This window comes from Pseudomonas allii, from assembly GCF_055380095.1.
Genome location: NZ_AP039450.1, coordinates 2,920,914 through 2,978,584, shown reverse-complemented (window position 1 = coordinate 2,978,584; position 57,671 = coordinate 2,920,914). Strand labels below are relative to the sequence as shown.

At 61.0% G+C, this 57,671-nt stretch carries 43 protein-coding genes and 2 pseudogenes (2 of these 45 cut by a window edge); 30 read left to right on the top strand and 15 right to left on the bottom strand.

All coding sequences use genetic code 11. The features are described from left to right. From ACZ445_RS13330 to tpx, 6 genes are all read right to left on the bottom strand, one after another. Nucleotides 1–1,856, bottom strand: the 5' portion of a protein-coding gene (locus ACZ445_RS13330) for a putative bifunctional diguanylate cyclase/phosphodiesterase (protein WP_310863124.1). 241 nt of this gene lie to the left of the window's left edge; 1,856 of the gene's 2,097 nt are visible here — the first part of the coding sequence; its start codon is at nt 1,854–1,856; the stop codon falls past the left edge of the window. Nucleotides 1,857–2,117: 261 nt separating this feature from the next. Next, nucleotides 2,118–3,587, bottom strand: coding sequence for an efflux transporter outer membrane subunit (locus tag ACZ445_RS13325; RefSeq protein ID WP_058425482.1), 1,470 nt, complete (start codon nt 3,585–3,587; stop codon nt 2,118–2,120). After that, nucleotides 3,584–6,691, bottom strand: a complete 3,108-nt coding sequence (locus tag ACZ445_RS13320; protein ID WP_058425483.1) for an efflux RND transporter permease subunit — start codon at nt 6,689–6,691, stop codon at nt 3,584–3,586. Before ACZ445_RS13320 ends, ACZ445_RS13325 begins: the two co-directional genes overlap by 4 nt. After that, nucleotides 6,688–9,789 (bottom strand): MdtB/MuxB family multidrug efflux RND transporter permease subunit, encoded by a 3,102-nt coding sequence (locus ACZ445_RS13315; RefSeq protein ID WP_179028585.1) that lies wholly within the window; start codon nt 9,787–9,789, stop codon nt 6,688–6,690. Before ACZ445_RS13315 ends, ACZ445_RS13320 begins: the two co-directional genes overlap by 4 nt. Beyond that, nucleotides 9,786–11,087, bottom strand: coding sequence for an MdtA/MuxA family multidrug efflux RND transporter periplasmic adaptor subunit (locus ACZ445_RS13310; protein ID WP_464708435.1), 1,302 nt, complete (start codon nt 11,085–11,087; stop codon nt 9,786–9,788). Before ACZ445_RS13310 ends, ACZ445_RS13315 begins: the two co-directional genes overlap by 4 nt. Before the next feature lie 231 nt (nt 11,088–11,318). Next, nucleotides 11,319–11,819, bottom strand: a complete 501-nt coding sequence (tpx, locus tag ACZ445_RS13305) for a thiol peroxidase (RefSeq protein ID WP_058425486.1) — start codon at nt 11,817–11,819, stop codon at nt 11,319–11,321. Nucleotides 11,820–11,977: 158 nt separating this feature from the next. Between tpx and ACZ445_RS13300 the strand changes: the two genes are divergently transcribed. The 12 genes from ACZ445_RS13300 (at nt 11,978) to ACZ445_RS13245 (ending at nt 30,257) form a co-directional block, all read left to right on the top strand. Beyond that, nucleotides 11,978–13,267, top strand: coding sequence for a glycosyltransferase (locus ACZ445_RS13300; protein ID WP_179028587.1), 1,290 nt, complete (start codon nt 11,978–11,980; stop codon nt 13,265–13,267). 72 nt (nt 13,268–13,339) lie between these two features. Continuing rightward, nucleotides 13,340–14,245: an AraC family transcriptional regulator gene (locus tag ACZ445_RS13295; RefSeq protein WP_058425488.1), complete on the top strand. Its 906-nt coding sequence runs from the start codon at nt 13,340–13,342 to the stop codon at nt 14,243–14,245. A 141-nt stretch (nt 14,246–14,386) separates the two neighbouring features. Further along, nucleotides 14,387–20,779 carry a hypothetical protein gene (locus ACZ445_RS13290; protein WP_464708433.1) on the top strand — a complete coding sequence of 2,131 codons (6,393 nt, stop codon included), beginning with the start codon at nt 14,387–14,389 and terminating at the stop codon, nt 20,777–20,779. Nucleotides 20,780–21,072: 293 nt separating this feature from the next. Beyond that, entirely contained in the window at nt 21,073–22,344 is a 1,272-nt protein-coding gene (locus ACZ445_RS13285; protein WP_375166112.1) for an ABC transporter substrate-binding protein, read from the top strand. A gap of 152 nt (nt 22,345–22,496) precedes the next feature. Further along, on the top strand, nt 22,497–23,387 hold the full coding sequence (locus ACZ445_RS13280) for a carbohydrate ABC transporter permease (protein ID WP_058425491.1): 891 nt from the start codon (nt 22,497–22,499) through the stop codon (nt 23,385–23,387). Nucleotides 23,388–23,397: 10 nt separating this feature from the next. Next, nucleotides 23,398–24,228, top strand: coding sequence for a carbohydrate ABC transporter permease (locus ACZ445_RS13275; RefSeq protein WP_003173672.1), 831 nt, complete (start codon nt 23,398–23,400; stop codon nt 24,226–24,228). A 22-nt stretch (nt 24,229–24,250) separates the two neighbouring features. Continuing rightward, nucleotides 24,251–25,354 carry an ABC transporter ATP-binding protein gene (locus ACZ445_RS13270; RefSeq protein WP_058425492.1) on the top strand — a complete coding sequence of 368 codons (1,104 nt, stop codon included), beginning with the start codon at nt 24,251–24,253 and terminating at the stop codon, nt 25,352–25,354. Between the two features lie 18 nt (nt 25,355–25,372). Next, nucleotides 25,373–26,854: a mannitol dehydrogenase family protein gene (locus tag ACZ445_RS13265; RefSeq protein ID WP_058425493.1), complete on the top strand. Its 1,482-nt coding sequence runs from the start codon at nt 25,373–25,375 to the stop codon at nt 26,852–26,854. 139 nt (nt 26,855–26,993) lie between these two features. Beyond that, nucleotides 26,994–28,475, top strand: coding sequence for a xylulokinase (gene xylB, locus ACZ445_RS13260; RefSeq protein ID WP_464708432.1), 1,482 nt, complete (start codon nt 26,994–26,996; stop codon nt 28,473–28,475). A 12-nt stretch (nt 28,476–28,487) separates the two neighbouring features. After that, complete coding sequence (locus tag ACZ445_RS13255) at nt 28,488–29,426, top strand: carbohydrate kinase family protein (RefSeq protein WP_464708431.1); 939 nt, start codon at nt 28,488–28,490, stop codon at nt 29,424–29,426. An 84-nt stretch (nt 29,427–29,510) separates the two neighbouring features. Beyond that, nucleotides 29,511–29,780, top strand: a complete 270-nt coding sequence (locus ACZ445_RS13250) for a DUF2790 domain-containing protein (protein WP_071492597.1) — start codon at nt 29,511–29,513, stop codon at nt 29,778–29,780. Nucleotides 29,781–29,858: 78 nt separating this feature from the next. Beyond that, nucleotides 29,859–30,257, top strand: coding sequence for a hypothetical protein (locus ACZ445_RS13245; protein WP_058425496.1), 399 nt, complete (start codon nt 29,859–29,861; stop codon nt 30,255–30,257). Here the strand turns inward: ACZ445_RS13245 and ACZ445_RS13240 are convergent. Next, nucleotides 30,254–30,523, bottom strand: a complete 270-nt coding sequence (locus ACZ445_RS13240) for a DUF1652 domain-containing protein (protein ID WP_058425497.1) — start codon at nt 30,521–30,523, stop codon at nt 30,254–30,256. The two genes, ACZ445_RS13245 and ACZ445_RS13240, sit on opposite strands and share 4 nt — an antisense overlap. Nucleotides 30,524–30,770: 247 nt before the next feature. Beyond that, nucleotides 30,771–31,763, bottom strand: a pseudogene (gene ilvA / locus ACZ445_RS13235) (threonine ammonia-lyase, biosynthetic); the annotation flags it as partial. Between the two features lie 273 nt (nt 31,764–32,036). Here ilvA and ACZ445_RS13230 point away from each other — a divergent pair. Both ACZ445_RS13230 and map read left to right on the top strand, forming a co-directional pair. Beyond that, the gene (locus ACZ445_RS13230; RefSeq protein ID WP_058425498.1) at nt 32,037–32,237 is read left to right on the top strand and encodes a ParD-like family protein; all 201 of its coding nucleotides are present in this window, start codon (nt 32,037–32,039) and stop codon (nt 32,235–32,237) included. Further along, the gene (map, locus tag ACZ445_RS13225; RefSeq protein ID WP_310863130.1) at nt 32,237–32,992 is read left to right on the top strand and encodes a type I methionyl aminopeptidase; all 756 of its coding nucleotides are present in this window, start codon (nt 32,237–32,239) and stop codon (nt 32,990–32,992) included. The genes ACZ445_RS13230 and map overlap by 1 nt, the downstream gene beginning before the upstream one ends. Before the next feature lie 9 nt (nt 32,993–33,001). On the opposite strand, the gene ACZ445_RS13220 is transcribed toward map, so the two are convergent. Next, nucleotides 33,002–33,925 carry a CorA family divalent cation transporter gene (locus ACZ445_RS13220; protein ID WP_179030148.1) on the bottom strand — a complete coding sequence of 308 codons (924 nt, stop codon included), beginning with the start codon at nt 33,923–33,925 and terminating at the stop codon, nt 33,002–33,004. A 7-nt stretch (nt 33,926–33,932) separates the two neighbouring features. Next, nucleotides 33,933–35,519, bottom strand: coding sequence for a RimK family protein (locus ACZ445_RS13215; protein WP_058425501.1), 1,587 nt, complete (start codon nt 35,517–35,519; stop codon nt 33,933–33,935). Nucleotides 35,520–35,613: 94 nt separating this feature from the next. On the opposite strand from ACZ445_RS13215, the pseudogene ACZ445_RS13210 reads away from it, so the two are divergent. Then, nucleotides 35,614–36,051: pseudogene (locus tag ACZ445_RS13210) on the top strand (GNAT family N-acetyltransferase); the annotation flags it as partial. 84 nt (nt 36,052–36,135) lie between these two features. On the opposite strand, the gene sfnG reads toward ACZ445_RS13210, so the two are convergent. Next, nucleotides 36,136–37,221 carry a dimethylsulfone monooxygenase SfnG gene (gene sfnG / locus ACZ445_RS13205; RefSeq protein ID WP_058425503.1) on the bottom strand — a complete coding sequence of 362 codons (1,086 nt, stop codon included), beginning with the start codon at nt 37,219–37,221 and terminating at the stop codon, nt 36,136–36,138. 252 nt (nt 37,222–37,473) lie between these two features. Here sfnG and ACZ445_RS13200 point away from each other — a divergent pair, with 252 nt between their 5' ends. After that, nucleotides 37,474–38,715 carry an acyl-CoA dehydrogenase family protein gene (locus tag ACZ445_RS13200; RefSeq protein ID WP_464708430.1) on the top strand — a complete coding sequence of 414 codons (1,242 nt, stop codon included), beginning with the start codon at nt 37,474–37,476 and terminating at the stop codon, nt 38,713–38,715. Nucleotides 38,716–39,553: 838 nt separating this feature from the next. Here the strand turns inward: ACZ445_RS13200 and ACZ445_RS13195 are convergent. After that, nucleotides 39,554–40,339 carry a sulfite exporter TauE/SafE family protein gene (locus ACZ445_RS13195; protein ID WP_058424851.1) on the bottom strand — a complete coding sequence of 262 codons (786 nt, stop codon included), beginning with the start codon at nt 40,337–40,339 and terminating at the stop codon, nt 39,554–39,556. 91 nt (nt 40,340–40,430) lie between these two features. Further along, on the bottom strand, nt 40,431–41,201 hold the full coding sequence (locus ACZ445_RS13190; protein ID WP_464708428.1) for a class I SAM-dependent methyltransferase: 771 nt from the start codon (nt 41,199–41,201) through the stop codon (nt 40,431–40,433). 138 nt (nt 41,202–41,339) lie between these two features. On the opposite strand from ACZ445_RS13190, the gene ACZ445_RS13185 reads away from it, so the two are divergent. The 3 genes from ACZ445_RS13185 to ACZ445_RS13175 are packed head-to-tail and all read left to right on the top strand — an operon-like array spanning nt 41,340 to nt 43,095. Further along, nucleotides 41,340–41,864 (top strand): DUF3455 domain-containing protein, encoded by a 525-nt coding sequence (locus tag ACZ445_RS13185; RefSeq protein ID WP_464708427.1) that lies wholly within the window; start codon nt 41,340–41,342, stop codon nt 41,862–41,864. 50 nt (nt 41,865–41,914) lie between these two features. Next, on the top strand, nt 41,915–42,430 hold the full coding sequence (locus ACZ445_RS13180; protein ID WP_464708426.1) for a sigma-70 family RNA polymerase sigma factor: 516 nt from the start codon (nt 41,915–41,917) through the stop codon (nt 42,428–42,430). Continuing rightward, nucleotides 42,427–43,095, top strand: coding sequence for an anti-sigma factor (locus ACZ445_RS13175; protein WP_058424855.1), 669 nt, complete (start codon nt 42,427–42,429; stop codon nt 43,093–43,095). The genes ACZ445_RS13180 and ACZ445_RS13175 overlap by 4 nt, the downstream gene beginning before the upstream one ends. On the opposite strand, the gene ACZ445_RS13170 is transcribed toward ACZ445_RS13175, so the two are convergent. Together ACZ445_RS13170 and ACZ445_RS13165 are read right to left on the bottom strand one after the other, a co-directional pair. Further along, complete coding sequence (locus ACZ445_RS13170; RefSeq protein WP_058424856.1) at nt 43,096–44,397, bottom strand: ATP-binding protein; 1,302 nt, start codon at nt 44,395–44,397, stop codon at nt 43,096–43,098. Nucleotides 44,398–44,400: 3 nt separating this feature from the next. Further along, nucleotides 44,401–45,102, bottom strand: coding sequence for a response regulator (locus tag ACZ445_RS13165; protein ID WP_058424857.1), 702 nt, complete (start codon nt 45,100–45,102; stop codon nt 44,401–44,403). A 289-nt stretch (nt 45,103–45,391) separates the two neighbouring features. Here ACZ445_RS13165 and ACZ445_RS13160 point away from each other — a divergent pair, with 289 nt between their 5' ends. From ACZ445_RS13160 to ACZ445_RS13110, 11 genes are all read left to right on the top strand, one after another. Next, nucleotides 45,392–46,534, top strand: coding sequence for an efflux RND transporter periplasmic adaptor subunit (locus ACZ445_RS13160; RefSeq protein WP_179029161.1), 1,143 nt, complete (start codon nt 45,392–45,394; stop codon nt 46,532–46,534). Between the two features lie 6 nt (nt 46,535–46,540). Next, nucleotides 46,541–49,633: a multidrug efflux RND transporter permease subunit gene (locus ACZ445_RS13155; protein WP_464708425.1), complete on the top strand. Its 3,093-nt coding sequence runs from the start codon at nt 46,541–46,543 to the stop codon at nt 49,631–49,633. 130 nt (nt 49,634–49,763) lie between these two features. After that, nucleotides 49,764–50,159, top strand: a complete 396-nt coding sequence (locus ACZ445_RS13150) for a hypothetical protein (RefSeq protein ID WP_464708424.1) — start codon at nt 49,764–49,766, stop codon at nt 50,157–50,159. Between the two features lie 127 nt (nt 50,160–50,286). Further along, nucleotides 50,287–50,928, top strand: a complete 642-nt coding sequence (locus tag ACZ445_RS13145) for a DUF1345 domain-containing protein (protein ID WP_078048145.1) — start codon at nt 50,287–50,289, stop codon at nt 50,926–50,928. A gap of 73 nt (nt 50,929–51,001) precedes the next feature. Beyond that, nucleotides 51,002–51,841: an AraC family transcriptional regulator gene (locus ACZ445_RS13140; RefSeq protein ID WP_179030454.1), complete on the top strand. Its 840-nt coding sequence runs from the start codon at nt 51,002–51,004 to the stop codon at nt 51,839–51,841. A gap of 54 nt (nt 51,842–51,895) precedes the next feature. Then, the gene (locus tag ACZ445_RS13135; protein WP_058424862.1) at nt 51,896–52,483 is read left to right on the top strand and encodes a LysE family translocator; all 588 of its coding nucleotides are present in this window, start codon (nt 51,896–51,898) and stop codon (nt 52,481–52,483) included. A 109-nt stretch (nt 52,484–52,592) separates the two neighbouring features. Next, nucleotides 52,593–53,606, top strand: a complete 1,014-nt coding sequence (locus ACZ445_RS13130) for a LacI family DNA-binding transcriptional regulator (RefSeq protein WP_122304919.1) — start codon at nt 52,593–52,595, stop codon at nt 53,604–53,606. 44 nt (nt 53,607–53,650) lie between these two features. Then, complete coding sequence (locus ACZ445_RS13125; RefSeq protein WP_058424864.1) at nt 53,651–54,433, top strand: sugar phosphate isomerase/epimerase family protein; 783 nt, start codon at nt 53,651–53,653, stop codon at nt 54,431–54,433. Further along, the gene (locus ACZ445_RS13120) at nt 54,426–55,367 is read left to right on the top strand and encodes a sugar kinase (protein ID WP_058424865.1); all 942 of its coding nucleotides are present in this window, start codon (nt 54,426–54,428) and stop codon (nt 55,365–55,367) included. The genes ACZ445_RS13125 and ACZ445_RS13120 overlap by 8 nt, the downstream gene beginning before the upstream one ends. Nucleotides 55,368–55,415: 48 nt before the next feature. Beyond that, nucleotides 55,416–56,708: an MFS transporter gene (locus tag ACZ445_RS13115; RefSeq protein ID WP_058424866.1), complete on the top strand. Its 1,293-nt coding sequence runs from the start codon at nt 55,416–55,418 to the stop codon at nt 56,706–56,708. Continuing rightward, nucleotides 56,705–57,671, top strand: partial view of an NAD(P)-dependent oxidoreductase gene (locus ACZ445_RS13110; protein ID WP_464708422.1) — the 5' portion only. It continues 17 nt past the right edge of the window; the window shows 967 of its 984 coding nt (coding positions 1–967); its start codon is at nt 56,705–56,707; its stop codon lies beyond the right edge, outside the window. The genes ACZ445_RS13115 and ACZ445_RS13110 overlap by 4 nt, the downstream gene beginning before the upstream one ends.

Sequence of the window (57,671 nt, the reverse complement as noted above, 5' to 3'; positions counted from 1 at the left end):
TCGCGCACAAACCCACGGTCGATCTTCAACTCGTTGGCCGGCAAGCGCTTGAGGTACATCAGGCTGGAATAACCGGTGCCGAAGTCATCGATGGAAAGATCCACGCCCATGTCCGACAACTGTTGCAACACCGTCATGCTCGCATCGGCATCGCTCATGGCGGTGGTCTCGGTGATTTCCAGGGTCAGGCTATTGGCCGGCAACCGATGACGTTCCAGGGCCTCGGCCACGCTCTTGACCAGCCCGGCGTGGCAGAACTGCAGCGCCGACAGGTTCACGGCGATGCGCCAATCTTCGTAGCCCTGGGCGTACCACAGGCTCATTTGGCGACAGGCTTCATCCAGTACCCATTCCCCGATGGGGATGATCAACCCGGTCTTTTCCGCCAGTTCGATAAAGGTTGCCGGCAACAACAGGCCCTGCTGTGGATGCTCCCAGCGCAACAGCGCTTCGGCGCCCACCGCAATGCCACTGGCCGCGTCGAACTTGGGCTGGTAGTACAGGCGGAATTGTTGTTGCTCGACGGCATTGCGCAAGTCCTGCAACAACTGCAATTGCTTGCGCGCGTTGGTGTTCATCGACGCATCGAAAAAGCTGTAGCCGTTCTTGCCCACGCCCTTGGCGTGGTACATCGCCGCGTCGGCGTTCATCAGCAGTTCCTGGGGGCTGTTGCCGTTGCCTGGGAACATGGCGATGCCCACGCTGGCGGAGATCTTCAGCTCATGCTCGGCCACCTGGAACGCACGGTTGATCAGCACCACTTGGCGCTCGGCAAGGCCGAGGGCGTCGTCCGGCTGGGTCAATTGCACCAGCAACACAAACTCATCGCCGCCGATGCGCGCCAGGGTGTCGTGGCTGCGCAAGTCTTCGCGCAGGCGCTGACCGACTTCGCGCAGCAGCTGGTCGCCCATATGGTGGCCAAAAGCATCGTTGACCGGCTTGAAGCCGTCCAGGTCGATGAACATCAGCGCAAAGCAGCCGCCCTGCTCTTTCACCGCCTGCATGGCTTGCTGGATACGGTCGGCGAGCAAGGTGCGGTTGGGCAGCCCGGTGAGCATGTCGTGCAGGGCCAGGTGGGTCAGCTCCTGGTTGGCCTGGCTCAGGGAGTCGGCGAGTACCGCCGTGCGCGCTTCCAGGCGTGCGTCGAGCAACGAGGTCAGCAAGGTGATGGCCAGCACTGCCAGGGTGGTGACCAACACCAGGTTATCCAGGCCCTTGCCGCTCAAACCGTTCAGTGCTGCGCCGCAGAAGCTTTCATCGGCAAAGCGGGCCGCCGCCATGCCGGTGTAGTGCATGCCGACGATAGCAAACCCCATCACCACCGCCGCCCCACCACGCGCCAGGCGCACATACGGCGTATTGCGGCGCAAATTATGGGCAATCCACAACGCTGCGCCGGAGGCCACCACTGCGATCAATAACGAAGCGCCAAACAACGTCGGGTCGTAGTCGATGCCTGGCGTCATGCGCATCGCCGCCATGCCGGTGTAGTGCATGCTGGCAATGCCGGTGCCCATGATCAGCGCCCCCAACCCCAACTGCCAGGCCGGCAGGCGCGGTTGGCTGACCAGCCATAATGCAAAGCCGCTGGACAGCACCGCAATCAGCAACGACAGCGCGGTAATCCCCAGGTCGAAGCCCAGGGCAAACGGCAAGCGCAAAGCCAGCATGCCGATGAAGTGCATCGACCACACCCCCACCCCCATCGCCATCGACCCGCCAGTGATCCATAAATAAACGGCGCGCCCCTTGGCGGTGGCGATGCGCCCGGAAAGGTCCAGCGCGGTATAGGAAGCGAGGATCGCGACGAACAGTGAGATCACGACCAGGGAGGGCGAATAACTACCGATGAGCATGGGACTTCTCGTGCACAGCGGGCCCGAGAGGCCCGTGCGAAGTGGCAAAGCGGGCGATTGTAGCGAGAATAATTCTTGAACAGTTGATTAATTATCAGAGCGCCATTAGTGGCATTTTGACGCCAATCGTATGACTCAAAACGAGGGTTGTTGAGGCCAAATAGGCAGTGGGCCGTGGTGAGCGGACCTAGTGTGGCAAGCCCGCTCGCCACAGCAAGTCCGCTCGCCACAATAAGCCCGCTCATTGGATCGAGTTCATCGTTAATTTTTGTCGGCAATCGGCGTCTGTCCATCCCAGCCACCGCCCAAGGCGGCGATCAGTTGCACACTGGCCACCAGGCGCGTCTGCAACAAGGTCAGCACCGTGCGTTCGTTGCTCAGCGCCGTGGCTTGCACGGTGACCACATCCAGGTACGCAATCAGCCCGGCCTTGTACTGGTTCTGGGTCAGGCGCAGCGACTCGCGTGCTGCCGCCAGCGCTTCATTGCTGACCACCGCCTCGTCCTCCAGCACCTTGAGCTGCACCATGTAGTTTTCCACTTCACGGAAACCATCCAGCACGGTCTGGCGGTACTTGGCGACGGTCTCGTCATAGCTGGCCACAGTGCGGTCGACTTCCGCCGAGCGCTGACCGCCGTCGAACAGGGTCATGGCCAGCTTCGGGCCCACCGACCAGAAGCGGTTCGGCAGGCTGATCCAGTCGGCGTAGGTGCTGCTGGAATAACCACCGGCCAGGCTCAGGGTCAGGTCCGGGTAGTAGGCAGCCTTGGCCACGCCGATATTGGCGTTGGCGGCGATCACCGAGCGTTCGGCCGAGGCGATGTCCGGGCGCCGCTCAAGCAGTTGCGACGGCAGGCTCACCGGGATCTGCGGCAGCGCCGGGATGTCCTTGCTCACCGCCAGGTTGAAGTTGGCCGGCGCCTCGCCGATCAACACCGCAATCGCGTTTTCCAGCTGGGCGCGCTGCCAGATCAGGTCGATCAGGCTGGCCTGGGTGGTCTTGAGCTGGGTTTGCGCCTGGGCCACCGCGTCCTTGCCGGAAACACCGGCGCGGTACTGGTTTTCGGTCATTTGCAGGGAGCGCTGATAGGTCTCCAGGGTCGCTTGCAGCAGGCGCGTCTGTTCATCCATGACGCGCAGTTGCAGGTAGCTTTGCACCAGTTCCGATTGCTGGCTCAGGCGCATCGCTGCCAAATCCGCCGAGCTGGCTTCGGCGCTGGCCTCGTTGGCCTCCAGGCCACGGCGCAACTTGCCCCAGATGTCCGCCTCCCAGCTCACACCCAACTGTGCGTTGAGGGTGTCGCGAATGCCGCTGCTGGAACTGCTCAGGCTCGCGCTGCTGCTGCCGGTGCCCTGGCTGGCCCGGGTTTTCCCCGCGCTCAGGTCGACGGTGGGGTAAAACGCCCCACGGGAACTGCGCACCAACGCCTGGGCCTGGCGGAAACGCGCTTCGGCCTGGGCCACGGTCTGGTTGGAACTGTTCAGGCGCAGCACCAGGTCATTGAGCTGGCGGTCGCCGTACAACTCCCACCAGGCACCACGGGCCAGGGAATCACTGGGGGTGGCCTGGCGCCACCCCTTGGCTTCCTTGAATTGCGCCGGCTCGACCACGTCCGGGCGTTTGTAGTCGGGGCCGACGGCGCAGGCGCTGAGCAACACGCCGCAGAGCACCAGGCTCGCCACGCGGGAGCCCCGGAACAGGGCCAATCGGGCAAAGGTTGAATCGGTCATAGCGCAGTGTCCAGGGCAGCATCGGTCCGCACGCCGCGCCAGGCGTTGAAGCGATGGCGCGCGCGGTCGAGATAAAGGTAAACCACCGGGGTGGTGTAAAGGGTCAGGACCTGGCTGAACACCAGGCCGCCGATAATGGTCAGGCCCAGGGGACGGCGCATTTCCGCGCCATCGCCGGCACCCAGCAGCAGCGGCAAGGCGCCGAGGATGGCCGCCAGGGTCGTCATCAGGATCGGCCGCAAGCGCAACAAGCAAGCACTGCGGATCGATTCAAGCGGCCCCATGCGGTCATTGCGTTCCAATTGCAGCGCCAGGTCGATCATCAGGATCGCGTTTTTCTTCACCACCCCGATCAACAGGAACAGGCCCAGCAGCGAGATCAGGCTGAACTCGCCTCCCGTCAGGTAGATGGCGAGCATGGCGCCGACACCCGCCGAGGGTAAGGTCGAGAGAATGGTCAGCGGGTGAATGTAGCTTTCGTAAAGGATGCCCAGCACCAGGTACACCGCCACCAGCGCGCCAAGGATCATGAACGGTTGGCCCTTTTGCGTGGCCGCGAAGGCATCGGCGGTGCCGGCCATCTTGGCAATCACATCTTCCGGCAAGCCGACCTTGGCGATCGCCCGTTCGATGGCGGCCGTGCCCTGCTCCACCGTCACGCCGGGCGCCATGTCGAAGGCGATGTTCTCCGAGGCGAACTGGCCTTCGTGGCTGACGCGGTCGTCGGCCAGGCTGTTCTCATAATGGGCAATGGTCGACAACGGCACCCGTGCCCCCGTGGACGTGATCACCTGCATCTGGTTGAGAGTGATCGGGTCCTGGGCATATTTGGGGTTGACCTCCATCACCACCTGGTACTGGTTGAGGCTGTCGTAGATGGTGGAAATCTGCCGCTGGCTGTAGGCGTTGTTCAGCACTGCCGTGACCATGTTCATGTCGATCCCCAGGCGCTTGGCCTGGTCACGGTCGACAATCAACGTGACCTGCGCTGCACCGCGACCTTCACGGGCGTCGATGGCGGTGAGTTCCGGCAGCTCGCGCAGGGCCGCGACCACTTTCGGGTACCACAGGCGCAGCGCCGCCAGGTCGCCGCTTTGCAGGATGTAGGAATACTGCGCACTGGTCTGGTCGCGGCTGCCACCGAATTGCAGGTCCTGGTCGGCCATCAGGAACAACCGCCCGCCCGGCACCAGCGGCACGTCCTTGCGCAGACGCTCGATCACCGCCTGGGCAGAGATCTTGCGCTCGCTGATGGGTTTGAGGCGTACCAGCATTACCGCGTTGTTGGTGCCGTTGTTGCCACCAATGAAGCCGGCCACGCTGAGCACCGCCGGGTCCTTGAGCACCGCCTTGCGGAAGGTCTCCATCTTCGGCTGCATCACGCTGAACGACAGGCCGTCATCGCCGCGTACAAAGCCGATCAACTGCCCGGTGTCCTGTTGCGGCATGAAGGTTTTCGGCACCACCACGTACAGCGCCACGTTCATGCCGATGGTCAGCAACAGGCTGAGCAGGGTCAGGCGCCGATGGCGCAGCACCCAGTCCAGGCTGGTGGCGTAGCCGGAGACCATGCGATCGTTGATCTTCTGGCTCCAGCGCTGCAAACCGGTCATCTGCGTTTTGACGTGGGGTTTGAGCCAGCGCGCGCAGAGCATCGGGGTCAGGGTCAGCGAGACAATCAGCGACACAATGATCGCCGCCGACAGGGTGATGGAAAACTCGCGAAACAGGTTGGTGACAATCCCGCCCATGAACAGAATGGAGAGGAACACTGCCACCAGCGACACGTTCATCGACAGCAGGGTAAAGCCGACTTCCTGGGCGCCCAGGTACGCCGCCTTCATCGGCGGCACGCCTTCGTCGATGTGCCGGGAGATGTTCTCCAGCACCACGATGGCATCGTCCACCACCAGGCCGGTGGCCAGGATCAACGCCATCAGCGAAAAGTTGTTCAACGAGAACCCGTACAGGTACATCACCGCGAAGGTGCCGACCAGCGACACCGGCACTGCCAGCGTCGGGATCAGCGAGGCACGGAAGTTACCCAGGAACAGGTACACCACCAGGATCACCAGCCCCACGGCAATCAGCAAGGTCATCTCGGCTTCATGCAAGGTGGCGGTGATCACCGGCGAACGGTCCATGGCCAGGCTCAGCTTGACGCTGGACGGCAGCACCGCCTGCAACGCGGGCAATTGCGCCTTGATCTGCCGCACCGTCTCGATGATGTTGGCGCCGGACTGGCGGTTGATCACCAGCAGTACCGCCGAGTCGTTATTGAAGAAGCCGCTGTTGTAGCGGTCTTCCACACCGTCGCTGATCTTGGCCACATCCCCCAGGCGCAGGGCTGCGCCATTCTGGTAGCGAATCAGCAGTGGCTCGTAGTCCTTGGCTTTTTCCAACTGGTCATTGGCCTGGATCTGCCAGTTGCGCTCGCTGTCTTCCAGGGAACCCTTGGGTCGGCGCTGGTTAGCGTTGGCGATGGTGTTGCGCACATCATCGAGGGCCACGCCGTACTGGTCGAGAGCCTTGGGTTCCAGTTCGATGCGCACGGCCGGCAAGGAGCTGCCGCCGATCTGCACTTCACCGACGCCGGGCACCTGGGACAGGCTTTGCGACAGGATGGTCGAGGCCAGGTCGTACAGCTGGCCCTTCTGCAGCACGTCCGAGGTCAGCGACAGCACCATGATCGGCGCCTGGGACGGGTTGATCTTCTTGTAGGTCGGCATGCTGCGCATACCGCTGGGCAGCAGGTTGCGCGAGGCGTTGATCGCCGCTTGCACTTCCCGCGCCGCGCCGTTGATGTCGCGGTCGGAATCAAACGCGAGGATCACCCGGGTCGAGCCCTGGCTCGACGAACTGCTCATGGTGGTGATGCCGGCAATGGCGCCGAACGAACGCTCCAGCGGCGTGGCCACGGTAGACGCCATCACCTCGGGGCTGGCGCCGGGCAAGCTGGCCGACACCACGATCACCGGGAAGTCGATCTGCGGCAGCGGCGATACCGGCAGCAGGTTGAAGCTGACACCGCCGAGCAGCAGGATCGCCAGGCTCAGCAGCATGGTCGCGACCGGCCGGCGGATGAAAGGTCCGGACAGGTTCATGACTCAACCGGCTCCAGGCTTTGCGGCTCTTTGCGCCAGCGGCGGCCGAGGCGATCGAAGTACAGGTAGATCACCGGCGTGGTGAACAGCGTCAACACCTGGCTCACCAGCAGCCCGCCGACCATCACCAGGCCCAGCGGTTGGCGCAATTCCGCGCCGGAACCGGTGGCCAGCATCAACGGCACCGCGCCGAACAACGCTGCCAGGGTGGTCATCAGGATCGGCCGGAAGCGCAGCAGCGCCGCCTGGTAGATCGCGGTCTGCGGGTCGAGGCCCTGGTTGCGTTCGGCGTCAAGGGCGAAGTCGATCATCATGATCGCGTTCTTCTTGACGATACCGATCAACAGGATGATGCCGATGATCGCGATCATGCCCAGGTCATTGCCACTGAGCAGCAAGGCCAGCAAGGCCCCCACTGCTGCCGACGGCAAGGTCGAGAGAATGGTAATCGGGTGGATGTAACTCTCGTAGAGCACACCGAGCACGATGTACATGGTGACCACCGCCGCCAGGATCAGCAGCAAGGTGCTCGACAGCGAGGCTTCAAACGCCTGGGCCGCGCCCTGGAACTGGGTCTGCACGCCCACCGGCATGCCGATGTCTTTCTGGGTCTGGTTGATCAGCTCCACGCCTTTGCCCAACGCAACGCCGGGGGCCAGGTTGAACGACATCATCACCGCCGGGAACTGGCCGATATGCGCAATCGCCAACTGGGCCTGGCGCTGTTCCACGTGGGCCAGGCTGGAGAGGCGCACCTGGCCGCCGTCGGTGGTCTTCACATGGATCTGGTTCAGCGCGTCCGGCCCCAGGGTTTCACCGGACTGGGCCTGCAACACCACGCGGTACTGGCTGGCCTGGGTATAGATGGTGGAAATCTGCCGCTGGCCGAACGCGTCGTACAGCGCATCGGTGATGGTCGACACGCTCACACCCAACCGCGAGGCGGCATCGCGGTCGATCACCAGGTACACCTGCAGGCCTTTGTCCTGCAGGTCGCTGGCCACATCCGTGAGTTCCGGCAACTGACTGAGCGCATGCACCAGCTTGTCGCTCCACAGCGCCAGCAGTTCGGCGTCCGGCGAGGACATGCTGAACTGGTACTGGGTACGGCTCACACGGTCTTCGATGGTCAGGTCCTGCACCGGCTGCATGAACAGGCGGATGCCCACCAGCTTGTCGATTTCCGGTTGCAAACGGGTGATCACCTGGGCCGCGCTCAGGTCACGCTGACCGTGGGCCTTGAGGTTGATCAGCAGTCGGCCGCTGTTGAGGGTGGCGTTATCGCCGTCTACACCGATATAGGACGACAGGCTTTCCACGGCGGGATCGGCCAGGATGATCTTGGCCAGCTCCTGCTGGCGCTGGCTCATGGCGGCAAAGGAGATCGATTGCGGCGCCTCGGAAATGCCCTGGATCACGCCGGTGTCCTGCACCGGGAAGAAGCCCTTGGGCACCACCATGTACAGGAATACGGTGAGGCCCAGGGTGGCGATGGCCACCAGCAGGGTCAGCGGCTGGTGCTTGAGCACCCACTGCAACATGCTCCCGTAACGCGCAATCAACCAATCGATCCAGGCACCGCTGGCCTTGTAGAAGCGGCTTTGCTCTTCCTCCTTGGGCTCACGCTTGAGCAAGCGTGCGCACATCATCGGCGTGAGCGTCAGGGAAACCACCAGGGAAATCAGGATCGCCACCGCCAGGGTGATGGCAAACTCACGGAACAGGCGCCCGACTACGTCAGCCATGAACAACAATGGGATCAGCACGGCGATCAACGACAGGGTCAGGGAAATCAGGGTGAAACCGATCTGCTTGGCGCCCTTGAGGGCGGCGGCCAGTGGTGTTTCGCCTTCCTCGATATAGCGGGAAATGTTCTCCAGCATCACGATCGCGTCATCCACCACGAAGCCGGTGGCGATGGTCAGCGCCATCAGCGTCAGGTTGTTGATGGAGAATCCGGCCAGGTACATCACGCCAAAGGTGCCCACCAGCGACAGCGGCACAGCGATGGACGGGATGATCGTGGCACTGACCCGGCGCAGGAACAGGAACGTCACCATCACCACCAGGGCGATGGCGATGAGCAACTCGTGTTGCACGTCCTTGACCGAGGCGCGGATGGTCTGGGTGCGGTCGGTGAGCACCGTCACGTCAAGGCCGGCCGGCAGGTTGTCGGTGATGCTCGGCAGCAACGCCTTGATGCGGTCCACCACCTCGATCACGTTGGCGCCCGGTTGGCGCTGGATATTCAGCAACACGGCCTGGTTTTCGTTGGCCCAAGCGGCGAGGCGTTCGTTTTCGGCGCCGTCGACGATCTGCGCCACGTCCTTGAGGCGCAGTGGCGCGCCGTTGTTGTAGGCCAGGATCAGTTCGGCGTATTGCGCGGGCGAGACTAGCTGATCGTTGGCATCGAGCATCGACACACGGGTCGGCCCGTCGAAATTGCCCTTGGGCTGGTTGACGTTGGATGCAGCGATCAGCGTGCGCACATCGGACAGGTTCAAGCCGTTGGCCGCCAGGGCCTCCGGGTTGACCTTGATGCGCACCGCCTGGCGCTGGCCGCCGGCGATGCTGACCATGCCGACGCCGCTGATCTGCGCGATTTTCTGCGCCATGCGCGTATCGACCAAGTCATTGAGCTTGGGCAGCAGCATGGTCTTGGAGGTGATCGCCAGGGTCAGCACCGGGGTATCCGCCGGGTTGACCTTGTTGTACACCGGCGGCGCCGGCAGGTCCTTGGGCAACAGGTTGGTGGCGGCGTTGATCGCGGCCTGCACCTGTTGCTCGGCGACATCCATGTTGATGTCGAGGTTGAAACGCAGGGTCAGCACCGACGCGCCACCGGAACTGGTGGAGGCCATCTGCGTCAGGCCGGGCATCTGCCCGAACTGACGCTCCAGCGGCGCGGTGACGGCGCTGGTCATCACGTCCGGGCTGGCGCCGGGGTACAGGGTCATCACCCGGATCGTCGGGTAGTCCACCTGGGGCAAGGCCGACACCGGCAACAAGCGGTACGCGATGATGCCGGCGAGGACAATGGCCAGCATGCTCAGCGTGGTAGCGACCGGGCGAAGAATAAACAGCCGCGACAGGTTCATGAACCGACCTTTTGCGCCTTGCCGGCGGTGGAACCGGTCTCCCCTTTGGCCGCAGGCTTGCCTTGCAGGTGTTCGGTCGGGGTGGTCGGCACTTCGCTGCTGTCGTTGACCACTTCGATCTCGCTGCCATCCTTGAGACGGTCGGTGCCTTCCAGCACCACGCGGTCGCCCGCCTTGAGGCCCTCTTTGATCACGGTGTTGTCGCCATCGGTATCGCCGACCACCAGGGGCTGCATCTTGACCTTCTTGTCACCGTCCAGCACGTAGACAAAGGTGCCGCTGTTGCCGAACTGGATCGCCGCGGACGGCGCCAGCACCACGTTATGCAGGGTGTCGGCCAGCAGGTGCACATTGACGAACTGGTTGGGGAACAGCGCCTGGTCCTTGTTATCGAAACGCGCCTTGAATTTCAGGGTGCCGGTGGTGACGTCGATCTGGTTGTCCAAGCTCTGCAGCACGCCAGTGGCCTGTTTCTTCACGTCGCCACGGTCCCAGGCCTCTACTGGCAGTTTGTTGCCGGCGTGGTAGCGGGTGAGCACGGTTTCCAGGGTGTTTTCCGGCAGGGTGAAGGCCACGCTGATCGGCTGGGTCTGGGTGATGACCGCGAGGAAGGTGGTGTCGTTGGCCGCCACCAGGTTGCCCACGTCGACCTGGCGCAGGCCAACGCGGCCGCTGATCGGCGCACGGATCTTGGTGAATTCGAGGTTGAGCTTGGCGTCATCCACCGCGCCCTGGTTGGTCTTGACAGTGCCCTGGTATTGCAGGACCAATGCTTCGGCGGTGTCCAGGGTCTGTTTGGCGATGCTGTCCTGGGCGTACAGGTCGCGGTAACGCTGCACGTCGACCTGGGCGTTTTTCAGCTGGGCCTGGTTCTGCATCAGCGTGCCCTGGGCCTGGAGCAAGGCGTTCTGGTAGCTGCGCGGGTCGATCTCGGCGAGCAGGTCACCGGCCTTGACCATCTGGCCTTCTTCAAAGGCGATCTTCACCAGCTCGCCACCCACCCGGCTGCGCACGTTGATGGTATTGAGCGCGGTCACCGTGCCCAGCGCCTTGTAGTACACCGGGAATTCTCCCAGCACGGCTGGCGCCACGCGCACCGGCACCGGGCCAGCGGAGCCGCCGAACCCTGGGCGCATCATCCCCGTCTTGCCGGCATGGCCCGCAGGCTTTTCGGCGCCATCCTTATGGCTGCCGGGCCAGAATTTCCAGCACAGGCCGGCGATAACCAGCAGCACGAGCAGGCCGAACAGCCAGCGACGGGACTTACGGGGGGAGGATTGCATGGAGTGATCAACCATTGGGCGCGAGAGCTTCTTCTTTGGGAGGCTGAAAGATAAGCACTGGGGCGCATTTAGAAAAGCGCCTTTACCGGCTATTTACCTTGGGCTTACAACTTTTAACTGCTGATCTTAGTCTGCCCGCTATTTCGCTAAGCAGTTGAGGCACAAATAAAAACGGCCTGGACTAGGCCAGGCCGCAATCATGCATCAAGCGTGTTACTGCAAAACGACAGTAACGTACCGAAACAGTTACTTCAAAACAGCCAGGGCTGCTTCGTAGTTCGGCTCCTGGCCGATTTCGGAAACCAGCTCGCTGTGCAGCACAGTGTTGTTCTCGTCCAGTACCACGACGGCGCGGGCAGTCAGGCCCTGCAGTGGGCCGTCGGCGAGGGAAACGCCGTAGTCGACAGCGAAGTCGGCGTTGCGGAAGTCCGACAGGCTCAGCACATTGTCCAGGCCTTCGGTGCCGCAGAAACGCTTCTGGGCAAACGGCAGGTCAGAGGAGATGCACAGCACGACCGTGTTGGTCAGGTCGTTGGCCTGGGCGTTGAACTTGCGTACCGAGGTCGCGCAGGTCGGGGTGTCAACGCTTGGGAAGATGTTCAGCACCTTGCGCTTGCCGGCGAAGGTTTCCAGGGAAGCCTGCGACAGGTCGACAGCAACCAGGCTGAACTCGGGAGCGGTGGAGCCGGTTTTCGGCAGTTCGCCTTCAACCTGGACAGGATTACCACGAAGGGTGACTTGAGCCATGAACAGAATCCTTATGCTGGGTTTGATGAAACGAATTCGAGAGGCGGAAGTTAACCACAAAGTGCGGTGGCTACCTACCGCCAAACATAAATTGTCATGCCGCCGGTTATGGTTTAATTGCGCGCCGATCGCCGTGCCCTTCAAGGAACCTGTTGTTGATGAATCAGCCTGCCACCAAAGTCCTGGTCATTGGTTATGTCTGGCCGGAGCCTCGTTCCTCGGCCGCAGGCGGGCACATGATGCAGATTCTTCAGAGTTTTCTGACACAAGGTTGGGACATAACCTTCAGCAGCCCCGCGACCATCGGCGAGCACAAGGCCGACTTGCCTGCACTGGGCATCGCCGAATGCGCCATCGAACTCAATAACAGCAGTTTCGATGATTTTATTCGCGAGTTGGCTCCGGATATCGTGCTGTTCGACCGTTTCATGATGGAGGAGCAGTTCGGCTGGCGCGTCGAAAAATGCTGCCCAGGTGCCCTGCGTGTCCTGGAAACCTCCGACCTGCAAAGCCTGCGCGACGCACGTCACCAACGCGTCAAGGATCACCTGAAGGCGCACCCCGACACCGAGGACTTCAGTGCGTTGTTCTGCCCGGCACTGCCGGAAGAGTTTCGACTGATGGCCGAGACCGACCTGGCCAAACGGGAAATCGCGGCGATTTACCGCTGCGACATCAGCCTGATGATCTCCGACGTCGAAATCCGCCTGCTGACCGAGCACTTCAAGGTGCCGCCCGCCCTACTCCATTGGTGCCCGCTGATGCTGGAACGGCCGACCGAGCCCTTCGCGCCATTTGAAGACCGCGCCCACTTCCTCAGCATCGGCAACTTCCGCCACGCCCCCAACTGGGATGCTGTGCTCTGGATGAAAAACAGCCTGTGGCCGCTGATCCGCCAGCAACTCCCGGGAGCACAACTGCACATTTATGGTGCCTACACCCCGCCCAAAGCCACGGCCTTGCATAACCCGGCGCAGGGCTTTCATGTGATGAACTGGGCCGAAGACGCCCTGCAAGTGATGACGGCGGCGCGCATCTGCCTGGCACCGTTGCGATTCGGCGCCGGGATCAAGGGCAAGCTGGTGGATGCAATGCTCTGCGGCACGCCAAACGTCACCACGCCAATCGGCGCCGAGGCCATGGGGGATGGACAGCCATGGCCTGGCGCAGTAGAACGAAGCGCGCCTGCCCTCGCGGCGGCGGCGGTGGCGTTGTATCAAGACCGTGAACGCTGGACCCAGGCCCAGGAAGACGGTCGCCAACTGCTGGCCCGGCGGTATGACCAGAACATCCATGGCCCGGCGCTGGTGGCCTGCCTGGAGCAGTGCCGTCAACACCTCGCCGTCCATCGCCGGGATAACTTCACCGGCAGCATGCTGCGCCACCACGCCCATAAAAGTACCCAGTACATGTCGCAGTGGATCGAGGCAAAAAACCGCGTGCTTTAAACGTCGAGGCTGGCGAGGTCGCGCGCAAGGGGGCATTATCCTACGCAGCAACCACAATAAAGCGACGGCAGCATGACCCGAGCAGCGCGCATCACCGACCCTTCCTACGAACTGATGGACGACCATAACGGCCTGTCCATCATCTATCGCCAACACGGTTTCCCTTGCCCGCTGGTGCGCTGGCACTTCCACAAGGAATACGAGCTGCACCTGATCGTCGCCAGCTCCGGCAAGGTGTTTATCGGCGATTATATCGGCAACTTCTACCCGGAAAGCCTGTTCCTCACCGGCCCCAACCTGCCCCACAACTGGATCAGCCAGGTGGAAGAAGACGAGGTGGTGCCCAAGCGCGACATGCTGGTGAATTTCACCGATGAACTGTTCGAGCACGGCAGCCACATCTTCGCCGAACTCAAAAGCCTGGCACCACTGCTGGAGCGCGCGCAGTACGGCATCGAGTTTCGCTGCAAAAAGACCATCGCCCAGGCCATGACCCTGATGCAACGCATCGAGGACGCCCAGGGCATGGCGCGCCTTGGGCACTTCTTTATCCTGCTGGAGGTGTTGAGCGCCTGCGAGGACTACCAACTGCTGTCCGGTGTGACCACGCCGCAACTGGCCGATGAACACAGCATCGACCGCACCAACCGTGCGGTGGATTACATTTTTGCGCACTACGCGCGCGAGCTGCCGCTTGAGGAGGTGGCGGAATACCTGGGGATGAAGCCCACTTACTTCTCTCGCGTGTTCAAACAGGCTACCGGGCGTACATTCATCGAATTCGTCAATCGCTTGCGTATCAGCAAATCCTGCGAGTTGTTGGCCGATGGGGATAAAGCCGTGACGGATGTATGTTTCGAGTCGGGCTTCAACAATATTTCCAACTTCAATCGGCGTTTTCAGCAACTAAAAGGCATGACCCCTTCCCATTACCGCCGCCTGGCGGTGCAGCGACTGACGGAGCAAAACCTGGCTTGAACAGCGACGCCTGGACAAACAGATCGATTGGGATATTAAAAACAGGAACCCAATAGGGCTGGCAGCCACTTAAAGAACGTATTTTCCATTTCTCATTCACGGGAAATGCCTTCTTAAATGCGCTGCTGTTAAGGCCTCTCTATGATCAAACTTTCGCTGTCCAACCCCTCCGTGACCACTGCGCAGCTTGATAAACAGCACCCACCTGTTGGGCGCCCCCTCACCTCGGTCATCTCTAGCGTCATACGAGTTTTCAATAAACCCTTCGACCCAGGCCGAGCGCCCTCCATAGTGCCGATTGATCTGCCGACACACACGCGTCAACGCATTGAGGACCTGCTCAGATTTGCAGTAACCAAAGGACAATCAAGCCTGGCGGAGCAGATCAATCATCAAGTAAGGAGCCTGTCTGATCCGCTAAAGACGACTGCAGTAAGGGCAGAAGTGGAAAAACTTCTTAACCAGCCAAGTGCACTCAATCCGCAAAAAAGCTACACCCAGTTGATTCAAGAAATACTTGATAGCCCTGCGCACAACAGGCCGACTATTCGCCCTGTTGCATCACGCTCACGTCGAGACCTGCAGAATGCGCACTCCGACCAAGACACAGGCAACGCCTTGCTGCGCAAGTTCGCTGACACCTTGGTTAACAAGGGTGATGCAGCGTTGGCCATCAATACAGCCTACACCCTGGTGAACGCGCTGCTGAGTGCTGAACAACTTGCCACAAAGGGCACAATGTATACGGTTCACGTCGAGCCCGACTCCACCTTTGGCCTGGCCCTTGCCGAACTGGATGCTGCACTGCACGCGGAACCCTTCAAGTCGTTTGCCCAAACTCATGAGATCGATATTGAATCGTTGATTATCGATCCTGCCGGGAACATCCATCTACGACTGGAGGACGACGACGTTGATATCAGCCATTACGATAAAGACCGTTTTTTAAAAGCAACGTCGACCGTTTTCAACGCAGCCAAAAAGCTGGCGAGCCCCAACGGTGAACCCTTCAGATTTTTCGGACGAGATCGGGCGTTTCCTGAGCTGATTGCCAATTTCTATGGCATGCAACTGCCCACTGATTATTCCCGCAACTACCAAGGCGATGTGTTATTCAAGATTGGACAGTTGATTCGTGAAGGGACATTCCCGTCATTAAGTCATTCCGATCCACTCTACGAGCAACAGCAGGCTCCCGCCAAGCGACGGCAGCAGGAAGCCAAGCAACAAATCGTAGACCTGCCAGCACAACAACTGGATCGATATCTCGCTCGCTATGCGCCACCGACCCCGGCCCAAAGGGTTCAGGACGCAGACGAGGCGCTGGCATGGCAGTGCAGCGAGACCCTGCTAAAACAATTGCCACAGCTCAATGGCGCAAATGAAAACACGCCACTTATCCTCAATGAAGTGCCGGAGTATTCAACCTTCAATCACGTTCGCCGCCAGCTCCTGAGTACGCTCACAGGCGCCGCTTTTACCGCCTTTGCGCAGAAACACGGCCTTGACCCCAAGACCGCCCGCATCAACCCAGACACAGGAACCCTGACCGCCCAGGTGAAAGGCGTGGAAACCACGTTCACCCTGAACGATGTGTCAGAAGAGTGGAGTAATGTCTGGCTCGAGATAAAGCAGGCGGTGCAACGGATGGCCGCAGGCTCCCATGCCGATGTGCACTACCCTGCTCCACCCACTGCGACACTGGATGAGGTGATGCGCTTCTACAATGAGCAAATGCCCCCTCAGCCAGACACACAACAACCAGACTGGAAAACACGCCAACTGACCACCTTGCTGAGCCGTGGCTTAGCATTGGTTCAAAACAAGACCTTCAGCGCACTGGCCGACACCTCGTTGAACGACCCCAAGTCTGTCGCCGTAAGGGAAAACCAGCAGGCCGTGACGCAAATGCTGGGCGATACGCCGCTCTCTCCCTCGCCGCTTGAATATCTGGCCGCCGCCGTCAAAGCCAGCCGGTCGACGCCTGTGGCGGTTGAAGACACCCCCGAAGACCTTTTGGCGCGCGCCGAAGGTGAGCTTGCCACCACCGTTCATCGTGCAATGCTTGAACTGAAATCCAATCCCGAACAAGCCGCATCGAAAATCATCCAACCGATACCGCCCAACAGCCTGTTCGGTCAATGGCGGGCCTATCTGGACAAAGCCCTCGATAGCGATGGTTTCAAGACGTGGGCGCATGCGCAGAATCTTGACCTGGCTTCCTTGCGGTATGACCCCAAAGACAACGCGCTGATTGGCAAGGTCGAGGGGGTGGATCAGCGTTTCACCGCCAACGACTTCGCGCAAAAGTACCCCAACTACTTTGACGCACTCGCCCCCGTACTAACCGCCGCGCAGGCATTCGCGAATCAATCACAACCCATCGCATTGCTTCACGCCGAATCCAACGGGGCCCCCTACCAATGGGTGGTCAACTTTTATAGCCTCAGCGACACTCCCGGCAGCACGAGATTTGACCAGCAGGCTGCGTTGATGGGCCGCACCCAACAATTTCCCAATTCACCTGATAACCCAGAAAACACACTGGGCTGGCTGGCCCGGCAAAAAACTGCAGTGGGCGACAGCAACGACCGTTACAGACTGATCCAGGCATTGGAAACCTGGACACCGGACAGCGGCTCCAGGCGCCTTGTGGTCGATCCGGACTCTTCCCATCAACCCAAGGGTGTAGCAACAGTTGCCGAATTTATCTCCCACAACAACTGGTACCCCGTTTCATCTAAAGCAGATAACGACAACTTGCTGGCGGCCTTGCAGACGCAAGCTCCCCATTCGCCTCCCCTGGGCAATCACTGGGGGTTCCTGTCGACGCAACTGCCGCTGAGTGCCGCCCAACGCAGTAAGCTGCTCGAAGAGGTGAAAAACAAGATCGGCGCCGATAACACCCTTCTCACTCACCTCGGCAGTAGGGTGACCAACCTCAGTACCGACCCTGACCAGGCACTGGAGGCACTGCTTACCAGCAACGAAGCGTTTGAAATCGCCACTCATCTGCAAACAAAAATGAAGGGCGCTGCAAGCCCGACCAGCTTGAGGCAGTGGCTATTGAGCGCCTTGATACTAGAACTTGATCCAACGGCCGGCACTCAACACAAGACCATTGCCGGTGCTGATTTAACCGATGAAGATAACGTAGGGCGCAGCACTCAATTCCGGGCTGACCGGTTCACGGAACGCCTGATTAAGAACAATGGCATCCCTCGTGACCTAGCACGTGTAATGTCACGCTTGCTGCAACGGGGCGCGGCGCCGCAATTACTGGTGAAGGATGTACCCAAACAAGTAACGTTCGGCTCGCCCGAGGATGTCGAATTTACGACTGCGGTTAACCGGATCGAATGGACAGCGCCTGGCGCGACCGCAAACATGACGTACCAGGAAATCATGAATCGTCATAACATCCGACCTATCTCAGCACTGGAAGCGCAGATATACAGCTACGCGCAAATGAATCCGTTATTGGATTGGGCGGCCATCCATAACAACCTTGATAAGAACAACTACAGCCTGGACCAGTTGAAAGACAGCCAGCAAAAACTCCAGGCATCCATACAGGCCAGCGCCGAAGCCGTCCAGTGGCTGCGCACCGTTGAAGCGCCCAATAGAAGGGACATGGCACTCAACGTACTAAGAGAACAGTTCGGCAGCCATATCGACTATGAAAAACGCTTTATGGTTGAAAACGAACTCGCGGGGTTGATCAGCGGGAGACACTATAGCCTGGCAGAAATCTATGAAGCAGGCAGGCTGGATGAAAGCTGGGGGCAGGAAGGCAATCATGTGGATTTCGACAGCCTGCGTAAAAAGGCCAGGGCGCCTGGCTTTCCAGTGATCAACGATGAATTCGACAAGGCTATAAAGGCAGATTTCAATCTTCGCAGGCGTCATACCACGACACTGTTCGAGAACATGCTCAACAAGCTGCCTGTCGAGGAGCGCAAGAGCCTGCTTTATGGCGACGTAGCGTTTTTGAACGTTGACGGCGCCGGTAGCGGCATGGTGATCACGTCGATCTACAATGGGATCAGGAGAGATTTTGCGGTCTATCCGGCGTGGGACCAGGTTGTCAGAATTGCCGACATTGATCCGGATACCCCCCTAGGCCAAAAAGTCAGCCTGGACATCGATGCCGAGGCTTTCAAGACCGGCACTGAACCTAAATCGGGGGTTAAGTCAGACGTCGTTTTGAGAGCCACCGATCAACGCCTCCTGGATGACAACAACGAACCCTGGCCGTTACCGGTGTCCTTCCCTGCCCACCAGGAAAATGACGCGTTCTCCCCCCATTATGTGGCTGGAAGACTATCGAAATTAGCCAAAGTGATGGTCGACTCCACGTACCTGTACAGATCCGACTTTGTCGACCTTCACCGTAATTGGTCCAGCAATACACTTGAAACGGCCACGCAACCCAGTGACTTCTTCAAGGCCATATGGCACTCCTTGCCCGGCACCAGCAGCCTGGAAGACCTTTATCACGGCCAATTCCTGAAAGCAGGCGTAGACCTTGGCATTGATGTCGCGATCCTTGTTGCCACAGAGGGCGCCAGCACGTTGTGGGGCTTGGCCAAATCGGCTGGATCTTGGGCGGCTGCCAAGGTATCCGCGGGGTTTATCGAGAAGTTTGGCGTTAAAGAGGCTGAAGCCATTGAACTCAAGGACTTCACTGCTGCCACTACCACGCAATCAACCCGCTCCCTGAGCCGGCTACAGGATGGCCAGCTAGCTGTGCAGACAGCTGACATGGCCAATGGCAGCGTCTCGCTTTCCGGGGCTCAGGACCGGGCCAAAATCACCGCCATACGCCAGGGCAGTGAGTGGTATGCCTACGACGCAAAGACCATGGCCGCTTACGGTCCTGCGCTTGAGGGTTTTGTGTCTGACACTTCATCGGTGCTGAAACAAGAAACCTTTTCCGACGGCACCACAGCCCTGGTCACCGAACAGCCTTTGGCGACAGATGCGTATACCGTCACGCGCACCCATGGCTTCGACTTGATCAATGAGGGCAAGGTTTACCGCTACGACTCGCGCCAACCAGGTTTGCTACGAGACCTGGAGTCAGCCGACCACTACGCGCCGCTGGAAAGCTTTGAAGCCTCGTGCCCAGCCCCCGATATCGGCGGCCGCGTCAAGCGCGGTGCCAACGACACGTGTTTTACCAAGTTCATCGAGGAGGTAGCCGGCGAATTGAAGCAGGAACTTCAGGCGCTTGAGCACGTACGCCTGTTTCCCTCAGCGCCGAAGTTCCTGCGAAAGGACCAGTTTGTGATTTTCGAACGCCGCCGCTGGAAAATGGTCGACGGCGAAATGGGGCCAAAATTGCATCCAGTGCCTGAGATCAAGCCCATCGTCTACCAATCAAAAATCACCGGCACACTCAAAAATGAACCCGAATTCGGCTTTTTCAACGCACAAAACAGTGAGGGGCTGGAGCGAGAAACACGCGTGGTCAAGCTCAACCGCATCACTGATGCCGTCGACGATAAACGTGAACTGCGTGGGGTGATCGTTAACGACACGGCACCCGGCAGTACCAACAAATACCTGGTGATCGAGGCGGATACCGCCGAGTTCTATTACGCACGATTGGAGAAGGCACCCGGCAGCCAACTGACATTCAACAAATGCACGCCTAGGGAGCTGCCGATGGTGACAGCTTACCGGAATAAATTCAGTATCCGCCAAGGTGCTGCCAACTTACCGTTTGATGCCAATTTCATTGCGCTGCCAAAATTGAAATCTGCCTTTAAAGCACTCGAGCGCGCGGGCTACTTGAAAGAGGACATTGATGAGTTAAAGGCATTGTGCAAAAACCTGACCGATGAACAGCAACGCGAGGTTGTCTATCAGCTGCAGCGGGCCAAAGCGATCGGTAAAGCAGATATTGCCTTGCAACCCAACCAGGTTGCCGCGCTGGAGCAACCCGCCAACTTCACATCGTGGACCGCTGAACAGCAAAACAAATTCTACGCACAACAAGCGCAAGAGAGCGTGAACCGTTACATGAAGGCCACCGGCCTGGGACCTAGTAACCAAATGCGCTCAATAGCGGACGTGGCCCGCGCTGACGCCGCGAATATGACAATTGTCTGGTTGCGCAAGACCGTACCGCCTGAGGCGTTGAACCGTTCAAACCTGATTGTGAAGTCCGGGGCTGGAAACTGTGGGGAAATGGCTTTGCTATCCGGAGACATCATCGAAAAAAGCGGAGGCAAAGCAAAACAATGGTATGTGAAAGAGGGCGACCACGTGTTCACCGTTGTCGGCGGACCGGCCTCGGGAGGTAAAGCCACCGTTGATTTTTCACAATCCGAATGGAAAGACGCCTGGATCGTCGACCCCTGGGCCGAAATTTCATGCAAGGCATCCGAGTACACCGAGTTAGTGAAGAAAAAGATGGCCGAGTGGGACGCAAAAGGCCTGCAAATTCAAACCCGTGGCCAATGGCGTAGGCCTGTGGACCCACAGTGGATCAAAGAGCTGACCACGCATGAAAAAAGACCCTATTAAACCGTAGCGTCGTAACCTGCGAAGACCTGGCGCTAGCGCGCTGTTCGTGGTGCCAGGTTTTCGGTTGCCCTCCGGCTTCAAGCCCCCACCTGAACTCAAGTGCAAAAAAGTATCAGTCCTAGTGTTCCCAAGGATTTGTCACATCGCCGTTTCAAGGCTGTAATCGACGCACACTCTTCCTGACTCCTTGTAGGAAGACACAACAACAATAACTGTCCTTCTGTAGCCCCCTGGGCGCGGAAATGGAGTGCGCGATGAAGTTCACAGCAAAAGCACTGCTTGTCTCTACCTGCATGACCCTCAGCGCCGTCAGCTTTGGCGCGCAGACCCTGACCATTGCCACCGTCAACAACAGCGACATGATCCGTATGCAAAAGCTCTCGAAAACCTTCGAGGCCGAGCACCCGGAGATCAAGCTGAACTGGGTGGTGCTCGAAGAGAACGTATTGCGTCAACGGCTGACCACCGACATCGCCACCCAAGGTGGGCAGTTCGATGTATTGACCATCGGCATGTACGAAGCTGCACTGTGGGGCGCCAAGGGTTGGCTGGAGCCGATGAAGGATCTGCCTGCGTCCTACGACCTCGACGATGTATTCCCTTCAGTGCGTGACGGTTTGTCCGTGAAAGGCTCGCTGTATGCCCTACCGTTCTACGCCGAAAGCTCGATCACCTATTACCGCACCGACCTGTTCAAGGACGCCGGGCTGACCATGCCCGAGCACCCGACCTGGACCCAGATCGGCGAATTCGCCAGCAAACTCACCGACAAGAGCAAAGAGCAATACGGCCTGTGCCTGCGCGGCAAAGCCGGTTGGGGTGAGAACATGGCGCTGATCACCACCCTGGCCAACGGCTACGGCGCACGCTGGTTCGATGAGAAATGGCAGCCCGAATTCAACGGCCCTGAATGGAAGGACGCGCTGAACTTCTACGTCGACAACATGAAGAAATCCGGCCCGCCGGGGGCTTCCAGCAACGGTTTCAACGAAAACCTGGCGCTGTTCAACAGCGGCAAGTGCGCCATATGGGTCGATGCCAGCGTGGCCGGCTCGTTCGTCACCGACAAGACCCAGAGCAAAGTGGCTGACCATGTCGGCTTCACCTTTGCCCCCCACGAGAAGACCGACAAAGGCACCTCGTGGTTGTACTCCTGGAGCCTGGCGATCCCAACCAGTTCCAAGGCCAAGGACGCCGCCAAGGTGTTCACCAGCTGGGCCACCTCCAAGGAATACAGCCAGCTCGTGGCCAAGACCGATGGCATCGCCAACGTACCGCCAGGCACGCGCAAGTCGACCTACAACGACGAGTACATGAAAGCCGCACCGTTTGCCAAGGTGACGCTGGAATCGCTGAAAGTCGCTGACCCGACCAAGCCGACGCTCAAGCCGGTGCCGTACATCGGTATTCAGTTGGTGACCATCCCTGAATTCCAGGCGATTGGCACCCAGGTTGGCAAGTTCTTCTCGGGCGCGCTGACCGGTCAGCAGACGGTGGATGCTGCATTGACCGCCGCGCAGACCACCACCGAGCGTGAAATGAAGCGGGCGGGCTACCCCAAATAACCCAGACCCACCCACAGTCGAATGTGGGAGGGGGCTTGCCCCCGATAGCAATCCAACAGTTGATGAATGTGTGACTGACACACCGCTATCGGGGGCAAGCCCCCTCCCACATTGACCGCGCTCCGATTCGTATCTGACTGGTCTTGACCCTAATGAATACACCCGCCAAAAACCGCCTGGCCAACCCCGGCTGGTTCCTCGTCAGCCCCTCGGTGGCCTTGCTGCTGCTGTGGATGATCGTGCCGCTGGGCATGACCCTGTACTTTTCGCTGATCCGCTACAACCTGCTCTACCCCGGTGAAAACCAGTTCGTCGGGCTGGAGAACTTCACGTATTTCGTGACCGACTCAGGCTTCCTGCCAGGTGCCACCAACACCCTGTTGCTGGTGGGCAGCGTGCTGTTGATCAGCGTGGTGTTCGGTGTGTTGATCAGTGCCCTGCTGGAGGCCAGTGAGTTCTTCGGCCGTGGCCTGGTGCGGGTGTTGTTGATCTCGCCGTTCTTCATCATGCCCACCGTCGGTGCGCTGATCTGGAAGAACCTGATTTTCCACCCGGTGTCGGGCATTCTTGCCGCCGTGTGGAAGCTGTTCGGTGCCGAGCCGGTGGACTGGCTGGCGCATTACCCGTTGCTGTCGATCATCATCATTGTGTCGTGGCAATGGCTGCCCTTTGCAATCCTGCTGCTGATGACCGCCATGCAGTCCCTCGACCAGGAGCAAAAGGAAGCCGCGCGCCTGGACGGTGCCGGTGCCATCGCGATCTTCTGGCACCTGACCCTGCCCCACCTGGCCCGCCCGATTGCCGTGGTGGTGATGATCGAGACGATCTTCTTGCTCTCGGTATTTGCCGAAATCTTCACCACCACCAACGGCGGCCCCGGTTATGCGTCCACCAACCTCGCCTACCTGATCTACAACCAGGCGCTGGTGCAGTTCGACGTGGGCATGGCCTCGGCCGGCGGCTTGATTGCCGTAGTCATCGCCAATATCGCGGCGATCATCCTGGTGCGGATGATCGGCAAAAACCTGACTGACAAGCCTTGAGGGCCGCGCCATGACGCTTCAACAATCCCGCCGCCTGCAAAGCCTGTTGCTCGGCACCCTGGCCTGGGCCATCGCAATCCTGATCTTCTTCCCGATCTTCTGGATGGTGCTGACCAGCTTCAAGACCGAAATCGACGCGTTCGCCACGCCGCCGCAGTTCATCTTCACGCCGACGCTGGAGAACTACCTGCACATCAACGAGCGCAGCAACTACTTCAGTTATGCGTGGAACTCGGTGCTGATTTCCTTCAGCGCCACTGCCCTGTGCCTGCTGATCTCGGTGCCGGCCGCCTACTCCATGGCGTTCTACGAAACCCAGCGCACCAAAGGCACGCTGCTGTGGATGCTGTCGACCAAGATGCTGCCGCCGGTGGGCGTGCTGATGCCGATCTACCTGCTGGCCAAGAGTTTTGGCCTGCTGGATACACGCATCGCGCTGATCATCATCTACACCCTGATCAACCTGCCGATCGTGGTGTGGATGGTTTACACCTACTTCAAGGACATCCCCAAGGACATCCTCGAAGCCGCCCGCCTGGACGGCGCCACCCTGTGGCAAGAGATGGTCCGCGTACTGTTGCCGATTGCCAAGGGTGGCCTGGCCTCCACCGTGTTGCTGTCGCTGATCCTGTGCTGGAACGAGGCGTTCTGGTCGCTGAACCTGACCTCGTCCGCCGCTGCGCCGTTGACCGCGCTGATCGCTTCGTACTCCAGCCCCGAAGGGCTGTTCTGGGCCAAATTGTCCGCCGTGTCGACCCTGGCCTGCGCGCCGATCCTGATCTTTGGCTGGATCAGCCAGAAACAGCTGGTGCGCGGTCTGTCCTTCGGCGCCGTTAAATAATAATTCCTAGCGGAGGCTCATCATGGCCAACCTGAAAATCAAGAATCTGCAAAAAGGCTTCGAAGGCTTCTCGATCATCAAAGGCATCGACCTAGAAGTGAACGACAGGGAATTCGTGGTGTTCGTCGGCCCCTCGGGCTGCGGTAAATCCACGCTGCTGCGCCTGATCGCCGGCCTGGAAGAAGTCAGCGAAGGCACCATCGAACTGGACGGGCGCGACATCACCGAAGTGACCCCGGCCAAGCGCGACCTGGCCATGGTCTTCCAGACCTATGCGCTCTACCCGCACATGAGCGTGCGCAAGAACATGTCGTTTGCCCTCGACCTGGCCGGTGTCGACAAGAAGCTGGTGGAAAGCAAGGTCAGCGAAGCGGCACGCATCCTGGAACTGGGCCCGTTGCTGGAGCGCAAGCCCAAGCAACTGTCCGGCGGCCAGCGCCAGCGCGTGGCCATTGGCCGGGCGATTGTGCGCAACCCGAAGATCTTCCTGTTCGACGAACCGCTGTCCAACCTCGACGCCGCGCTGCGCGTGCAGATGCGCCTGGAACTGGCGCGCCTGCATAAAGAACTGCAGGCGACCATGATCTACGTGACCCATGACCAGGTCGAAGCCATGACCCTGGCCGACAAAGTGGTGGTACTCAACAGTGGCCGTATCGAGCAGGTCGGCTCGCCGCTGGAGCTGTACCACCAGCCCGCCAACCTGTTCGTGGCCGGCTTTCTTGGCACGCCGAAGATGGGCTTCCTCAAAGGCAAGGTCACCCGCGTCGAAGGCCAGGGCTGTGAAGTGCAACTGGAGGCTGGCACCACCATCAGCCTGCCGTTGAGCAGCGCCACCCTGAGCGTCGGCAGCGCAGTGACCCTGGGCATTCGCCCGGAGCACCTGGAAATCGCCGCGCCCGGCCAAACCACCCTGACCGTCACCGCCGACGTCGGCGAGCGCCTGGGCAGCGACACCTTCTGCCACGTCATCACCGCCAATGGCGAGCCGCTGACCATGCGGATCCGAGGCGACATGGCCAGTCAGTACGGCGAGACGCTGCACCTGCACCTGGACCCGGCGCACTGCCATCTGTTCGACACCGATGGCGTGGCCGTGGCCCGCCCCCTGCGCGCTGCCGCCTGATTTCGCGAGATTGAGCTGATGAAACTGAATAAACACAACCTCACCCAACTGGCACCGCAAGTGAAGCTGCCCAACTATGCGATTGCCAGCACCACCCAGGGCATCGCCCATATCGGCGTCGGCGGTTTCCACCGTGCGCACCAGGCATATTACACCGATGCGCTGATGAACACCGGCGAAGGCCTGGACTGGAGCATCTGCGGCGTCGGCCTGCGCGCCGAGGACCGCAAGGCCCGCGACGACCTGGCCGGCCAGGACTACCTGTTCACCCTGTACGAACTGGGCGATACCGACGACACCGAAGTGCGGGTGATCGGCTCGATCAGCGACATGCTGCTGGCCGAGGACGGCGCCCAGGCGCTGATCGACAAACTGGCCGACCCGGCGATTCGCATCGTCTCGCTGACCATCACCGAGGGCGGCTACTGCATCGACGACAGCAACGGCGAGTTCATGGCCCACCTGCCGCAGATCCAGCACGACCTGGCGCACCCGAGCGCACCTAAAACCGTGTTTGGCTTCATCTGCGCCGCGTTGACCCGGCGCCGTGCCGCCGGCACCCCGGCGTTTACCGTGATGTCCTGCGATAACCTGCCGCATAACGGCGCCGTGACGCGCAAGGCGCTGCTGGCCTTCGCCGCCCTGCACAACGCCGGGTTGCACGACTGGATCAACGCCAACGTAAGCTTCCCGAATGCCATGGTCGACCGCATCACACCAATGACCAGCACCGCCCACCGCCTGCAATTGCACGATGAACACGGCATCGACGATGCCTGGCCGGTGGTGTGCGAACCCTTTGTGCAGTGGGTGCTGGAAGACAAATTCGTCAACGGTCGCCCGGCCTGGGAAAAGGTCGGCGTGCAGTTCACCGATGACGTCACGCCTTATGAAGAAATGAAGATCGGTCTGCTCAACGGCAGCCACCTGGCGCTGACCTACCTGGGGTTTCTCAAGGGTTACCGGTTTGTGCACGAGACCATGAATGACCCGCTGTTCGTGGCCTACATGCGCGCTTATATGGACCTGGACGTCACGCCGAACCTGGCGCCGGTGCCGGGCATCGACCTGAGGCAATACAAGCAGACATTGGTCGACCGTTTCTCCAACCAGGCGATTGCCGATCAACTCGAGCGCGTGTGTTCGGATGGCTCGTCGAAGTTTCCCAAGTTCACCGTGCCGACCATCAATCGGTTGATCGCCGATGGGCGCGAGACGGAGCGTGCCGCGCTGGTCGTTGCTGCCTGGGCGTTGTATCTCAAGGGCGTGGATGAGAACGGCGTCAGCTACAAGATCCCCGACCCGCGTGCCGAGTTCTGCCAGGGCCTGGTGAGTGAGGATGCATTGATCAGCAAGCGCCTGCTGGGCGTGGAGGAGATTTTTGGCACGGCTATTCCCAAGTCGGCTGAGTTTGTGGCAGCGTTCGAGCGGTGTTATGTGAGCTTGCGCGATAACGGCGTGACCAAAACACTGCAGCATCTCCTGAAGCAACGGACTTAAGCATGTGGGAGGGGGCTTGCCCCCGATGAGGGAGTGTCAGTTGATGCAACTTTAGCTGACCCAGCGCTATCGGGGGCAAGCCCCCTCCCACATTGGAATGCACTGCCAACTCGAACAATAAACTGCTGAGCACACCCTCATGACCCAGCAAAACCTGTTTCTCGGCATCGACTGCGGCACCCAGGGCACCAAGGCCATCGTCCTCGACGCCTCCAGCGGCAAGGTACTCGGCCTCGGCGCTGCGGCGCACACCCTGATCAGCGGTGCCAATGGCCGCCGCGAACAGCACACCCAGGAATGGCTGGACGCTTTCACCGAGGCCACCCACCGCGCCCTGCAACAGGCCGGTGTGGACGGCCAGGACATTCTCGGTATCGGCGTGTCCGGCCAGCAACATGGCTTGGTGCTGCTGGATGAACACGGTGAGGTGTTGCGCCCGGCCAAGCTGTGGTGCGACACCGAAACCACGCCTGAAAACGAGCGCCTGCTGGCCTACCTGGGCGGCGAGAACGGCTCGCTGGAACGCCTCGGCGTGGCGATTGCGCCGGGCTACACCGTGTCGAAACTGCTGTGGACCCGCGAACAGCACCCGGACCTGTTTGCGCGCATTGCGCATATCCTGTTGCCCCACGACTACCTCAACTACTGGCTCACCGGCCGCGCCGTCGCCGAGTATGGCGATGCGTCGGGCACCGGCTACTTCAATGTGCGCAGCCGTGAATGGGATGTGGACCTGCTCAAGCACATCGACCCCAGCAGCCGCCTTGAAGCGGCGCTGCCAGCGTTGATCGAGGCGAATCAACGCGTCGGCACGATCCTGCCAGCCATCGCCGAACGCCTGGGCATCAACCCCAATGCCATCGTGTCCAGCGGCGGCGGCGATAACATGATGGGCGCCATCGGCACCGGTAACATCGCGCCCGGCGTGATCACCATGAGCCTGGGTTCCTCGGGCACCGTGTATGCGTTTGCCGACCAACCCAACGTCAGCCCGCAGGCTTCGGTCGCTACCTTCTGCTCATCCAGCGGCGGCTGGTTGCCATTGATCTGCACCATGAACCTGACCAATGCCACCGGGGTCATCCGCGAGCTGTTCGACCTCGACCTGGCCACGTTCAACGTCCTTGTCGAGCAAGCACCGATTGGCGCCGACGGTGTAAGCATGCTGCCGTTCCTCAACGGCGAACGCGTACCCGCCCTGCCCCACGCCACCGGCAGCCTGCACGGCCTGACCATGACCAACCTGACCCGCGCCAACCTGTGCCGCGCCGTGGTCGAAGGTACCACCTTCGGCCTGCGCTACGGCCTCGACCTGCTGCGCGAGACCGGCCTGCAAAGCCACAGCATCCGCTTGATCGGCGGCGGCTCGAAAAGCCCGGTGTGGCGCCAGATGGTCGCCGACATCATGAACACCGAAGTGATCTGCACCGAACAAAGCGAAGCCGCCGCCCTGGGCGCGGCGATCCAGGCGGCGTGGTGCCAGTCCGGTGAAGCGCTGGCCAGCCTGTGTGACAAATGCGTGAGCGTCGACCCGGCCAGCCGGACCCTGCCGGTGGCGGCCAGCGTAGGCGCCTACCAGCAGGCTTACGAGCGCTATCAACAACTCGTGGCAACCCTTTAAGAGCGAACGACTATGTATCTGGTGTGTGGCGAAGCGCTGTTTGATTTCTTCAGCGAGGAAGATGCCAGCGGGCAGGCTTCCAAGGTCAACTACAAGGCGATTGCCGGTGGCTCGCCGTTCAACGTGGCGGTGGGCCTGCGCCGCCTGGGCATCGAAGCCGGGCTATTCGGCGGGTTGTCGACCGACTTCCTCGGTCGTCGCCTGTTGCAGGTGCTCAAGGATGAAGGCGTCAGTGAACGGTTCCTGGTGGAGTTCTCCGCGCCGACCACCCTGTCGATGGTCGCCGTGGGCGCCGATGGTTCACCGCAGTACAACTTCCGTGGCGAAGGCTGCGCCGACCGGCTGCTGGAAATCGCCCATCTGCCTGCCCTGGGCGATGATATCCGCGGCCTGCACATCGGCTCGTTCTCGCTGGTAGTGCAACCGATTGGCGACACGCTGCTCAACCTGGTCAAGCGCGAAAGCGGCAAGCGCCTGATCAGCCTCGACCCCAACGTGCGCCTCAACCCGCAGCCAGACATCCAGCTGTGGCGCGACCGCGTGGCCGAGCTGGTCAAGCATGCCGACCTGATCAAGGTCAGCGACGAAGACCTGCATTTGCTCTACCCGGACCAATCGCCGGAAAGCGTGCTGCAGGGCTGGCTGCAACACCGTTGCCAATTGGTGTTCCTCACCCGTGGCGGTGACGGCGCCAGTGTGTTCAGCCGCCAGCACGGCAATTGGTCTGCGCCAGCGGTCAAGGTGGTGATGGCCGATACGGTGGGTGCCGGTGATACCTTCCAGGCCGCGCTGATCGCCTGGCTGACCGAGCACCAGCTGGATTCGCTGGACGGTTTGCAACAGCTGACCCGTGCACAGATCGACGCCATGCTCGGCTTTGCCATCCGCGCCGCCGCATTGACCTGCACCAAGACCGGCCCGGACCTGCCTTACCGCCAGCAGCTTGGATGAAGATTTTGTCAGCCAACTAAACATTAATCGATGGTTAATCCCGCAAGTCGACAGTGAAGTGGTATCCACTTGCGGAGCAACACCATGAAACTGCGCACCTTAATGCTTGGCGCCAGCCTGGCGCTGGCAGCCGTGTCAGGCCTGGCCCAGGCCGACGATCAAGTCGCCACTGTCAAACCCGTGCCCTACCACTACGGCCTGCCGATGAACATCGATAAGGTGCTGGCCATGAACGAAACCCCGACCGATGAATGCAAAGTCATCAAGGCGGATATCAAGTTTTTGGACAAAGCCGGCAAAGTGGAAGACGTGAGCTATCGGAAGATGTCCGACGCCTGCGATTTCCAGAACTGAGGGCGTGAAACAACTGATCCAAGCCCGCGTAAAAATGGAGTAGTCTTGCGGGCTTGTCCAAAGGCCAAAGGATTTGCCATGCCGCTGAGCTTCCGCACCCTCTCCACTGCAACTGCCGTGCTCTGCTTCGCCCTCGCCCTGGCCTGGGGTTTGCGCCCCGACCTGCTGCTGTGGTTGTGGAATGTCGAATACTCCAGCGCCACCGGGCTGGTTTCACGGCGCAACGCCGCGCTGTTCCTGGCCATCGGCATCATGTTCTACCGAGCCCGTCATGCACCGCCCAGCGATACGCGCCGCGCCCTGACCAGCGGGTTTGCCGCCGGTTGCTTTGTGCTGGCGGTGCTGGGGTTCGCAGAATGGATCAATGGCAATGCAGGCCCCGCCATCCTGCTGGCAGTGGCGACGGAAACCGTATTGGGCCTGGCATTTATCCAGGCCCACAGGTCTTCGGTGGCTCAAACCCAGGCGTCGGTCTAGTACACCCCACGCCCTCCCACTCTTTGCAGGGTGGGTGCCTGGCTGTGCTTGAGGTCTTCACGCAACCCGGTAATCAGGTTGCAAATGGCTCGACTGCTGTCGAGTTTATCGGCATTGATGCCTTTGACTTCCAAATCCACCCGGTCACGGTCACGGTCGTCGTAGACCTTGATCGTCAGCGAAGCATCTTCGGCTTTGGTGCATTCGCACCGTTTGGGCAGGAAACTTCCTTCAATAATGCTGCGAAGTTCTAATTCCGAAAGCATGGTCAACCTCTCCTTTTCTGAGACTGCCAACAGATTGTTATTAAACCCACGGGCGCTCGCCCGCTGCGTCTTGCCGACCCTGGAAGACGCTTGTAACACCCAAGCCTACTCGGCAAAATCGGCCGTCGTTGTAACCTTTCCTCATAAGCGACGGGCTGGGTTATATAAGTAAAACAGTGTTGTTTAAATCGTCGTCGATTGGCTGTGATTAAACGTTTAACCCGGAACTTGCGCTTTGCGCCGCAACTCTTTCGGCAACATGTCGCAAACTATCGAAGTTGATATTCGCCCCCGAATTGACGGCGACCAGGGTCTGCCCCTGCATGCGTCTCGTGGCAACGTACTTGCGAACCCCCGCCACCGCCAATGCGCCGGAAGGCTCGGTGATGGAGCGGGTATCGTCATAGATCAACTTGATGGCGCTGCACAATTCGTCGTTGCTGACGGTGATGACTTCATCCACCCAATGGCGGCAGATTTCAAACCCGTAGGCGCCGATCTGCGCCACTGCCGTACCGTCGGCAAACCCGTCGACACTGGGCAGCACCACCCGCTCCCCCGCTTGCAGTGCCGCCAACAGGCAGCTGGAGCCTTCGGGCTCGACGCCGATGATGCGCACCTCGGGGCGCAGGTATTTGACGTAGGCGGCGATCCCGGCGATCAGGCCACCGCCACCCACGGGCACGAAGATCGCGTCCAACGCGCCCTGTTGTTGACGCAGGATCTCCATGGCCACGGTGCCCTGGCCGGCAATCACATCCGGGTCATCGAAGGGCGACACGAAGGTGGCGCCGGATGACTCGGCCAGTTGCAACGCATGGGCCAGGGCAAAGGGAAAACTCTGCCCATGCAACACCGCTTCAGCACCGCGAGAGCGCACGCCGAGCACCTTGAGTTCCGGGGTACTGGCGGGCATCACGATGCGCGCCTTGATCCCCAGCTCCCGCGCCGCCAGCGCCACGCCTTGCGCGTGGTTGCCCGCCGAGGCCGTGACCACGCCCCGGGCCTTTTGTGCATCACTCAACTGCATCAGCTTGTTGTAGGCGCCGCGGATCTTGAAGGAAAAGGTCGGTTGCAGGTCTTCGCGCTTGAGCAGCAGCTGGTTGCCCAGCAAGGCCGATAGCGCGGGCGCGACCTGCAACGGCGTGCGCACCGCCAGGTCGTAGACCGGGGCGGCGAGGATCTTCTTCACATACTGTTCAAGCAAGCCCGTGTCGGCGGTCTTGGGGCGGGTACTCATGGCTGTCTCCTGGCGTTTTGTAAAGGGCCCGGGAGACGGAAAAACAAAACCCGCCTCAAGGGCGGGTTTGGGTACAGCCGTGCGCTATCCCGCCAAATGAGGAATGGCGGTAATAATGCTTGGCTGGCTGCGAAAGGTTTGAAAAGTCATGTCACGAAACTAACCGGCGGCCCGCGCCCAAGTCAATGGCCTTGCGCCATTTAGCGGCCGGGGGTTTACGCCTGACATACGAAACATATACGTTTTGTATATAAACTCTTCACAGTGAACACCATGGGCATCGTCAAGATCACCGACCAACTGCACGAACAACTGCGCCTGGCCAGCGCCGCGATGGACCGCTCCATCAACGCCCAGGCCGAATTCTGGATCAAGATCGGCCTGCTCGCCGAGCTCAACCCCCAGCTGCCCTACAACGAGTTGATCAACAAACTGTTGCTGGACAAGCCCGACCTGATCCGGGGGCGTAGTTGATGATCAAGACTGCCGCACAACTGGCCGTGATGCGTGAGTCCGGGCGCCTGTTGGCCCAGGTCTTCAGCATGCTCGATGGGTTCGTCGCCGCCGGCCGCTCCACCCTGGAGCTGGACGCCGCCGTCGAAGCCTTCATCCGCAACGACCTCAAGGCCCGCCCGGCAAGCCTGGGCCAGTACGACTACCCCTTCTGCATCAACACCTCGATCAATGAGGTGGTGTGCCATGGCATGCCCAGCGCCAAGGAGATCCTCAAGGACGGCGACATCATCAACATCGACATCACCCTGGAAAAAGGCGGCTTCATCGCCGACTCCAGCAAGATGTACATGATCGGCAGCGTCGCGCCCAAGGCCCGGCGCCTGGTGGAACAGACTTTCGAAGCCATGTGGGCCGGCATCCGCCAGGTCAAGCCCGGCGCGCGCCTGGGGGATATCGGCCATGCGATCCAGAGCCATGCGCAGGCCAATGGCTACAGCGTAGTGCGTGAATATTGCGGCCACGGGATCGGGCGTGAAATGCACGAAGAACCGCAGGTCCTGCACTTCGGCCGTCCTGGTACCGGGCTGGAACTGCGCGAAGGCATGGTGTTCACCATCGAGCCGATGCTCAACCAGGGCAGCTCGAAAGTGCGCAGCTTGAAGGATGGGTGGACGGTGGTGACCAAGGACAACAGCCTGTCGGCGCAGTGGGAGCATACGGTGGCGGTGACGGCGGACGGCTTTGAAGTCCTGACGTTGCAACCCTCCCCCTGACGCCAGCGCCTACAATTTGATGCGCGTGAGGCCCAGGACCATCAACCCACCGCCTACTCCCATTGCCGCCAAGAACAGCGGATACGACACCCACCACGGCGTCCCCGCCGTCATCATGCTGAACTCCGACATGCCGCCAATGCTCGCAATCAGGTTGAGCGGCAGGAACACCACATTGATCAGCGTGAGCTTGCGCAACAAGTTGTTCATGCTGTTGTTCATCAGGTTGCCACGCGCATCGATCAGCCCGGAAAACACATTGGAATAGATCTCCGCCTGTTTGTAGCACTGGTGGTTCTCGATGATCAGGTCATCGATCAACCCAATGATCTCGCCGCTGAAATGCTCCTTCTCCGCATGGTTGCGCAGCCGCGACAGCACTGCGCCGTTGCTGTGCAGCGCGTTGATGTAATAGATCAGGCTTTCGCTGAGGCTGAACATCTGCATCAGGTGGTGGTTGCTCATGGACGCGTTGAACTGCTGCTGCAGCTCGCGGGCGACCAGCTTGATCACCTTCAGGTGGCCGAGGTAGTGGTGGATGTTGTTCAGTAGCAGGTCAAGCAGCACATCCAGCGGCGTATGCAACGGACGGCGTTTGCCCAGGCCGGTCAGCGGGGTTTCGTCGGTGGCGATCACCAGCAGGCGGCTGGGGGAAAACAGCAGGCCGCAGGACGACACCTCGAACACCAGGTTGCCGCCGCCGGAGTAGTTCTCCGGGCGTTTCCAGATCAGGAACAAGTTGTCGGGGTGAAACTCGATACGCGAGACTTCATCCGGGTCCAGGGCCGAGGCCAGGGCGTGTTCGTCCAGTTTGTGATGGTCGCGCAGCCACTCACGCTCCGCCAGGTCGGGGTTGTTGAACAGCATGATCGGGGCTTCGTCACTCTCCCCGCCCCGCAGCTTGCCATCGATCAGGTCGAAACGCTGGATCATTGCCGGGTCACCAGACCTGGCCCTGACGCTTCAACTCCAGGCGCCGCACGAACTCCTCCAGCACCAGGCCATACAGGTCGTCCTGCAAGTAGGCGTCCTCGATGCCCGCATCCAGGTTGGGGTTGTCGTTGACCTCGATCACCACCACCTTGTCACCGGACTGCTTGAGGTCGACGCCGTAGAGGCCATCGCCGATCAGGTTGGCGGTCTTCACCGCCAGTTCCACCACCGCCCTGGGCGCTTCATGCACCGCCAGGGTGCGGCATTCGCCGTTGATGGCCTGGCCGATGGCCTTGTGGTTATAGATCTGCCAATGGCCTTTGGACATGAAGTACTGGCAGGCAAAGATCGGCTTGCGGTTGAGCACGCCGATGCGCCAGTCGTACTCGGTGTAGAAGAATTCCTGGGCCAGCAACAGCACCGAATGCTCGAACAATTCGGCGGTGGCCTTGAGCAAGGCCTCCTGGCTTTCGACCTTGATCACGCCTCGGGAAAAGCAACCGTCGGGGATCTTCAGCACCAGTGGGAAGCCCAGGCGCTCGCCGACCCGCTCGAAATCTTGCGGTCGCTCCTTGTACAGAATCTCGGTGGCGGGCATGCCCAATTGGTGGCTGTTGAGCAAGTCGGTGAGGTAGACCTTGTTGGTACAACGCAGGATCGACGCCGGATCGTCCATCACCACCAGGCCTTCGCTTTCGGCTTTCTTGGCGAAGCGGTAGGTGTGGTTGTCTACGCTGGTGGTCTCGCGGATCAGCAAGGCGTCGTACTCGGCCAGGCGCGAATAGTCCTTGCGCTCGATCAACTCCACATCGATGCCCAGGCCCTTGCCCACGCGGATGAAATTATCCAATGCCTTGGCGTTGGACGGCGGCAATTGCTCCTGGGGATCGTGCAGGATGGCCAGGTCATAACGTGCCAGGCGACGTGAGCGTGGCTGACGCCAGATCTTGCGGCTGAAGTTGTCCAGCGCATGGGCGAATTGGTCTTCCTGGTCATCGCGTAACTTGTGCAACACCCCAGACTTGACCCCTTCTATGTGCCAGCCGTTATTCTTTTTGAAATCAACTAACAGGATCGGACACGGGAACGCCTCAAACAACTGACGGGCCAAATCCTGCAACGGTTCTATATTGGTCCGACCAAAGTAAAGTGTCAGGGTAAAGCCTTCGGTATTACTGTAAAGATGATGACTCAAGGCTTTATCGAGGGTTTTATCCAGGTCGTCCAGGGCCAGGCCGTACAGCGACTTCTTCGTGAGTTCGCTGATGGTACGCACCGACGGAATCACCTTGTGCCCGCGGGCTTCGGCCAGCAGCGAGCAGTAATAACCGTGCCCCAGGTACTTGTAGCTGCGGCACAGGTTGATCACCTGCACCCGCTTGCCGGTCTCGGTTTCCCGGGTCTGTTCCAGGTATTCCTGGGCGGTGACGATGTCTTCGCTGGGGAAGTAGGAGGCCCAATCTTCCTTGCGCTCGACAATAATCACGACTTGACGGGTTCCTTTGAGTGCGGCAGAAAAATAACCTTTGTCAGTTATTGTCGTCGCGACTGTTTGCTCCGATACTTCACGCCAATGACCTTGTACCGCCGACATAATAGTTGATCCGCTTTAGAGAACTCGACCTTTTCTATTAAGCACGATCTTTTAGAGAAGTCCCGTTTCGTTACGCAACTTTTACGGCGGTTATATGGCTCTTTGCTTTCGCGTTGCAACCCTCTGCGATGTGTCTCAATTACTGGCACTGGAACAGCAGTGTTTCACCACCGACCGGCTGTCATTACGCAGCTTCCGGTGGATGGTCAGCCGCGCCCACGGCCAGTTGCTGGTGGCGGAAAATGACGGGCAGTTGCTCGGCTATGCGCTGGTGCTGTTTCGCCGGGGCACCTCCTCGGCGCGCCTGTATTCCATTGCCATTGCCGAGCATGCCCGCGGCATTGGCTTGGGCAAGCAGTTGCTGAACCGCGTGGAAGCTATCGTCGTGGCACGGGGTTGCACCCGCCTATGCCTGGAAGTACGCACCGACAACCCCGGTGCTCTGAGCCTCTATGAGCGCAACGGTTACCGGCGCTTTGCCCTGATCGACGATTACTACGAAGACCACACCCCCGCCCTGCGCCTGGAAAAATACCTGTAGTGAGCGGGCTTGCCCGCGCTGCGGTGTATCAGGTAAATCGCAGCGCGGGGCAAGCCCGCTCACTGCACGCCGGGATCAAGCCACCTGTTTGATCGCGGCCTTGGCTTCCAGCTCGCGCACCAGCGGCAACACGCGCTTGCCGAAATACTCGACTTCTTCCTGGAAGTGCAGGAACCCGGCGAGCACCAGGTCCACCCCCACTGCCTTGAGCGCGACGATGCGCTCGGCAATCTGCTGCGGTGTACCGATCAGGTTGGTCTTGAAGCCATCGTTGTACTGCACCAGGTCCTCGAAGCTGGACTTGGCCCAGTTGCCCTCGCCCTCCGGCGACGCCTTGCCGGCCTGTTTCGCTGCATCACCGAAGGCATTCACCGCTTCCGGGTCGGCCTTGTCGATGATCTCCGCCAGCACGGCGCGGGCTTCTTCTTCGGTGTCGCGGGCGATCACAAAGGCGTTGACGCCGACTTTGACCGAATGGTTGTTCGCGGCGGCCTTGGCACGAATGTCATCGACCTGGGCCTTGATGCCTTCCGGGGTGTTGCCGTTGGTGAAGTACCAGTCCGACACCCGCGCCGCCATGTCCCGCGCCGCCCGCGAGCTGCCGCCCTGGAACACTTCCGGCTGGCCCAGTGGCTTGGGCTTGAGGGTGTAATTGTTGAACCGGTAGAAGTCGCCCTTGAAGGTGAAGTCATCCTGGGTCCAGATGCCCTTGAGGGCGCGGATGAACTCTTCGGAACGGCGATAACGCTCATCGTGCTCCAGCCAGTGCTCGCCAATGGCCTGGAACTCGCCCTTGAACCAACCGCTGACGATATTCACCGCGATACGGCCATGGGTGAGCTGGTCGATGGTCGCCAATTGCTTGGCCGCCAGTGCCGGTTGCCACGGACCGGGCAGGATCGCGGCGATCACCTTGAGCGTGGTGGTTGCGGCCAGCAACGCGTGGCTGAACGCCACCGATTCGTGCTGGTTCTCGGCGCCGTAGCCGGCAGTGAAGCGGATCTGGGTCAGGCCGTACTCAAAGCCTGCAGCCTCCGCCAGTTGCGCCAGCTTGCGGTTGTAATCGATGCCCCAGTGGGTGCGTTGTTCGATTTTGCTGACCACCAGCCCACCGCTGACGTTGGGCACCCAGTAGGCAAATTTCACGGCATGTTGAGTCATCGGACGGTACCTCGCACAAAAGGGATGTACCAGGGCTTGAGCAGCAAGCGTGCCAGGCTGGGAAACGCCCGCGCCAGGCGGGCTGCGTTGAATACCGTGCGCCGTCGCCAGTGTCCTGGATTGCACGGGTTTGTCGATCCGCTGTTGCCAGGGCAACAGTGACTCGACGTTTGTCCCCGTAAATACGCGACCCGGCACCCGGCACGGACTGTGCAATCCCCTCTGCATCGATCACTGCCCAGGAACCTCGCCATGACCGAACATCACGTCATCAACCCGCTGTCCACCGGCGTCGACTACCCCACGCTGGCCGCCCGTTTCCGCCCGATCTTCCAGCGCATCGCCGAAGGTGCCTTAGCGCGCGAACACAGCCGCACCCTGCCCCATGAGCCGATCCAGTGGCTCAAGGAGGCAGGGTTTGGCGCGGTGCGCGTACCGGTGGAATACGGTGGTGGCGGCGCGTCATTGCCACAGTTGTTCGAACTGCTGATCGAACTGGCCGAAGCCGACTCCAACGTGCCCCAGGCCCTGCGCGGGCACTTCGCCTTTGCCGAAGACCGCCTGAATGCACCGCCCGGCGCTGGCCGCGACCTGTGGTTCAAGCGTTTCGTGGACGGCGATCTCGTCGGCTGTGCCTGGACCGAAATCGGCAACGTGGCCATTGGCGACGTGGTCACCCAGGTCAGCCCGGACGGTGACCAGTGGAAGCTCAACGGAGAGAAGTTCTACAGCACCGGCAGTATTTTCGCCGACTGGATCGACGTGTACGCCCAACGCAGCGACACCGGTGGCGACGTGATCGCCGCGACCCGCGCCCGTCAAACGGGGGTGCAGCACAGTGACGACTGGGACGGTTTTGGCCAGCGCACCACTGGCAGCGGCACGTCGCGCTTTAGCGATGCGGTGGTGGAGGCGGACAACGTGATCGACTTTGCCACGCGCTTCAAATACCAGACCGCGTTCTATCAGTTGGTGCTGCTGGCCACCTTGGCGGGTATCGGCCGTGCGGCATTGCGCGATGTGGCGCATCAGGTGCGCAGCCGCAAGCGCATCTACAGCCATGGCAATGCGGCGCATGTCAGCCAGGATGCGCAGATCCAGCAGGTGGTGGGTGAAGTGGCGGCGCTGGTGTATGCCGCCGAGGCGAGTGCGTTGAAGGCGACGCTGCCGGCGCAACGGGCGTATGTGGCGCGGTTTGGCGGGGATGATGCGGTGGAGCGCGAAGCTAACGTGGCGGCCGAGATTGAGTCGGCTACCGCGCAGGTGGTGGTGTCGGGGTTGATCCAGCGGGCGACCAGTGAGTTGTTTAATGCGTTGGGGGCTTCGGATGTGCGCCAGGGGAAGGCGCTGGATCGGCATTGGCGGAATGCGCGGACGGTGTCGTCGCATAATCCGGTGATTTACAAGGCGCGGATTGTGGGGGATTGGGTGGTCAATGGGGCTGAGCCGCCGTTTGTCTGGCAGATTGGGAATGGGCCTGGTGTAGTGGGTTGAGGTTTTTGACTGTGTGTATATCCGTTATTTAGGTGATGGCTGATATTGGTTCCGCCCTTACGGCGGCTCACTTTTGAAAAGCCGGAATGCCGGCCCAGTCAAAAGTAAGCAAAACGCTCTTGCCCCAACACTCGGCACCTCGCTTAGGCTCGGTGTGCCCGTAATTCGACAGTGATTTGGGGGGCCGCCGCCACGCGCCATCCATGGCGCGGGGCGGCTAAACCGGCATCCCTGCCGGTTTACCCCCCCAAATCCCTGCCGAATTCCGGCCAGCGTGTTTGACGGGGCGCCTAAGATCAAAATCAAAAGCAGATCAAGAGCCAGAGCCAGAGCCAGAGCCAGAGCCAGAGCCAGAGCCAGAGCCAGAGCAAACCACCCTTCAACTGATACATGAAGATCAAACTGTGGGGAGGGGCTTGCCCCCGATGGCGGTGTGTCAGCCAACTCATCAGTGACTGACCCACTGCCATCGGGGGCAAGCCCCCTCCCACACTTTGACCGAGTAACGGCCATACAATCCGGTCGGCTCTAAGGCCGCCGCGCTCTTGCTTTTGATCTGGAGCGCCCCGTCAAACACGCTGGCCGAACGCAGGCTTGAATCCGTGGGTAACCCGGCAGGACGCCGGGTTAGCCGTCCTGGGCCAAGGATGGCCCATGACGGCGGCCCACGGATTCAAGCCGGAGTGAGGGCACACCGAGCCTAGGCGAGGTGCCGAGTGTTGGGGCAAGAGCCTTTTGCTTACTTTGGGCTGGGCCGGCATTCCGGCTTTTCCAAAGTGAGCCGCCGTAAGGGCGGAACCCTAAGTAGCCGTTACCTAAACAACGGATATGTACTCAATCAGAAAGCCAATTTATAGCCAATGGCCATAAGCATAACCGCCAAACAAGGCCGCAACACCCCGTCCGGCAGCTTCCCCGTCATATGACTACCGACATAGATCCCCGGCAACGACCCCATCAACAAAAACCCGAGCAGATGCCAATCCATATTCCCCATGCTGGCATGCCCCAACCCCGCCACCAGGGTCAGCGGCACGGCATGCGCAATCTCAGTCCCCACCAGCCGCCGCGTAGCCAGGAACGGATACAGGATAAACAACGCCACCGTCCCCAGCGCACCCGCGCCAATGGACGTCAGCGCCACCATGGTACCGAGGATCGCCCCCGTCACCACCGTCAGCGCATTCAGATTGCGCGGGCTCATGTGATAGCTATCGCCCGCATGCCGCTGGGCAAACGCCAACAGACGGTTCTTGAACAGAATCGCCAACGCGGTCAGCAGCAACACCACACCAAGCGCCTGCTTGATCACCGCATTCATCGCGCTGGGGTCGGTATGCAAGCTGGCCAGGAACCACAGCGTCAGCAACACCGCAGGCACACTGCCCAGGGTCAGCCAGCCGGTGATGGTCCAGTCGATATTCTTGTTCTTGCCGTGCACCAACACCCCACCCGACTTGGTGATGGCGGCGTACAGCAGGTCGGTGCCTACCGCGGTGGCCGGATTGATGCCGAACCACAACAGGATCGGCGTCATCAACGAACCACCGCCCACACCGGTCATGCCCACGATAAAACCAACGATCAGGCCGGCAACCACGAAACCAAAATTACCCACATCCATTACAGCTACCTGCGGCCTTATAAATTTCTGGCCGCAGGATAGCGATTTTTCTTATAACGACTTATACCAATATGATCTGACTTTATGCCTTTTACGCCAGACGATGACAGACGTAAGCCTGGGTCTGATACGGGAAGGCCACGGTGTCGCGCCCTTTCAATGCAGGATGGGTGTCGATCAGCGCCTGCAATTGCGCGGTGACGCGGGCCTTGGGCTCATCGGCCAATGCGGCAATAAAGCTCACGGAGAGGAAACGATCCATGATCACCTCCTGAGGGCTGCCAACATGGCTGTAGGGGAAACAGGTCACTTCGGGTTGGGAAAAATACTTGCCGCTGAAGGCATCACGCCAGCGGCCGGTATGAAAGCGCGGCGTATCACCCTCGTACGGGGTAATGATGTCGGTGATCGCGGCGACCCAATCCACTGATTCATCTCGCACATTCCACACCAGGCCAAGGCGGCCGTCCGGCTTGAGCACGCGATGGATTTCTGCCAAGGCCGCCTCGGTGGAAAACCAGTGGAACGCCTGGGCGCACACCACTGCATCGGCGCTGGCGGCTGGCAAGGGGATGGATTCAGCGGTGCCATTGAGCAGGCGCACATCCGGCAGCAGTTTGGTCAACTGCGCGCCCATCGCCGCCACCGGCTCGACCGCAATCAGGGTCGGTGCCAGGGTGCTGAGCAAACGGGTGAACTTGCCGGTGCCGGCGCCCAGGTCAATCACGCTGGACTGCGCGCTGATGCGCAATGTGTCGGCCAGCCAGCCCGTGAGTTGCCGCGGATAATCCGGCCGCCCCTGGGCGTAGGTAACGGCCTGGGTAGAGAAACCTTGTTGAGCAGACGTGTGCACACCAGTCATTGCCAATCTCTCCTCGGGTAAAACGGGGACACAGTGTGCGCCCTCTAAGGTTTATTTTCTAATCGCTGCATCCAATCGTACTCGCCGTGGGTAGTCCTTTCAGTCACCCCGCTGTTTTACTGAAATGGAGAAGTACCCATGAACGCTAAAGCACTGTTCTGCCTCACCGCCCTGCTCGCCGCCGCGCCGGCCGCCTTTGCAACCCAGGCCGACTTGCCCGACAGCATCAAGGTGCCGGACGGCCACAAAGTGGCGTTGGAAACCACCGGCGTCGGCGAAATCACCTACGAGTGCCGTGACAAAACCAACGCTGCCGGCCAGACCGAGTGGACGTTTGTCGGACCAAAAGCGGTATTGAATGACCGCAGCGGCAAACAAGTCGGCACCTACTTCGGCCCACCCGCCACCTGGCAGGCCAAGGACGGTTCGAAAATCACCGGCACCCAATTGGCCGTGGCGCCGTCCGGCGCGGGCAACTTGCCGTATCAACTGGTCAAGGCCAACCCGGCCGAAGGCAAGGGTGCGATGAGCGGCGTAAGTTACATCCAACGCGTCGCGCTCAAGGGTGGCGTGGCGCCGAGCAGCGCATGCACTGCGGCCAACAAGGGCAAGCAGGAAGTGGTGAAGTACCAAGCGGATTACATCTTCTGGGCGGCCAACTGAGCAAAGTCGGCTACGCTGCCCCCAATACTGATCGTTGGGGGGAGCACCACGTGTTTGATTACGACGCCTGCCTGCAGGCCTGCGCCGGTGGTGATCAGCGTGCCTTGCGCCAGCTCTATGAGCAGGACAGCAGCCGCTTGCTCGGCGTGGCGCTGCGCATCGTCCGGGACAAGGCCCTGGCCGAAGACATCGTGCATGACGCGTTCATCAAGATCTGGCGTGGCGCCGGCAGTTTCGACCCCAGCCGCGGTTCGGCCCGTGGCTGGGTGTTCAGCGTGACCCGGCACATGGCGCTCAATGTGGTGCGCAATCACTACCGCGAAGTGCCGCTGGACGATGAACACGAGCAGGTCGCAGCCACCGACACCTTTGAATTCACCGCACGCTCCGGGCAAGTCCACACCTGCCTGGAGCAGCTCGACCCGGCCCGTCGCACGTGCATCCTGCATGCCTATGTCGACGGTTTTTCCCACAGCGAAATCGCCCGGAAACTGGACACCCCGCTGGGGACCGTCAAAGCCTGGATCAAACGTAGCCTCGCCGCGCTGCGGGAGTGCATGGCATGAGCAACCCTCTGGACGAACTGGCCGGCGAATATGTGCTGGGCACCCTGCCCGGCGAACAGCGCGCCGAAGTGGAGCAACGGCTCAAGCACGACGCCGAGCTGCGCGCCGCAGTGGACGCCTGGGAGCAGCGTCTGTTGCCGCTGACCGCCTTGGCGGAGCCCGTGCCGCCCTCCGCTGAATTGTGGCGACGCATCGAGCGCCACACGGCCAGCGCCCACACCCCCTGGTGGAACCTGCTGGCCGTGTGGCGCGGCCTGGCCGGTGCCGGGCTGGTCACCACACTGGTCCTGGCCGCGCTGTTGCTGACGCGTCCGCCCGCCCTGGAACCGCGCTTTGTGGTGGTGCTGGTCGCGCCGCAAAGCCAGGCACCGGGCTGGGTGATCCAGGCCAGCAATGACCAGCAGATTCAGTTGATCCCCTTGGGCGTGATGGAAGTGCCAGCCGACAAGGCCTTGCAGTTCTGGACCAAGGGCGATGGCTGGCAGGGGCCGGTGTCGTTGGGGCTGGTCAAGCCCGGCCAGACACTGTCGGTGCCGCTGGACAAGCTGCCACCGCTGACGCAGAACCAGCTGTTCGAACTGACCCTGGAAGACCCACGGGGCTCGCCGACCGGCAAGCCCACCGGACCGATCCAGGCGATCGGCCGCGCCGTCAAGGTGCTCTGATCAAGCGACGTTGGGCAACCACACGCGGAACCGCGCACCGCCCAGCGGTGAAGCCAGCGCGGTCAAGGTGCCGCCCTGGGCTTCCAGGGCGCGCCGGCTGATGGCCAGGCCCAGGCCGAAACCACCGGTGGCGCGATCACGGCTGCGATCCAGGCGGTAGAACGGCTCAAAGATCCGCTCACGCTGGTCGAGCGGGATGCCGATGCCGTCATCGTCCACCCAGATTTCACAGCCTTTGGCGCAGACGTTCACGCCGACCTGAATGCGTTTGTCGCAGTAACGCGTGGCATTGCGCAGCAGGTTCTGCAAGGCGCGGGCGGTGAGGCGCGGGTCGAGGCTGAAGCGCTCCACGGCGCAGTCGAGCGCGACATCGATAACGATCTCGGGGTTTTCCAGTTCGTCGTCGACGCTGCCCAGTACGCTATCGATAAACTCATCAAGCACCACCTCGACCCGCTCCGGCAGTTGCGCCGGGTTTTGCAGGCGGCTGTAGGACAGCAACTCCAGCACCAGCTCATCCAGCTCGCGGATATGCGCCACCAGGCCATGTAGGCGTTCACGACTGGCCTCGGGCAAGTCTTCGGACAGCGCCAGGGCCAGGCCGAAATCCAGGCGCGTGAGCGGCGTGCGCAGTTCATGGGAAACGGCGTTGAGCAAATCGCGCTGCTGGTTGAGCAGGTGCTCGATGTCGTCGGCCATGGTGTCGAACACCGCCGCCAGGCTGCCGATGCTGGAGCTGGCCGGCAGCTGTGTGCGTTCGGCCAGGTTGCCACGGCCCAGTTGCCCGGCGGTGCTTTTCAGGCGTTCCAGGTCGCGCCAATGTGGGCGCAGCCACACCAGCAGGCAGGCCAGCAACGCGGCGACGATCAGCACGTTGATCGCCCAATACAGCACATTCATGTCCATCGGGTCGGGCGGTATGGTCAACTTGACCACGAATTGCTCATTGATCGGCGAGCTGATCTGCTCCATCCAGCCCCATTCGCCCAGGCGCACCACCGACCTGCCCTGCTCCAGCAGTTGCTCTTCGGCCGGGGTGTAGCTGGCGTCCTGGCGCAGCAATAATTGCACTTTCAGCGGCGCAAAATCGCGGCCCAGTTGCTCGGTCACCTGTGACCAACGCTCCACCGGCGCCCGCTGGTATTGCTTGACGATCAGCTTTTGCTGGCCGCGGGTCTGCTCGATGTTGTAGTTCATGTAGCGGTGTTCGAACAGCTGGATCACCAACGAAGGAATCAAATAGATCGCCAGGCTGTAGGTCACGATGGTGATCAGGTAGAGGCGTAGCAATACACGAAACATGGCTCAGCATTCCCACTCGGAGCGGCTGAACAGGTAGCCCTTGCCCCACACCGTCTTGATCTTGCGCGCCTCGCCGGCGTTGTCGTCGAACTTGCGGCGCAGCTTGGAGATGGCCACGTCCACCGACCGGTCGGTGCCGTTGAACTCGATGCCGCGCAGGCGTTGCAGGATCTGGTCGCGGCTGAGCACTTCACCCGCATGCCGTGCCAGCACCACCAGCAGGTTGTATTCGCCGCTGGACAGCTCGACCGCCTGGTCGCGCCAGGTCACGGTGCGTTCCGACAGGTCGATGCACAGGTTGCCCATGATGATCTGGTCGTTGGCCACCTGGGGCTCGGACAGGCTGCTGCGGCGCAACAAAGTACGCACACGGGCGAGCAGCACACGCGGCTCGCAGGGCTTGGTCACGTAGTCGTCGGCGCCCATTTCCAGGCCCAGCACCTGGTCGTGGCTGTCATCGCGGGCGGTGAGCATCAGGATCGGCAGGCCCGCCGAGTCGGCACGCAGCAGGCGGCACACTTGCAGGCCGTCGAGGCCGGGCAGCATCAGGTCGAGGATCACCAGGTCCGGCGGGTTCAGGCGTGCGCGTTCACGGACATGATCGCCACGGCTGAGCACATTGACGTGGTAGCCATTGCGTTCCAGGTAGCTGGCAATCAGCTCGGAGAGTGCGGCGTCGTCTTCCACCAGTAGGATGTTGGGCATAAAGGTGTTTCCAGAAAATACAGTTGTTGGTCGTACACAAATCCCATGTGGGAGGGGGCTTGCCCCCGATAGTGGTGGCTCAGTGAAGCGTATTTCGACTGATACACCGCTATCGGGGGCAAGCCCCCTCCCACATGGCATCTCCAGTGTTTGCAGGATTGTGCAAGGATATACGCCCCCGGCGCCCCGCGCGCCGTACCTTACATTTCTTCACAGACCCGCTACACAGCTTCACAGCACCAAGGCGCAGGTGACTTTAGGATGCGCCAGTCAATATTGGGATAAGAGCATGTCGAAGAATCTGTTTGCGCCATTTTGCCTGCTGGCCCTCACCCTGGCCCTGAGCGCGTGTGGCGACTCCGCCGCCGAAGCGCCGCAAATGCCCCTGGCCAAAGTGCGCATCGAAACCCTGGAAGCCAAGCCGCTGTCGATCAGCAGCGAACTGAGCGGGCGCATTGCCGCGCCGCGCATCGCCGAAGTGCGCGCACGGGTCGCCGGCGTGGTGATGCAACGGGTGTTCAAGGAAGGCCATGACGTGAAACAGGGCGACGTGCTGTTTCGCATCGACCCCGCGCCGTTCAAGGCCGACCTCGACAGCGCCCAGGCCAACCTGAGCAAGGCCGAGGCAGATGCGTTCAAGGCGCGCCTGCAGGAGCAGCGCTACAGCCAATTGGTGGAAGGCAACGCCATCAGCGGCCAGGACTACGACAACGCCCGCGCCGCCGTGCGCCAGACCAACGCCGAAGTCGCCGCCAACAAGGCCGCCGTGGAACGCGCCCGCTTGAACCTGGGCTACGCCACCGTGACCGCGCCGATTTCCGGGCGCATCGGCCGTGCGCTGGTAACGGAAGGCGCGCTGGTCGGCCAGAACGAGGCCACGCCGCTGGCGATCATCCAGCAACTGGACCCGATCCACGCCGACCTGACCCAGTCCAACCGCGAACTCAACGACCTGCGCCGCGCCTTCCGTGCCGGCAGCCTGAAGCAGGTTGGCCAGGACCAGGCCAAGGCCACGCTGATCGAGGATGACGGCAGCCTGTACCCACTGCCGGGCAAGTTGCTGTTCGCCGAGATCAGCGTCGACCCCGGCACCGGGCAGATCATCCTGCGCAGCGAGTTCCCCAACCCGGACCTCGACCTGCTGCCCGGCAGCTTTGTGCGGGTGCGCCTGGAGCAAGCCGTCGACAAGCAAGGCATCAGCGTACCGCAACGCGCCATCACCCGTGACAGCGCCGGTATCCCCATGGTGTTGCTGCTGGACGCCGAGCAGACCGTGAGCCAGCAGCCGGTGGAGTTGGGCGCGGTGGTCAACGATCGCTGGGTCGTCAGCAGCGGTCTCAAAGCCGGTGACCGCATCATCGTCGAAGGCCTGCAACACGCGCGCCCCGGTGAAAAAGTTGAAGTGGACGACAGCCCGCTCGTAAAGGAATAACCCGCCATGCCGCAGTTCTTTATTGACCGCCCGATCTTCGCCTGGGTGGTCGCCCTGTTTATCCTGCTGGCCGGCTTGCTGGCCATCCCGCAGTTGCCGGTGGCGCAGTACCCCAACGTCGCGCCGCCAAAGGTCGAAATCTACGCGGTGTACCCCGGCGCTTCGGCCCAGACCCTGGACGAAAGCGTGGTGAGCCTGATCGAGCAGGAGCTCAACGGCGCCGATCACCTGTTGTATTTCGAATCCCAGAGCAGCCTGGGTTCGGCCACCATCACCGCCACTTTCCAACCGGGCACCAACCCGGAAATGGCCCAGGTGGATGTGCAGAACCGCCTCAAGGCAGTCGAACCGCGCCTGCCGCAGGCGGTGACCCAGCAAGGTTTGCAGGTGGAGAAAGTCTCCGCCGGTTTCCTGTTGCTGGTGACCCTCACGTCCAACGACGGCAAGCTCGATGACGTGGCGCTCAGCGACTACCTGGCGCGCAACGTGATGAACGAGCTCAAGCGCCTGGATGGCGTGGGCAAGGCCCAGCTGTATGGCGCCGAGCGTGCCATGCGGATCTGGATCGACCCGCAGAAGCTGATCGGCTTCAACCTCACGCCAGCCGACGTCAACGCCGCGATCAGCGCGCAGAACGCCCAGGTCTCGGCGGGTAGCATCGGTGATCTGCCGGGTACGAATACCCAGGAAATCACCGCCGCGATCCTGGTCAAGGGCCAGTTGTCGACGCCGGCCGAGTTCGCTGACATCGTGCTCAAGGCCAACCCGGACGGTTCCACTGTACGCATTGGCGATGTGGCGCGAGTGGAAGTCGGCAGCCAGGAATACCAGTTCTCCACCCGCCTGAACGGCAAACCGTCTACCGCGGTCAGCGTGCAATTGTCGCCCGGCGCCAATGCGTTGAGCACCGCGACCCTGGTGCGGGCCAAGATGGACGAGCTGTCGCGCTATTTCCCGGCCAATGTGGAATACAAGATCCCGTACGACACCTCGCCGTTCGTCAAGGTTTCGATCACCAAGGTGGTCTACACCCTGCTGGAGGCCATGGCGCTGGTGTTCGCGGTGATGTTCCTGTTCCTGCAGAACGTGCGCTACACCTTGATCCCGACGCTGGTGGTGCCGATTGCGCTGATGGGCACCTTCGCCACCATGTTGCTGCTGGGCTTTTCGATCAACGTGCTGACCATGTTCGGCATGGTACTGGCCATCGGTATCCTGGTGGACGACGCGATTGTGGTGGTGGAGAACGTCGAGCGGATCATGGCCACCGAGGGACTGTCGCCCAAGGAGGCGACGAAAAAGGCCATGGGCCAGATCACCGGCGCCATCATCGGCATCACCCTGGTGCTGGTGGCGGTGTTCCTGCCGATGGCGTTCATGGCCGGTTCGGTGGGAGTGATCTACCAGCAATTCTCGCTGTCGATGGCCACCTCGATCCTGTTCTCGGCGTTCCTCGCCCTGACCTTGACCCCGGCCCTGTGCGCGACTTTGCTCAAGCCGATCCCCCAGGGCGAGCACCATGCCAAGGGCGGTTTCTTTGGCTGGTTCAACCGGCGTTTCGATCAGTTCACCGACCGCTATGAAGGCTGGGTGGCTTACGCCCTCAAGCGCAGCGGCCGCTACCTGCTGATCTACCTGGTGTTGCTGGTGGGCCTGGGCTGGATGTTCAGCCGCCTGCCCTCCTCGTTCCTGCCGGTGGAAGACCAGGGCTACACCATCACCGACATCCAGTTACCACCCGGCGCGAGCAAGAACCGCACGGTGCAGGTGGCCGAACAGATCGAAGCGCACAACGCCGAGGAGCCTGGGGTGGGTGACACCACCATGATCATGGGCTTCAGCTTCTCCGGTTCCGGGCAGAACGCAGCGCTGGCGTTTACCACGCTCAAGGATTGGTCGCAGCGCGGCAGCGATGACTCCGCTTCGTCGATTGCCGACCGCGCCAACATGGCCTTTAGCGAGCTGAAAGATGCGGTGGCCTACGCGATCCTGCCGCCGCCCGTGGATGGTCTAGGTACCTCCAGCGGCTTCGAGTTCCGCCTGCAGGACCGCGGTGGCGTGGGCCATGCCGCGTTGATGGCCGCGCGTACCGAGTTGCTGGCAGCGGCCGCGAAAAGCCCGATCCTGGCCAACGTGCGCGAAAGCGCCCTGGCCGAAGCACCGCAAGTGCAGCTTGAAGTGGACCGCAAGCAGGCCAATGCGCTGGGCGTGTCGTTTGCCGATGTCGGCAATGTGCTGTCCTCGGCCATCGGTTCGGCCTACATCAACGACTTCCCCAACCAGGGCCGCATGCAGCGGGTGGTGGTGCAGGCCGAAGGCGACCAGCGCAGCCAGGTGGCGGACTTGATGAAGATCAACGTACGCAACAACGCCGGCAAGATGGTGCCACTGTCCGCCTTTATCGAAGCCAGATGGACCCAGGGCCCGACTCAGTTGACCCGTTACAACGGCTACCCGGCTATCGCGATTTCCGGCGAAGCCGCTCCGGGGCACAGTACCGGTGAAGCCATGGACGAGATCCAGCGGTTGGTCAGCCAACTGCCCGCCGGCCTGGGCCAGGAATGGACCGGTTTGTCGTTGCAGGAGCGCTTGTCCGGCTCCCAGGCCCCGATACTGCTGGGCTTGTCGCTACTGATCGTGTTCCTGTGCCTGGCGGCGTTGTATGAAAGCTGGTCGATCCCGACCTCGGTACTGCTGGTGGTGCCGCTGGGTGTGCTCGGCGCGGTACTGGCCGTGGCCTTGCGCGGCATGCCCAACGATGTGTTCTTCAAGGTCGGTCTGATCACTATCATCGGCCTGTCGGCGAAGAACGCGATCCTGATCATCGAATTCGCCAAGGACCTGTACGACCAGGGCGAAGACCTGATGAGCGCCACCCTGAAGGCTGCGCGCTTGCGCTTGCGACCGATCATCATGACCTCGCTGGCGTTCATCCTCGGCGTGGTGCCGTTGGCGATTGCCACCGGGGCCAGCTCGGCAAGCCAACAGGCGATTGGTACCGGCGTGATCGGCGGGATGATCACCGCGACACTGGCGGTGGTGTTTGTGCCGGTGTTTTTTGTGGTGGTGATGAAGTTGGTTAAAAAGCGCCGCGACTGATCGACGTCAACCGACGCAAGCCCACTGAAAAGAGCCCTTACAAACTGTCAATGTTGACAGTTTCGCAGGGTTCTTTTTCGTTTTAGTGTGCCTTTGTTCAATCCGAACGATCAGTAAAGAGAAGCCTCCCATGAGCGAACACTCAGGCTTACTGCTTTCCAACGGGTACCTGGCGGTAGGCATTGGAAACAGTTTTTTTGTCAGCGAAGACTTAACAGTAATCCATACGAGCCAATTGCTGCGTATTGAGGCACCGGGCACTGGAAACTCAGACGGAGAATTCATCATCACGGTCAATAACCCTGGGAATGGTGGAACAGCCATACCGGTTGGTCCTGGCAACCCTTCGCAGCTCACCTACGAACGGTACGGCTATCCTAACCGCCATGCCGGTAGCGGAAGCATAACCTTCGTGTGGGACCCTACACGTAAAACGCTTGATGCGACGTTTGAAGCCATCTTGGTTCCTGTCGCGCACTACCCCGCAGTCAAACTCACGGACGGCGCCATCCGTTACGTTGAATAAGCACGGCTGTAACCGCCATGTTTGATGGCCAGAACGTGCAACTGACAAAAAGGAGTGTTCGACGCAGTCAGTCAGGGACTAAAGAATGCGCTATGGTGCTCGCAGAGACATTTCATTGTGAGCCGCCATGCCGTTCCTCGCCCGCACCCACCCTCGCCTCTCCGCCGCCGCCGTGCTGGGTATTGCCGTGGGCATCCTGGCGCCGGCAGACACCGTCGTCAGCAAAATCCTCATCGGCTGGAATGCCGGGGTCTGGACCTACCTGGTACTGATGCTATGGCTGACCCGGCGGGCCAAGGCCGAGGATGTGAAGCGCATCGCCGAAATCGAAGATGAAAATGCCGGGCTTGTGCTGTTCACGGTGTGCATCGCCGCCCTCGCCAGCCTGGCAACCATCACCTTCGAACTGGTGGGCAGCAAAGACCTGGCCACCTCGGAACGCCTGCTGCACTACGGTTTCACCGGGCTGACAGTGATCGGTTCGTGGTTGCTGATCGGGGTGATCTTCAGCGTGCATTACGCGCGCCTTTATTACACCTGGGACGGCAAGGAGCCGGCGCTGCGCTTTGCCGAAGGTTTGCAGACCCCCAACTATTGGGACTTCCTGTACTTTTCCTTCACCATCGGCGTGGCGGTGCAGACCTCTGATGTCGGGGTTGCCACCCGAGGCATGCGCAAGGTAGTGCTGGGTCAATCATTGATCGGGTTTCTGTTCAACACGGCGATCCTGGGGTTCTCGATCAATATCGCCGCTGGCTTATTCGGTTGAGGCTGCACAAACCTTCTAGACGCTTATGCCCAGATGGGCGCTAATTACCTCACCTATTCCGCCTCGGTGTTTTATGGCCGCGCACAATTGGATCGACCTGTCCCAGGACGCCGACACCGGCATCGAGACCCTGCGCGCGCATTTTGAAGGTCATGCGTACGACCCGCATTGGCACGACAGCTACCTGATAGGCGTCACCGAGCAAGGCGTGCAGCAATTCAACTGCCGCCGTACCCGCCACAACAGCGTGCCCGGCCAGGTGTTTCTGCTGGAACCAGGCGAACTGCATGATGGTGACGCGCCCACCTCCGACGGCTTTACCTACCACATGCTGTACCTTGACCCGCAGTGGCTGGCCCGGGAAGTGAGCGCAGTATTCGAAGAAGCACCAGCTAACAGCCAGCTCAGCGTGGCCACCACGCTGGCCAATGATCCGCACCTGGCGCTGGCTACCAGCCAAGCCTTCCAGACCCTGCACAGCGGCGAACTGCGCATCGTGCGCCAGCGCGCCATGGATCACCTGTTGGAGCGCCTCACCAGCCAACTCTACTGGCGCACCCGCTACCGCGAAGACCCGCGCCTGCCGCTGGTTGCGCACAAGGCGCGGGAATACCTGCACGCCCATCTGCACGTGGATGTGGGCATGGACGAACTGGCCCTGGCCTGCGGCGTCGACCGTTTCCGCCTGACCCGTGCGTTCAAGAGCGCATTCGGCCTGCCGCCCCACGCCTACCTGGTGCAACTGCGCCTGGCCCGCGCCCGGCACTTGCTGGCCAAGGGCGAGCAACCCGCCGATATCGCGATGGCCCTCGGTTTTGCCGACCAGAGCCACTTGGGCCGCTGGTTCGTGCGCGCCTACGGCTTGACACCCGCCGCGTACCGCAAGCGCTGCTCAAATCTTCCAGACAGATGACATACCGGCCAGCGAAGATCGACGCCATCACTGGATTTGTCGGAGTCACCTGCCATGTTGCCGTTCATGTTGTTTGCCTTTGTCGCCTCGATTACGCCAGGCCCTACCAATATCCTGGTGCTGAGTAACAGCGCGCGGTATGGCTTGAGAGCCGCGTTACCCATAATCCTCGGCGCCTGCGTCGGGGCTGCCGGCCTTGTGCTGCTGGTGGGGACCGGCGTGGGCCAGTCCCTGGTGCATTTGCCCAAAGTGCAAACGACCATGCAATGGACCGGCGTCGCCTGGCTGAGCTACCTGGCCTGGCAGATCTTCAGTGCACCCGCCCAAGCCGTCGAAGTGGACGCCAGCGAAAAACCCCTCGGCCTGATCGGCGCCGCCAGCCTGCAATTGATCAACCCGAAAACCTGGATGATGGCGCTCGCGGTGGTGAGTGTATTTGCCGGCCAGGGTGCAGAGCGCCAAAGCCAGGTGGTGCAGTTGTCCCTGGTGTTTTTCCTGATCTCGATACCTTGCCTGGGCACTTGGGCGCTGCTGGGGGCCGGCGCTTCACGAGTGTTTCGTTCGGCCACGGCCATGCAACGTTTCAACAGGGGTATGGCCCTGCTGCTGTTGGCCGCGACCTGGTTGGGTGTGCTGGTCTGAACGTACCGGTCATCTGGCCTTGCCCTGCATCTTCTTGACGACTTTGCTGGTTTAGTGCTTTCCTGAAACCGGTTTCAGTCATTCCAATAAGAAAAGAAGGTCGATGACCGTGAACAACTTTTCCGCCGCCCAGCGCAGCCGCGTGACCATGCTCGACGTCGCCGAGCGCGCCGGCGTGTCCAAGGCCAGTGTGTCGCGCTTTATTGGCGACGACCGCGCCCTGCTCTCCGACGCCATCGCCCTGCGCATCGAGCAAGCCATCGATGCCCTCGGCTACCGCCCCAACCAGATGGCCCGTGGTTTGAAACGCGGGCGCACGCGCTTGATCGGCATGCTGGTGGCCGATATCCGCAACCCCTATTCCATTGCCGTGATGCACGGCGTCGAGACTGCCTGCCGCCAGCACGGCTACAGCCTGGTGGTGTGCAACACCGACCGCGATGACGCGCAAGAGCGCCAGCACCTGGCGGCGCTGCGCTCCTACAACATTGAAGGGCTGATCGTGAACACCCTCGGCCATCACTTGGACCAATTGCTGGAACTGCAACGGGAAATGCCCCTGGTGCTGGTGGACCGCAAGGTCGCGCCGCTGCACAGCGATCTGGTCGGCCTGGACAATCCGGCGGCGGTGCGTATGGCCGTGGAACACCTTGAGCGACAGGGTTACCGCGATGTGCTGATGGTCAGTGAAGCCACCGATGGCACCAGTTCGCGCCTGGAGCGCCTGGACAGTTTCAAGGCTGAAATCGCCAGCCGCCCGGCATTGACCGGCGCGGTGCTGGCGTTGGATGAAACACTGCAAAAACACCTGCACGCCTTTCTTGCCAAACCTGGCCCCAAGGCACTGTTCTGTGCCAACGGCGTCGCAGCGCTGGCCTGCACCCGTGCGCTGAAGAGCCTGGGTTGCAACCTGTTCGACGACATCGGCCTGATCGCCCTGGATGACCTGGACTGGTATCCGCTGGTAGGCACGGGCATCACCGCCCTCGCCCAGCCGACCGAAGCCATCGGTGCAACGGCATTCAATTGCCTGCTCAAGCGCTTGCGCGGCGATACCGAGCCAACACGGACCCTGGATTTCCTGCCCGAGTTGATCCTTCGTGGCTCGACCCGGCACGTCTAAAAAATTTTGAACAAAAATGAAACCGGTTTCAGAGGTAAACAACAATGCATAAATACCCCGTCTCCATCAGCCTTTCCAGCTACGGCGCAGACTTGGTACGCCAACAAGGCCAGTTGAGTTTTGTCGAGGTTCTCGCCGCCGCCGGCGCCCAGCGCATCGAATGGCGCGAAGAGCTTTTAACCCACGAACAGCCCACGGAACTGGCCGAGGCCGCGGCGCAACAGAACCTGGAATCGGTGTTCTCATCGCCCCTGGAACTGTGGGTCGCCGGCCGCGCCCAAGCGAATGCCGAACTGGCAGCGACCTTGGACCGCGCTCAGGCTTTCGGCGCGCAGTGGCTGAAAGTCTCCCTCGGCTACTTCACCGACACCAACGACCTGGACAGCCTGCACGCCCTGCTCAACCGCCACCCCGTGCAACTGTTGGTCGAGAACGACCAGACCCTGCACGGCGGTCGTATCGAGCCGATGCAACGTTTCTTCAGCGAAGTGGAGCGCCTGGGCCTGCCGGTGAAGATGACCTTCGATATCGGCAACTGGCAATGGCAGGACCAATCCACCCTCACCGCCGCTCGCTTGCTGGGCCGGCATGTGGATTACCTGCACTGCAAGGCCGTGGCCCGTCGCGCCGACGGCAAGCTGGTCGCCGTGCCACCGGGCGCCACCGACCTGCATCTGTGGGAACAACTGCTCAAGCACATGACTCAAGGAATTACCCGGGCGGTGGAATTCCCGCTGCAAGGCGATGACCTGATCGAGGTCACCACCCGGCACATTGCCGCCCTCGCCGTCCTTGGCCAACCGCGCGTGGAGAATGCCCATGTCTGAGATCGATATCCTGTCGTTTGGTGAGACCATGGCGATGTTCGTCGCCGAACAGAGCGGCGACCTGGCGCAAGTGGCGCAGTTTCACAAGCGCATTGCCGGGGCCGATAGCAACGTCGCTATCGGCCTGTCACGCCTGGGCTTCAACGTGGCCTGGCTGAGCCGGGTCGGCAATGACTCCCTCGGGCGCTTTGTGGTCGATACTTTGAGCAAAGAAGGCCTGGACTGCCGGCATGTGGCGGTCGACCCGTTGCACCCCACCGGTTTTCAGCTCAAGTCCCGTGAAGAAACGGGTGATGACCCTCAGGTCGAGTATTTCCGCAAAGGCTCGGCGGCCAGCCACTTGTCCGTCGCTGCCATCAGCCCTGCCCTGCTGCAAGCCCGCCACCTGCATGCCACCGGCATTCCGCCGGCGCTGTCCGAAGCGACCCGCGAACTGTCCGTCGAGTTGATGACCCAGATGCGCAAGGCCGGGCGCAGCGTGTCGTTCGACCCCAACCTGCGCCCGTCGCTATGGGCCAACCAACAGACGATGATCCGCGAAATCAACGCCCTCGCCGGCCTGGCCGATTGGGTGTTGCCGGGCCTCGGCGAAGGTCGCCTGCTCACCGGCTTCGATGACCCGGCCGACATCGCCGCGTTCTACCTCGACCAGGGTGCCGAAGCCGTGGCGATCAAGCTAGGCCCGGACGGCGCCTACTACCGCACGCAAATGGACCAGGGCTTTGTGGCCGCCGTGCGGGTGGACAAGGTGGTTGACACCGTCGGCGCCGGCGACGGCTTTGCCGTGGGCATGATCAGCGCCCTGCTGGAAAACCTCAGCTTCCGCGAGGCGGTACAGCGCGGCAACTGGATCGGCAGCCGCGCCGTGCAAAGCCGTGGCGATATGGAAGGCCTGCCCACCCGTTCAGAGTTACCGATTCGATCCGTCGCTTGACCCATTACGACCTGTTGCCACAACTACAACAAGCTCAGGAGCAACCCCATGGACACCGTGAAACTCGCCACCCGCCGTTGGTGGTACATCATGCCCATCGTTTTTATCACCTACAGCCTGGCGTACCTGGACCGCGCCAACTACGGCTTCGCCGCCGCCTCCGGGATGGCCGAAGACCTGATGATCACCCCTGGCATGTCATCGTTGCTGGGGGCGCTGTTTTTCCTCGGTTACTTTTTCTTCCAGGTGCCGGGGGCGATCTACGCGCAAAAGCGCAGCGTGAAAAAGCTGATTTTTGTCAGCCTGATCCTGTGGGGCGGCCTCGCCACCCTGACCGGAGTGGTCTCCAACGCCTACATGCTGATCGTGATCCGCTTCATGCTCGGCGTGGTGGAAGCGGCGGTGATGCCGGCGATGCTGGTGTACCTGTGCCACTGGTTCACCCGCGCCGAACGCTCGCGCGCCAATACCTTCCTGATCCTCGGCAACCCGGTGACCATGTTGTGGATGTCTGTGGTGTCGGGCTACCTGGTGCAGCATTTCAGCTGGCGCTGGATGTTTATCATCGAAGGCCTGCCGGCGGTGCTGTGGGCGTTTATCTGGTGGAGGCTGGCGGATGAAAAGCCCGCCCAGGCCAAATGGCTGAGCGACGCCGAGAAACAGGACCTGGAAAGCGCGCTGGCTGCCGAACAGGTGGGCATCAAGGCGGTGAAGAACTATGCCGAGGCATTCCGCTCGCCCAAGGTGATCATCCTGGCCCTGCAATTCTTCTGCTGGAGCATCGGTGTGTACGGCTTCGTGTTGTGGCTGCCGTCGATCCTCAAGCAAGGCTTGCAGATGGACATGGTCGAGGCCGGCTGGTTGTCGGCGTTGCCGTATCTGGCGGCGGTGATCGGCATGCTGGTGGTGTCCTGGGGCTCGGACAAACTGCAAAAACGCAAGCGCTTCGTGTGGCCGCCGTTGCTGATCGCCTCCATCGCGTTCTACGCGTCCTATGTGCTCGGCGCCGAACACTTCTGGTGGTCGTACACCCTGCTGGTGATTGCCGGCGCGTGCATGTATGCGCCCTACGGGCCGTTTTTCGCGATTGTCCCGGAAATTCTCCCGGCCAACGTCGCCGGCGGCGCCATGGCGCTGATCAACAGCATGGGCGCCCTCGGGTCGTTCGGCGGCTCTTATCTGGTGGGCTACCTCAATAGCAGCACCGGCTCGCCCGGCGCCTCGTACCTGCTGATGAGCGGCGCGTTGCTGCTGTCAGTGGTATTGACGATTTTTCTCAAGCCCGGTGCCAGTGACCGTACACCGGCGCCCAACCTGGAATTGAAGGTAAAGACCGCATGAAAAAATCTGTCGTGTTGTACAAGAAACTCTCCGCGCCGTTGATGGCCCGCCTGCATGAACAGGCCGACGTCACCCTGATCGAAGCGTTGGACGAGACCGGCCTGGCCAAGCTGCGCGATGCCCTGCCGACCGCCAATGGTCTGTTGGGTGCCAGCCTGAAGCTGGACGCGAAGCTGCTGGACCTGGCCCCAGAACTGGAGGCGGTGGCGAGCGTGTCGGTGGGCGTCGACAACTACGATATCGACTACCTCACCGGGCGCGGCATCCTGCTCAGCAACACCCCGGACGTGCTCACCGAAACCACCGCCGACACCGGCTTTGCACTGATCCTGGTCACCGCCCGGCGTGTGGTCGAACTGGCCGACATGGTACGCGCCGGCCAGTGGAGCAAGAATATCGGCCCGGCGCATTTCGGCAGCGATGTGCACGGCAAGACCCTGGGTATCATCGGCATGGGCCGCATCGGCGAAGCCCTGGCCCAGCGTGGGCATTTCGGTTTCGGCATGCCGGTGATCTACCACAGCCATTCGCCCAAGCCCTTGGTGGAAAAACGCTTTGGTGCCCAGTACCGCAGCTTGAACGAGTTGCTGCAACAGGCCGACTTTGTCTGCCTGACGCTGCCACTGACCGCTGAAACCGAGAAGTTGATTGGCGCCGAACAATTCGCGCTGATGGGCCCGGAGACGATCTTTATCAATATCTCGCGGGGCAAGGTGGTGGATGAGGCGGCGCTGGTGGAGGCGTTGCAACAACGCACGATTCGAGCGGCGGGGTTGGATGTGTTTGAGCAGGAGCCGCTGGATCACGACTCGCCGTTGTTGCGCTTGAACAATGTGGTGGCCACCCCGCATATCGGCTCGGCCACCCATGAGACGCGGGAAGCCATGGCGACGTGTGCGGTGGAGAATCTGTTGCAGGCGTTGGCGGGTGAAAAACCGAAAAACCTGGTGAACCCAGGCGCCT

What these genes read in the sequence shown, in the direction of transcription:
- ACZ445_RS13325 (WP_058425482.1), bottom strand. Translation starts at nt 3,587, where the DNA reads ATGACCGATTCAACCTTTGCCCGATTGGCCCTGTTCCGGGGCTCCCGC.
- ACZ445_RS13320 (WP_058425483.1), bottom strand. Translation starts at nt 6,691, where the DNA reads ATGAACCTGTCCGGACCTTTCATCCGCCGGCCGGTCGCGACCATGCTG.
- ACZ445_RS13315 (WP_179028585.1), bottom strand. Translation starts at nt 9,789, where the DNA reads ATGAACCTGTCGCGGCTGTTTATTCTTCGCCCGGTCGCTACCACGCTG.
- ACZ445_RS13310 (WP_464708435.1), bottom strand. Translation starts at nt 11,087, where the DNA reads ATGGTTGATCACTCCATGCAATCCTCCCCCCGTAAGTCCCGTCGCTGG.
- tpx (WP_058425486.1), bottom strand. Translation starts at nt 11,819, where the DNA reads ATGGCTCAAGTCACCCTTCGTGGTAATCCTGTCCAGGTTGAAGGCGAA.
- ACZ445_RS13300 (WP_179028587.1), top strand. Translation starts at nt 11,978, where the DNA reads ATGAATCAGCCTGCCACCAAAGTCCTGGTCATTGGTTATGTCTGGCCG.
- ACZ445_RS13295 (WP_058425488.1), top strand. Translation starts at nt 13,340, where the DNA reads ATGACCCGAGCAGCGCGCATCACCGACCCTTCCTACGAACTGATGGAC.
- ACZ445_RS13290 (WP_464708433.1), top strand. Translation starts at nt 14,387, where the DNA reads ATGATCAAACTTTCGCTGTCCAACCCCTCCGTGACCACTGCGCAGCTT.
- ACZ445_RS13285 (WP_375166112.1), top strand. Translation starts at nt 21,073, where the DNA reads ATGACCCTCAGCGCCGTCAGCTTTGGCGCGCAGACCCTGACCATTGCC.
- ACZ445_RS13280 (WP_058425491.1), top strand. Translation starts at nt 22,497, where the DNA reads ATGAATACACCCGCCAAAAACCGCCTGGCCAACCCCGGCTGGTTCCTC.
- ACZ445_RS13275 (WP_003173672.1), top strand. Translation starts at nt 23,398, where the DNA reads ATGACGCTTCAACAATCCCGCCGCCTGCAAAGCCTGTTGCTCGGCACC.
- ACZ445_RS13270 (WP_058425492.1), top strand. Translation starts at nt 24,251, where the DNA reads ATGGCCAACCTGAAAATCAAGAATCTGCAAAAAGGCTTCGAAGGCTTC.
- ACZ445_RS13265 (WP_058425493.1), top strand. Translation starts at nt 25,373, where the DNA reads ATGAAACTGAATAAACACAACCTCACCCAACTGGCACCGCAAGTGAAG.
- xylB (WP_464708432.1), top strand. Translation starts at nt 26,994, where the DNA reads ATGACCCAGCAAAACCTGTTTCTCGGCATCGACTGCGGCACCCAGGGC.
- ACZ445_RS13255 (WP_464708431.1), top strand. Translation starts at nt 28,488, where the DNA reads ATGTATCTGGTGTGTGGCGAAGCGCTGTTTGATTTCTTCAGCGAGGAA.
- ACZ445_RS13250 (WP_071492597.1), top strand. Translation starts at nt 29,511, where the DNA reads ATGAAACTGCGCACCTTAATGCTTGGCGCCAGCCTGGCGCTGGCAGCC.
- ACZ445_RS13245 (WP_058425496.1), top strand. Translation starts at nt 29,859, where the DNA reads ATGCCGCTGAGCTTCCGCACCCTCTCCACTGCAACTGCCGTGCTCTGC.
- ACZ445_RS13240 (WP_058425497.1), bottom strand. Translation starts at nt 30,523, where the DNA reads ATGCTTTCGGAATTAGAACTTCGCAGCATTATTGAAGGAAGTTTCCTG.
- ACZ445_RS13230 (WP_058425498.1), top strand. Translation starts at nt 32,037, where the DNA reads ATGGGCATCGTCAAGATCACCGACCAACTGCACGAACAACTGCGCCTG.
- map (WP_310863130.1), top strand. Translation starts at nt 32,237, where the DNA reads ATGATCAAGACTGCCGCACAACTGGCCGTGATGCGTGAGTCCGGGCGC.
- ACZ445_RS13220 (WP_179030148.1), bottom strand. Translation starts at nt 33,925, where the DNA reads ATGATCCAGCGTTTCGACCTGATCGATGGCAAGCTGCGGGGCGGGGAG.
- ACZ445_RS13215 (WP_058425501.1), bottom strand. Translation starts at nt 35,519, where the DNA reads ATGTCGGCGGTACAAGGTCATTGGCGTGAAGTATCGGAGCAAACAGTC.
- sfnG (WP_058425503.1), bottom strand. Translation starts at nt 37,221, where the DNA reads ATGACTCAACATGCCGTGAAATTTGCCTACTGGGTGCCCAACGTCAGC.
- ACZ445_RS13200 (WP_464708430.1), top strand. Translation starts at nt 37,474, where the DNA reads ATGACCGAACATCACGTCATCAACCCGCTGTCCACCGGCGTCGACTAC.
- ACZ445_RS13195 (WP_058424851.1), bottom strand. Translation starts at nt 40,339, where the DNA reads ATGGATGTGGGTAATTTTGGTTTCGTGGTTGCCGGCCTGATCGTTGGT.
- ACZ445_RS13190 (WP_464708428.1), bottom strand. Translation starts at nt 41,201, where the DNA reads ATGACTGGTGTGCACACGTCTGCTCAACAAGGTTTCTCTACCCAGGCC.
- ACZ445_RS13185 (WP_464708427.1), top strand. Translation starts at nt 41,340, where the DNA reads ATGAACGCTAAAGCACTGTTCTGCCTCACCGCCCTGCTCGCCGCCGCG.
- ACZ445_RS13175 (WP_058424855.1), top strand. Translation starts at nt 42,427, where the DNA reads ATGAGCAACCCTCTGGACGAACTGGCCGGCGAATATGTGCTGGGCACC.
- ACZ445_RS13170 (WP_058424856.1), bottom strand. Translation starts at nt 44,397, where the DNA reads ATGTTTCGTGTATTGCTACGCCTCTACCTGATCACCATCGTGACCTAC.
- ACZ445_RS13165 (WP_058424857.1), bottom strand. Translation starts at nt 45,102, where the DNA reads ATGCCCAACATCCTACTGGTGGAAGACGACGCCGCACTCTCCGAGCTG.
- ACZ445_RS13160 (WP_179029161.1), top strand. Translation starts at nt 45,392, where the DNA reads ATGTCGAAGAATCTGTTTGCGCCATTTTGCCTGCTGGCCCTCACCCTG.
- ACZ445_RS13155 (WP_464708425.1), top strand. Translation starts at nt 46,541, where the DNA reads ATGCCGCAGTTCTTTATTGACCGCCCGATCTTCGCCTGGGTGGTCGCC.
- ACZ445_RS13150 (WP_464708424.1), top strand. Translation starts at nt 49,764, where the DNA reads ATGAGCGAACACTCAGGCTTACTGCTTTCCAACGGGTACCTGGCGGTA.
- ACZ445_RS13145 (WP_078048145.1), top strand. Translation starts at nt 50,287, where the DNA reads ATGCCGTTCCTCGCCCGCACCCACCCTCGCCTCTCCGCCGCCGCCGTG.
- ACZ445_RS13140 (WP_179030454.1), top strand. Translation starts at nt 51,002, where the DNA reads ATGGCCGCGCACAATTGGATCGACCTGTCCCAGGACGCCGACACCGGC.
- ACZ445_RS13135 (WP_058424862.1), top strand. Translation starts at nt 51,896, where the DNA reads ATGTTGCCGTTCATGTTGTTTGCCTTTGTCGCCTCGATTACGCCAGGC.
- ACZ445_RS13125 (WP_058424864.1), top strand. Translation starts at nt 53,651, where the DNA reads ATGCATAAATACCCCGTCTCCATCAGCCTTTCCAGCTACGGCGCAGAC.
- ACZ445_RS13120 (WP_058424865.1), top strand. Translation starts at nt 54,426, where the DNA reads ATGTCTGAGATCGATATCCTGTCGTTTGGTGAGACCATGGCGATGTTC.
- ACZ445_RS13115 (WP_058424866.1), top strand. Translation starts at nt 55,416, where the DNA reads ATGGACACCGTGAAACTCGCCACCCGCCGTTGGTGGTACATCATGCCC.